Source organism: Pseudoalteromonas sp. SCQQ13, from assembly GCF_015864415.1.
GTDB lineage: Bacteria > Pseudomonadota > Gammaproteobacteria > Enterobacterales > Alteromonadaceae > Pseudoalteromonas > Pseudoalteromonas nigrifaciens.
Genome location: NZ_JADYXG010000007.1, coordinates 1 through 57,671 on the forward strand (window position 1 = coordinate 1; position 57,671 = coordinate 57,671).

The 57,671-nt window shown below is 39.4% G+C and carries 49 protein-coding genes and 1 pseudogene (1 of these 50 running past the window's edge); 20 read left to right on the top strand and 30 right to left on the bottom strand.

All coding sequences use genetic code 11. The features are described 5' to 3' along the window. Positions 1-91 precede the first annotated feature (91 nt). The 7 genes from I6F41_RS07180 to I6F41_RS07210 all read right to left on the bottom strand — a co-directional run bounded on the left by I6F41_RS07180 (position 92) and on the right by I6F41_RS07210 (position 14,803). Complete coding sequence (locus I6F41_RS07180) at positions 92-2,842, bottom strand: TrlF family AAA-like ATPase (protein WP_182683292.1); 2,751 nt, start codon at positions 2,840-2,842, stop codon at positions 92-94. 373 nt (positions 2,843-3,215) lie between these two features. Next, positions 3,216-4,931 (bottom strand): alpha-amylase family glycosyl hydrolase, encoded by a 1,716-nt coding sequence (locus tag I6F41_RS07185; protein WP_197108017.1) that lies wholly within the window; start codon positions 4,929-4,931, stop codon positions 3,216-3,218. 171 nt (positions 4,932-5,102) lie between these two features. Next, positions 5,103-6,596, bottom strand: coding sequence for an MFS transporter (locus I6F41_RS07190; protein WP_197108019.1), 1,494 nt, complete (start codon positions 6,594-6,596; stop codon positions 5,103-5,105). After that, positions 6,586-8,457 (bottom strand): alpha-amylase family glycosyl hydrolase, encoded by a 1,872-nt coding sequence (locus tag I6F41_RS07195; RefSeq protein WP_197108021.1) that lies wholly within the window; start codon positions 8,455-8,457, stop codon positions 6,586-6,588. Before I6F41_RS07195 ends, I6F41_RS07190 begins: the two co-directional genes overlap by 11 nt. A gap of 107 nt (positions 8,458-8,564) precedes the next feature. Beyond that, a complete protein-coding gene (locus I6F41_RS07200) occupies positions 8,565-10,421 on the bottom strand; it encodes a glycoside hydrolase family 13 protein (RefSeq protein ID WP_197108023.1) in 1,857 nt (618 codons plus the stop codon). Next, the gene (locus tag I6F41_RS07205) at positions 10,422-11,918 is read right to left on the bottom strand and encodes a tryptophan halogenase family protein (protein WP_197108025.1); all 1,497 of its coding nucleotides are present in this window, start codon (positions 11,916-11,918) and stop codon (positions 10,422-10,424) included. A 98-nt stretch (positions 11,919-12,016) separates the two neighbouring features. Then, on the bottom strand, positions 12,017-14,803 hold the full coding sequence (locus I6F41_RS07210; protein ID WP_041454687.1) for a TonB-dependent receptor: 2,787 nt from the start codon (positions 14,801-14,803) through the stop codon (positions 12,017-12,019). 662 nt (positions 14,804-15,465) lie between these two features. Between I6F41_RS07210 and I6F41_RS07215 the strand changes: the two genes are divergently transcribed. Further along, positions 15,466-17,091 (top strand): alpha-glucosidase family protein, encoded by a 1,626-nt coding sequence (locus I6F41_RS07215; protein ID WP_197108027.1) that lies wholly within the window; start codon positions 15,466-15,468, stop codon positions 17,089-17,091. Between the two features lie 59 nt (positions 17,092-17,150). Here the strand turns inward: I6F41_RS07215 and I6F41_RS07220 are convergent, their stop codons facing one another. After that, entirely contained in the window at positions 17,151-17,693 is a 543-nt protein-coding gene (locus I6F41_RS07220; RefSeq protein ID WP_011328031.1) for a TIGR00645 family protein, read from the bottom strand. Between the two features lie 224 nt (positions 17,694-17,917). Between I6F41_RS07220 and I6F41_RS07225 the strand changes: the two genes are divergently transcribed. Further along, complete coding sequence (locus I6F41_RS07225) at positions 17,918-18,160, top strand: hypothetical protein (protein ID WP_011328030.1); 243 nt, start codon at positions 17,918-17,920, stop codon at positions 18,158-18,160. A gap of 152 nt (positions 18,161-18,312) precedes the next feature. Here the strand turns inward: I6F41_RS07225 and topA are convergent, their stop codons facing one another. Beyond that, positions 18,313-21,030 carry a type I DNA topoisomerase gene (topA, locus tag I6F41_RS07230; RefSeq protein WP_197108029.1) on the bottom strand — a complete coding sequence of 906 codons (2,718 nt, stop codon included), beginning with the start codon at positions 21,028-21,030 and terminating at the stop codon, positions 18,313-18,315. 250 nt (positions 21,031-21,280) lie between these two features. Further along, positions 21,281-24,592 (bottom strand): hypothetical protein, encoded by a 3,312-nt coding sequence (locus I6F41_RS07235; RefSeq protein ID WP_089368194.1) that lies wholly within the window; start codon positions 24,590-24,592, stop codon positions 21,281-21,283. A 189-nt stretch (positions 24,593-24,781) separates the two neighbouring features. Between I6F41_RS07235 and I6F41_RS07240 the strand changes: the two genes are divergently transcribed. Then, on the top strand, positions 24,782-26,113 hold the full coding sequence (locus tag I6F41_RS07240; RefSeq protein ID WP_011328027.1) for a dicarboxylate/amino acid:cation symporter: 1,332 nt from the start codon (positions 24,782-24,784) through the stop codon (positions 26,111-26,113). Positions 26,114-26,198: 85 nt separating this feature from the next. On the opposite strand, the gene sohB is transcribed toward I6F41_RS07240, so the two are convergent. Then, positions 26,199-27,215, bottom strand: a complete 1,017-nt coding sequence (gene sohB / locus I6F41_RS07245; protein WP_197108101.1) for a protease SohB — start codon at positions 27,213-27,215, stop codon at positions 26,199-26,201. 100 nt (positions 27,216-27,315) lie between these two features. Continuing rightward, a complete protein-coding gene (locus tag I6F41_RS07250) occupies positions 27,316-29,745 on the bottom strand; it encodes a VolA/Pla-1 family phospholipase (RefSeq protein ID WP_197108031.1) in 2,430 nt (809 codons plus the stop codon). A 206-nt stretch (positions 29,746-29,951) separates the two neighbouring features. Between I6F41_RS07250 and I6F41_RS07255 the strand changes: the two genes are divergently transcribed. Continuing rightward, positions 29,952-30,698, top strand: coding sequence for a YciK family oxidoreductase (locus tag I6F41_RS07255; protein WP_011328024.1), 747 nt, complete (start codon positions 29,952-29,954; stop codon positions 30,696-30,698). A 286-nt stretch (positions 30,699-30,984) separates the two neighbouring features. On the opposite strand, the gene rluB is transcribed toward I6F41_RS07255, so the two are convergent. From rluB to I6F41_RS07270, 3 genes are all read right to left on the bottom strand, one after another. Then, positions 30,985-31,857 (bottom strand): 23S rRNA pseudouridine(2605) synthase RluB, encoded by an 873-nt coding sequence (rluB, locus tag I6F41_RS07260; RefSeq protein WP_011328023.1) that lies wholly within the window; start codon positions 31,855-31,857, stop codon positions 30,985-30,987. Then, on the bottom strand, positions 31,854-32,444 hold the full coding sequence (gene scpB / locus I6F41_RS07265) for an SMC-Scp complex subunit ScpB (RefSeq protein WP_011328022.1): 591 nt from the start codon (positions 32,442-32,444) through the stop codon (positions 31,854-31,856). The genes rluB and scpB overlap by 4 nt, the downstream gene beginning before the upstream one ends. Positions 32,445-32,596: 152 nt before the next feature. Next, positions 32,597-33,118, bottom strand: coding sequence for an EF-hand domain-containing protein (locus tag I6F41_RS07270; RefSeq protein WP_058373266.1), 522 nt, complete (start codon positions 33,116-33,118; stop codon positions 32,597-32,599). Positions 33,119-33,431: 313 nt separating this feature from the next. On the opposite strand from I6F41_RS07270, the gene xthA reads away from it, so the two are divergent. From xthA to I6F41_RS07285, 3 genes are read left to right on the top strand one after another with little or no spacing between them, the layout of a single operon-like run. Continuing rightward, positions 33,432-34,238 (top strand): exodeoxyribonuclease III, encoded by an 807-nt coding sequence (gene xthA, locus I6F41_RS07275; RefSeq protein WP_011328020.1) that lies wholly within the window; start codon positions 33,432-33,434, stop codon positions 34,236-34,238. A 4-nt stretch (positions 34,239-34,242) separates the two neighbouring features. Further along, positions 34,243-34,890 (top strand): energy-coupling factor ABC transporter permease, encoded by a 648-nt coding sequence (locus tag I6F41_RS07280; protein WP_041454686.1) that lies wholly within the window; start codon positions 34,243-34,245, stop codon positions 34,888-34,890. After that, positions 34,887-35,708 (top strand): putative RNA methyltransferase, encoded by an 822-nt coding sequence (locus I6F41_RS07285; protein WP_011328018.1) that lies wholly within the window; start codon positions 34,887-34,889, stop codon positions 35,706-35,708. Before I6F41_RS07280 ends, I6F41_RS07285 begins: the two co-directional genes overlap by 4 nt. 13 nt (positions 35,709-35,721) lie before the next feature. On the opposite strand, the gene yfbV is transcribed toward I6F41_RS07285, so the two are convergent. Further along, complete coding sequence (gene yfbV, locus I6F41_RS07290; protein WP_011328017.1) at positions 35,722-36,168, bottom strand: terminus macrodomain insulation protein YfbV; 447 nt, start codon at positions 36,166-36,168, stop codon at positions 35,722-35,724. Between the two features lie 436 nt (positions 36,169-36,604). On the opposite strand from yfbV, the pseudogene I6F41_RS18165 reads away from it, so the two are divergent. The 5 genes and pseudogenes from I6F41_RS18165 to I6F41_RS07310 form a co-directional block, all read left to right on the top strand. Beyond that, a pseudogene (locus I6F41_RS18165) lies at positions 36,605-36,703 on the top strand (ACT domain-containing protein); the annotation flags it as partial. A gap of 3 nt (positions 36,704-36,706) precedes the next feature. After that, positions 36,707-37,204, top strand: coding sequence for a PTS glucose transporter subunit IIA (locus I6F41_RS07295; protein WP_011328014.1), 498 nt, complete (start codon positions 36,707-36,709; stop codon positions 37,202-37,204). Between the two features lie 4 nt (positions 37,205-37,208). Further along, on the top strand, positions 37,209-37,553 hold the full coding sequence (locus tag I6F41_RS07300; RefSeq protein ID WP_011328013.1) for an ArsC family reductase: 345 nt from the start codon (positions 37,209-37,211) through the stop codon (positions 37,551-37,553). Then, a complete protein-coding gene (gene dapE, locus I6F41_RS07305) occupies positions 37,553-38,683 on the top strand; it encodes a succinyl-diaminopimelate desuccinylase (RefSeq protein WP_011328012.1) in 1,131 nt (376 codons plus the stop codon). The genes I6F41_RS07300 and dapE overlap by 1 nt, the downstream gene beginning before the upstream one ends. Further along, positions 38,683-39,366: a M15 family metallopeptidase gene (locus I6F41_RS07310; RefSeq protein WP_179806629.1), complete on the top strand. Its 684-nt coding sequence runs from the start codon at positions 38,683-38,685 to the stop codon at positions 39,364-39,366. Before dapE ends, I6F41_RS07310 begins: the two co-directional genes overlap by 1 nt. Here the strand turns inward: I6F41_RS07310 and I6F41_RS07315 are convergent. Further along, positions 39,363-40,235 (bottom strand): DMT family transporter, encoded by an 873-nt coding sequence (locus tag I6F41_RS07315; protein WP_197108033.1) that lies wholly within the window; start codon positions 40,233-40,235, stop codon positions 39,363-39,365. The genes I6F41_RS07310 and I6F41_RS07315 overlap by 4 nt on opposite strands. A 204-nt stretch (positions 40,236-40,439) precedes the next feature. Between I6F41_RS07315 and I6F41_RS07320 the strand changes: the two genes are divergently transcribed. Genes I6F41_RS07320 through I6F41_RS07335 form a run of 4 tightly spaced genes read left to right on the top strand, consistent with a single transcriptional unit; the run spans position 40,440 to position 43,354 of the window. After that, the gene (locus I6F41_RS07320; protein WP_197108035.1) at positions 40,440-41,804 is read left to right on the top strand and encodes a COG3014 family protein; all 1,365 of its coding nucleotides are present in this window, start codon (positions 40,440-40,442) and stop codon (positions 41,802-41,804) included. Positions 41,805-41,812: 8 nt separating this feature from the next. Then, positions 41,813-42,238 (top strand): YcfL family protein, encoded by a 426-nt coding sequence (locus tag I6F41_RS07325; RefSeq protein WP_058373255.1) that lies wholly within the window; start codon positions 41,813-41,815, stop codon positions 42,236-42,238. Positions 42,239-42,249: 11 nt separating this feature from the next. Beyond that, a complete protein-coding gene (lpoB, locus tag I6F41_RS07330; protein WP_192531688.1) occupies positions 42,250-42,870 on the top strand; it encodes a penicillin-binding protein activator LpoB in 621 nt (206 codons plus the stop codon). Between the two features lie 16 nt (positions 42,871-42,886). Then, on the top strand, positions 42,887-43,354 hold the full coding sequence (locus I6F41_RS07335) for a glycine zipper 2TM domain-containing protein (protein ID WP_011328005.1): 468 nt from the start codon (positions 42,887-42,889) through the stop codon (positions 43,352-43,354). Positions 43,355-43,425: 71 nt separating this feature from the next. Here the strand turns inward: I6F41_RS07335 and I6F41_RS07340 are convergent, their stop codons facing one another. Continuing rightward, entirely contained in the window at positions 43,426-44,643 is a 1,218-nt protein-coding gene (locus I6F41_RS07340; protein WP_011328004.1) for a pyridoxal phosphate-dependent aminotransferase, read from the bottom strand. Positions 44,644-44,773: 130 nt separating this feature from the next. Next, a complete protein-coding gene (locus I6F41_RS07345) occupies positions 44,774-45,118 on the bottom strand; it encodes an Hpt domain-containing protein (RefSeq protein WP_011328003.1) in 345 nt (114 codons plus the stop codon). Positions 45,119-45,255: 137 nt separating this feature from the next. Between I6F41_RS07345 and I6F41_RS07350 the strand changes: the two genes are divergently transcribed. Together I6F41_RS07350 and I6F41_RS07355 are read left to right on the top strand one after the other, a co-directional pair. Then, positions 45,256-45,849, top strand: a complete 594-nt coding sequence (locus I6F41_RS07350; RefSeq protein WP_197108037.1) for a tRNA-uridine aminocarboxypropyltransferase — start codon at positions 45,256-45,258, stop codon at positions 45,847-45,849. A 32-nt stretch (positions 45,850-45,881) separates the two neighbouring features. Further along, positions 45,882-46,667, top strand: coding sequence for a CLCA_X family protein (locus I6F41_RS07355; protein ID WP_182683275.1), 786 nt, complete (start codon positions 45,882-45,884; stop codon positions 46,665-46,667). Between the two features lie 17 nt (positions 46,668-46,684). On the opposite strand, the gene dcd is transcribed toward I6F41_RS07355, so the two are convergent. Both dcd and apbC read right to left on the bottom strand, forming a co-directional pair. Then, positions 46,685-47,269, bottom strand: a complete 585-nt coding sequence (gene dcd / locus I6F41_RS07360; RefSeq protein ID WP_011328000.1) for a dCTP deaminase — start codon at positions 47,267-47,269, stop codon at positions 46,685-46,687. Between the two features lie 6 nt (positions 47,270-47,275). Next, on the bottom strand, positions 47,276-48,352 hold the full coding sequence (gene apbC, locus I6F41_RS07365; protein WP_197108039.1) for an iron-sulfur cluster carrier protein ApbC: 1,077 nt from the start codon (positions 48,350-48,352) through the stop codon (positions 47,276-47,278). A 176-nt stretch (positions 48,353-48,528) separates the two neighbouring features. Between apbC and metG the strand changes: the two genes are divergently transcribed. Further along, positions 48,529-50,550 (top strand): methionine--tRNA ligase, encoded by a 2,022-nt coding sequence (metG, locus tag I6F41_RS07370; RefSeq protein ID WP_011327998.1) that lies wholly within the window; start codon positions 48,529-48,531, stop codon positions 50,548-50,550. 78 nt (positions 50,551-50,628) lie between these two features. On the opposite strand, the gene I6F41_RS07375 is transcribed toward metG, so the two are convergent. Then, positions 50,629-51,417 carry a hypothetical protein gene (locus I6F41_RS07375; protein ID WP_011327997.1) on the bottom strand — a complete coding sequence of 263 codons (789 nt, stop codon included), beginning with the start codon at positions 51,415-51,417 and terminating at the stop codon, positions 50,629-50,631. A 27-nt stretch (positions 51,418-51,444) separates the two neighbouring features. Next, positions 51,445-51,627, bottom strand: coding sequence for a hypothetical protein (locus I6F41_RS07380; protein WP_011327996.1), 183 nt, complete (start codon positions 51,625-51,627; stop codon positions 51,445-51,447). A gap of 180 nt (positions 51,628-51,807) precedes the next feature. On the opposite strand from I6F41_RS07380, the gene I6F41_RS07385 reads away from it, so the two are divergent. Beyond that, the gene (locus I6F41_RS07385) at positions 51,808-52,344 is read left to right on the top strand and encodes a Tll0287-like domain-containing protein (RefSeq protein ID WP_197108040.1); all 537 of its coding nucleotides are present in this window, start codon (positions 51,808-51,810) and stop codon (positions 52,342-52,344) included. Between the two features lie 87 nt (positions 52,345-52,431). Here the strand turns inward: I6F41_RS07385 and I6F41_RS07390 are convergent, their stop codons facing one another. The 7 genes from I6F41_RS07390 to aceK all read right to left on the bottom strand — a co-directional run. Further along, positions 52,432-54,000 carry a phospholipase D family protein gene (locus I6F41_RS07390; protein ID WP_197108042.1) on the bottom strand — a complete coding sequence of 523 codons (1,569 nt, stop codon included), beginning with the start codon at positions 53,998-54,000 and terminating at the stop codon, positions 52,432-52,434. 111 nt (positions 54,001-54,111) lie between these two features. Next, a complete protein-coding gene (locus I6F41_RS07395; protein ID WP_011327993.1) occupies positions 54,112-54,636 on the bottom strand; it encodes a DUF2937 family protein in 525 nt (174 codons plus the stop codon). 52 nt (positions 54,637-54,688) lie between these two features. Then, positions 54,689-55,105: a thiol-disulfide oxidoreductase DCC family protein gene (locus I6F41_RS07400; RefSeq protein WP_089368177.1), complete on the bottom strand. Its 417-nt coding sequence runs from the start codon at positions 55,103-55,105 to the stop codon at positions 54,689-54,691. A gap of 150 nt (positions 55,106-55,255) precedes the next feature. Beyond that, positions 55,256-55,906 (bottom strand): signal peptidase I, encoded by a 651-nt coding sequence (lepB, locus tag I6F41_RS07405; RefSeq protein WP_089368176.1) that lies wholly within the window; start codon positions 55,904-55,906, stop codon positions 55,256-55,258. Between the two features lie 141 nt (positions 55,907-56,047). Next, a complete protein-coding gene (locus tag I6F41_RS07410; protein WP_011327990.1) occupies positions 56,048-56,299 on the bottom strand; it encodes a DUF2999 domain-containing protein in 252 nt (83 codons plus the stop codon). Between the two features lie 82 nt (positions 56,300-56,381). Continuing rightward, positions 56,382-57,344 carry a zinc-binding dehydrogenase gene (locus tag I6F41_RS07415; protein ID WP_086995580.1) on the bottom strand — a complete coding sequence of 321 codons (963 nt, stop codon included), beginning with the start codon at positions 57,342-57,344 and terminating at the stop codon, positions 56,382-56,384. Between the two features lie 89 nt (positions 57,345-57,433). Next, positions 57,434-57,671: the end of a bifunctional isocitrate dehydrogenase kinase/phosphatase gene (gene aceK / locus I6F41_RS07420; protein WP_011327988.1), read on the bottom strand. Its footprint extends 1,541 nt past the window's final position; the window shows 238 of its 1,779 coding nt (coding positions 1,542-1,779); its start codon lies beyond the right edge, outside the window; it ends in the stop codon at positions 57,434-57,436.

The window sequence follows — 57,671 nt, forward strand, 5'->3', positions numbered from 1 at the left end:
CGCAGAGGCTCACCACTTTTAAAATTTGCAATTAATAGCTAAATTTTACTAGTCGTCCACCTCAGGGCGTGTTGTTAGCACTCGGTATACACTAAATGTTAAACATCCTTTTATATCTTTTCTGAAGAGCTAGCTCACCACCTTCCATGATTTCACAAACATTTTTCCTTACATCTACTTCCTGTAATGCCCCAGAAGCAAGTGAGTTAATTTGTCCTCTATCCTCTAATGCAACCACATATTCAGAATCACCATTTACAACAATATTTGGATTGTGCGTTACAACTATTATCTGCCTATCTGCTTTGTTTTCATGTAGCTTTGATACTATTAGACTGGTGATTAATCCATTATCAAGATCATCTTCAGGTTGATCTAAGAGAAGTGGCTCTGTTCCATATGATAGTAAAAAGGAGAGTATTGCAGAAGCTTTCTGTCCTGCTGAACCTTGAGATACATCTTTAAAGCGATTCCCGTCATTGAACTTTATTGTTAGCTTATCTTCAGGAAACCATGTATTCATAGCATCAAAGTTTTGGGGCTGAAGTTGTGACATGAAATCAATAAATCTTTTACCTAACTTTGTACTTAAAATTTCGCCTGAATTAAAGTTAAAAATACCTTGTTTAAAACTATGAATTTGGTTTAACCATTGTTCTAGGTTATTTGGATCTGTAGCTTTAGTAATAGTTGATAGCTCTTTATTGAGATTAAATAGAAAACCACATTCTCGATCTAAGTCAAATATCTCAGCTGAAAATGCACTATCCGTCCTTCCTAAAATTTTCCTGAATGATGCATCTAAATCTTCTGAGTCAGAGAAAGGTGTAATCTCAACTTGAATTGAAGAGTTGCCAGATAAATATTGTTCTAGGAAAGCAAGGCGATTTACCGTCAACCTTTTTCTACATTCTATTATTTCTTGATATGATTCATTTATCGAAGTAGTTAGTTCAACAACTTGATTGTCGATGAGTTCCATACTTTTTAACGATTTATTGATTGTTTCTCTATCGCCTATTAATTTTGAATAATCTGCGGGACTGGTAACACCTTGACTTTGCAAGCTTTCAATTAGCTTATTATATTTTTCGTCAGCAGCTATGTGTGCCTGATTAAATTCAGAACGACAGTACCATTCTTTAAAGTTAGCAAGTTCAGAATCAATAGCTGTTATTGCGTTAGCAATATTTTCTTTGAAATTTGAAGCAGCTTGAATCAAGTTACTAATTTTTGTGGCAACTTCTTGCTCACTCCCTACTAAGTTATTAAATATACTTGCATCAGCTGTCGGTATTTCAACAGTATTAATGATTGTCTCGACCTGAGTTTTTAAGTTAACAACATCGGTTTCATATTGAGCGACCCTTGTTCTTTTAGCTCTAAAATCCTGATAGCTGTTAAGAATATCAGCATGACCTGACTGTTCAATTGTTTTAATTTTTTGCTCTACATCAGATAACTGCCCCAGAAGTACATTTTTATTAGATAATCTGGATTGAAGTTCTCTTCTTTGGCTACACAATGTTTGAAAGTGCGTGTATTTATCTTCCCACTCCATTTTCCATTGTTGAAACCCTACAGTTGAAGATTCATCTATCAAGCGCAAAAGGGTATTCGGATTTTTTGCTAAGTTAAATATTTGCTTTTGACTAAATATTTTTATTGGAAATCTTGAGTGCGCCTCACCATCTTCAGGTAGCCACTCACCACCCTCCGAACGAAAAATTGATACACGGTTACTTTCTTTAGTCCATTTCAAAAGGTAATGAACATCATCTCTAGTATAAACACAGCTTATTTTAGTGTTAGGTAGCATTACTCCATCAGCATCTCTTGATACTGCTACTTTAATAAAGCTTTCGAAGGAGCGGCGAATTTCATTTTGAGGGTTTAAATCCTCTAAATCTCTACTTCTATCCATGCCTAACCTGATAAATTCAAGAACTGAAGACTTACCACTTCCTCTGCCTCCAATAATAGAATTAAGCCAAGGGTTAAACTCAATAACTAACGGTGATGAACGGCCTGCGTACTTTGCAGATTCAATAGTTACTGATCGCAATAGTGTATTTGAAGCTCTGTTAGGATCAGATATTTCACTATCTGAACGGATTAGTGAAGAAGAACCATCAACTAGTGCTAGCTTAAGACCATCAATCGAAGGAGATGACATTTTCACCCATGTAAATGCTCTACCAATGTCATTAGGGTGATGAGCATCAGATCCGATTACAGATGGTAATTCGATATTTAAATTTGTATATCGTGATAGTGGTGTTGCTGCTACTTCCCTGTCAGGGAAAACTATCTCAACGGCATTAGCGTGGGTGCATACTTGCTTGACTGTATGAGAAGAAGGTTGTTGGCAAAGTCCTGCTTTCATATCTATATGGGCAGGGATTGCTACACCCCCTGCGGATTGTATTTCTTTTATTATATTTTCAGCACTCTCTTCTGCAACTGAGTCACTATCACCTTTAGTGCCACGAAACTTTGAAGCACCAACAACAGCATTAATATCTGCAGAAGTAGCACTTGGATCAAAAATAGCTAATACGTGAATGTTTGAGCTTGCTGTAATCTCTACACCAGGAAAGACATATATTGAATGATTTTCAGCTCTTAAACTTTCTGCTGCATCTTTAAGGCCGTCAACCCAATCACCAGTGTTATGATCTGTGATTGCAACGCATTCAATTCCCTTGGCTATATAGTCCAATAACCAGTCTCTAGGAGATTTAGAAGTTTTTAATGCGCTATCTGATTTTCCATAATCAAAAGAAGCTGGTGTGTGTGTATGAAAATCGAATTTCCACCATCGTGCTCCAACAAAATTCATTCTCTATCCTTGTGCTCAACTGAAACTAAAGAGTGCTAACAGCTTATTGAACACCACTATGGGGGTTTATAACTCCCCAAAACGGCGTATATTACATAGCTCAATAGTTGCACCAAATAACTCCAATGTAAACAAGTAATTACGTGTGTTATAAAATTGTCTTTGTTAAAATATCCCAAAACGACTTTTAATAATGTTATAGGGCAAAATGCAAGTAACTGCTTATTTGTACAGCTTTACTTTAATGTGATCTGATGTGTGACTTTGTGAAACTTCCCTTTAAATCGTGTTTCTACAAAGGGCGAACGGGGGGAGCTGTGCGTAGTAAAAAATAGAGGCTAACGTATGTTAACCCCTATAATAAGTATGCTATTTACAGTGTGTTATTTAGTAACAATAAACCATAGCCGGCAAGTTGATCGCCATTGAGATCGTGCTGCCAACTGGCTGTTAAACCGTCGCGTGTAATACTGCTGATGTTTTGAGCTTTATCGGTTAGGTTAAGTACAAAAACACTTTTGCTGCCGTTTAACTCTCGTGTTATTTCTACTATGCCATTGTCGTGCTGCGTTAATTGGTAACTGCCGTTAATAGTAAACTCTGGGCGCTGCTTTTTCATTGCGATTAAGTGCTGATATAAACGCCAAACAGAATTTGGTTGTGCTTGCTGCGCTGCAACGCTGCGATCGCCTGCTGCTAGTTGCTTAGCAAGAAACTCTGGCCACCAGTTTGCAAAATCATCACCAAATAATGCCGTTTCTTCAACCCAACTATTGTTACTTTGCGTAAAGCCCGCTTGATGACTATTGTCCCACTGCATAGGCGCACGTTTATAAACATCGTCACCGATGCGCTGCTGCGTTAAGCCTATTTCTTCACCGTAGTAAATATACGGCGTACCTGGCGAGCTAAATAACATGGCCGCAGCTAGTTTTGCTTTACCATCGTGCTCTTTAAGTTGATAAGCAACACGTTCTTGATCGTGATTAGTTAAGAACGGTGTAAAAAAGTGCAGTGGTGCTTGTGAGTCTTTACGTTGTTGTAGGTTTTCATCAAGGATGAGTGCATTTTTAGCTTTGTGCTGCTCATTAGATGGCATAGTACCAAAGAGCACATCTGTGTCGGTATCGGTTTTTAGTAAGCTCAAAATTTTATAGCCTACTTCAAAGTCAAAGCCTTGATCTAGCCCCTTACCTTCCCCATAGTACTTTGCGGCAATAGGAAGGTCGGCCCATGCTTCGCCTACTAGGTAAGCTTGTGGATTTACACTTTTTATATATTGATTAAAGTCTTGCCAATATTCTATCGTTTCTTGGGTGTCGGCTTGTGCATTTGCACCGCCTTCCATAGCAAAGCGTACTGCATCAAGCCTAAAACCTGCTACGCCTTTGTCGAGCCAAAACTTTGCCATTTTTTTCATTTCATTAGCCACATCTGGGTGGCGTAAATTTAAATCGGGTTGGCTTGCACCAAATGCACCATAATAATATTGCTTACGCGTTTCACTCCAATGCCATACGGCTTCTGGCTTGTCGTTATCGCTCCAAGCATGCCCCCAGCCACTGCCCGCTTTAGGCATATCGTCACGCCATACAAAATAGTCGCTAAATGGCGCTTGTTGTTTTTCAGATTGTTGAAACCAGTCATGCTGACTAGATATATGATTGATCACTAAATCTAGTATAACTTTCATACCTTTGTCATCAGCGGCTTTTATAAACGCTTCAAACTCAGCCATGCTGCCATAGTCACTTTCAACTTTATAAAACTCTGTAAAGTCATAGCCATGATAAGAAGGCGCTTCGAAAATAGGCGTTAACCACAGTGCATTTACACCTAACTCTTCTAGGTATGGGAGTTTTGCGGTCATGCCATTAAAGTCGCCATGACCATCGTTATTGCTGTCGTAAAAGCTGCGCGGCCAAATTTGATAAAATATGGCACTTTGCCACCAATCTGCTGGCTGTTCTACTGCTTTAGTTTGCGCAGTAGTTACTGCGTTATTAGTGTTAGTATTTGTTGATGGCGCTGGCTTACAACCGGTTAATGTTAGTGCCAGTGCTAATGCACTCAAAGTAAAGGTTTTCATTTTATCCCCTTTGTTTTTGTTGTTTATGCTAATTGCTGTATACCATTCAATTAAAGTGCAACTGTAATATGTTGCGAATGGTTTTAAGCTAATGGTTAGTTATTTTGCTGCCTCTATCCTTGCCTTAAAAATGCAATGGTAGAGGCAGTAATTTGCTTTTATTTATAAAAGTTAAGATTGTTTAACGCGCAATACGGCAACGGCTGCCAGTAAAAACGACACCGCGCCTATTAACAAAGCGTATATTGGTTGATTCTCAAAAAAGTGGCGTAATATAAGCCCTAAAATGCTGGCGGCTAACAGCTGGGGTATAACAATAAAAAAGTTAAATATGCCCATATAAACACCCATTTTACTGCTTGGCACCGAGGTACTTAACATGGCGTATGGCAGTGATAAAATAGACGCCCACGCAAAGCCAATGCCTATCATTGGCCAAATAAGTAAGGTGGGATCTTTAATAACAATAAAGCTGGCTAAGCCCAGCGCGCCTAAAATTAGGTTAAAACAATGGGCGAGCTTTAAACCAATGCGCTTAACTATTATCGGAATACATATTGCAGCAAGTGCTGCAAAGCCGTTATACGCGGCAAATAATATACCTACCCAGTCAGCGCCGTTGTTATAAGCTGGGGAACTGGTATCGCTGCTGCCGTAATGAAAACCCGTTACCGCTGAAGTGGTATAAATCCACATTGCAAATAACGAAAACCAGCTAAAAAACTGCACCCACGCCAGCTGCTTCATGGCTTCGGGCATAGTAAATACGTCGTTTAATACCTGATAAAAACCGCCCGATGTAAGTTGTTTAGTTTGCAAGGCTGCCGCTATAAACTGAACAACCCCAAAACTCACTAAACCACCAGCTAATAAATACAGTTCTTTTTCTAAATTTAAGGCGCTTACCAAGGCTAAAACGGCTAAGCCTAAAACACTAAATATTATGCCCCCTTTGCTAAAGTTAATATTAGCTGTTGGTTGGCTTTGAGAAGTAGGCTCTTCTTGTTGATTAAATGCAGCGAGTTGCTCTGGCGAGTATTCTTTGGTGGTTAGAATACTCCAACCTACAGCAACCAGTAAAATTACCGCGCCAAAGTAAAACGAATATTTTACTGAATCAGGAATTTGCCCAGCCGGTGCTGTATTGGCAATACCAAACCAGTTAGCCATCATCCATGGTAGTGCTGATGCAACTACAGCGCCAATGCCGATAAAAAAGCTTTGCATGGCATAACCTGTTGCACGCTGTTTTTTAGGTAGGTTGTCGCCAACTAAAGCACGAAACGGTTCCATAGTAACGTTAATTGACGCATCCATAATCCACAACATACCGGCTGCAACCCACAGCGTTGGTGAGTTAGGCATTATAAATAACGACAGTGTAGTTAAAATTGCACCATATAAAAAAAACGGACGGCGGCGACCTAACTTACCCCAGGTTTTATCACTCCAGTAACCAATAATAGGTTGTACAATTAACCCCGTTAGCGGAGCGGCTACCCATAAAATAGGTATATCATCAATGTCGGCACCAAGCGTTTGAAATATACGACTAACGTTACCGTTTTGCAGGGCAAACCCAAATTGAATCCCTAAAAAACCAAAACACATGTTCCATATTTGCCAAAAGCTTAGGTCAGGTTTATTGCTATTATTATTGTTCATTATTTACCTTATTGGTTAATACCGCGCTACTTAGTGCATTAAGGGTAAGTGTAAAACTTGCACCTTGATCGTTATTGCTCACTAACACACCGCTATGTGTTTCGAGTAAATCGTGTAACGCTGAATTTGCGCCTATATTTGCAGTTGTTTGGCTATTTAAGTTAATAGTGATTGTTTGTTGTTGCTCGCTAAAGTTGCTTAGTACCAAAATAACTTGGCGACCTAAACTACGTGAAAACGCAACAACCCTGTCGCTACCCTGTACGTTTAAAGCGTGCATATCACCGCCCACTACCGCAGGTAAGTTATTTAACGCCATTATGGCTTTGTAGTATTTTTGTAAGCTAGCTTGCTCAGGTATTAAATTAGCGCCATCGAACTGGCCGTTATTCATCCACGCTTGATGCGCCGGAACGCCAATATAATCAAAAATACTGGTACGGGTTGGCGTGCCAAACCCGGCGTTTTCAGAGCCATCTTCGCCTACATCTTGACCAAAATATAACAAGCTAGGCGAGCGGCTAATTAACGTAGATACCACCATGGCTGGTTTGCCCCATAGCGCGTTACCTGCAAAATCGGGGCTGGCAATACGTTGCTCGTCGTGGTTTTCTAAAAAGTGCAGCATGTGCTGTTCTATATCGGCAACTTGCTGTTGTGCATCAAAAATAGTGCTCGCAGCTTGCTTATTTTGCATAATAGCTTTTAGCGTGTCGTAAAAACCCACCTTATCGTATAAGTAATCCATTTTGCCCTGATGAATATAACCTCGGTACATTTTTGGGTTATATACTTCGGCAAGTAAAAAGGCATTAGGGTTTTGCATTTTGATTGCCGAATTTAAAAAACTCCAAAATTCAACTGGCACCATTTCGGCCATGTCATAGCGAAAGCCATCTACGCCTTTATCTAACCAAAATAGTGCAATATCGCGAAATTTATACCAGCTGTTAGGTAGGTTTTTGTCTTGCCAAAATTCATAGTGCGCTCGTGCATCTTTAGTTGCAAAGCTTGCAGGAAGGGTTGGAAAGTCATAACTGCCATCGGGTTTAACCCCGTAGTTTACTTTTACAGTTTCGTACCAGTCGTTTATATCGGGCTTGGCTGCACGCGCGCCGTTTCCTGTCCATTTAGCAGGGCTTTCGTTAAACAAGCCATCGGCTAATGGGTGTGCATCTCCCCCTAAAACTTGATATTGCTCAGAGCTAGGTACTTGAAAAGACTGCCCTGGCACATAATAAAAGTTATTATCACGCGCATATTCTTTGCTGGTATCGTCTTGCTCGCCAAAGTCTTTTACACCAGCAGGCCTAGCAATTGAATGATAGTTACGCGCCACATGGTTTGGCACAATATCAATAACCACTTTCATACCATGTTGATGAGTGCGCTCAATAAGTGCAGAAAACTCCACTAAGCGACGCTCTGGGTTTACTGCAAGATCTGGGTTTACATCGTAGTAATCTTTTATTGCATAAGGCGAACCCGCACGGCCTTTAACTACATCAGGGTCGTCTTGTTTTATCCCGTATTGGCTATAATCGCCCACCAGCGCATGATGCAACACGCCGGTATACCAAACATGGGTGGTGCCTAAATCTTTAATGCCTTGCAATGCGGCGTCATTAAAGTCGGCAAATTTGCCAACCCCATTTTGCTCTTTAGTGCCCCAAGGTACATTCACCGTTTGGGTGTTACCAAACAAACGAGTGAATACTTGGTATACAACTGGTTTGCTGATCTCATCTGCAGATTTAGTTAATTGCTCATTAACCTGATTAGCTTGTGTTTCGCTATCTGAGCAGCCTGTTAGGTAAATGCTGCTGGCTAAAAGCAAAGGGCTATATTTAATTATCTTCATTATTGTCATAGTGCTACTTTACTACTTTGTCGTTTTTGTTATGAATTTAATACTAGTGTGAAGCGCGACTGACTGACAGTCGCTGCATACGTATTCAGTTAAGCAATTTACTCTATCACTAATACTGTGGCGCTCATGGGTGCTAATGTTATTGCATCAGTTAAATTAATTTGCTGCTTAGTAAACAAGTTTGTTGCTGTTGTATGCAGCTTAAGCACCTCTTGCATATACTCTAATGACCAATTTTTAGCCTGCTTATTTTTATTCAAAAATACCAACACTATTTGCTCATCGGCTATACGTGCATAACTGTAAATACCTTGCTGTGGGCTAAAATGCGTTAGCTTGCCATAACCTAATGCAGGGCTTTGCTTTCTAAAATTAAGTAACGTACGTAGGGTTTGGTGCATATCACGCTGTGCATTTGTGAGCCCTTTACCTGTAAAGGCATTAACTGTTTGCCCAGCAAAGCCGCCCGGAAAATCAATACGAATATCGCCGTGGTCATTACTGCCTGTGTTATCGAGTAATACTTCGGTGCCATAATACATTTGTGCAATACCGCGGGTGGTAAGCAGCATGGTCATCGCCATTTTGGTTTTATTTAGATTTTGCTTTAGCTCAGTATAAACACGGCTCATATCGTGGTTATCGGCAAATACTAAAAGGTTATTTGGATTAGGGTATAAAAAATCATTGGCAAGTGAGTGGTATACTTTAACCCAACCTGTGTTCCAGCTTTCATCTTCGTTTAAAGCTTGAATGAGCGCCTCTTGCAGCGAAAAGTCCATCACACTGGGTAAACTTGAAGTATAACCGTCGCTGTTATTTTTGCCCGCTTGCCAATACGATGCAATTGCTGGATTGGTAGTCCACTCTTCACCAACAATATTAAACGCTGGGTATTCGCTCATAATTGCTTTGGTCCAATTGGCTAAAAAAGCTTTGTCTGAGTATGAATATGTATCTACTCGAATACCGCTTAAATTTGCATACTCAATCCACCAAATGGTGTTTTGAATTAGGTAGGTTGCCAACAAAGGTTGACGCTGGTTTAAATCGGGCATGGTTTCTACAAACCAGCCATCGCTAAATTGACGTTTATCGAACTGGCTGGCGTGAGGGTCTTGAATGGTTTGCCTTGCATGACTAGTGGCATGTTTACCATTGGCGAACTCACCATTAAAATTAATCCAATCAGACGTTGGCTTGTCATTCATCCACACATGCTCAGAGCCAAAGTGATTAAGTACAAAATCCATCACTAAACCAATCCCCTGTTGCTGCGCTTTATTTGACAGCTCTTGGTAGAGTTCATTACTGCCCATGCGGGGATCTATATTATAAAAGTCAGTAATAGCATAACCATGGTAAGAGTAGCTTGGCATATTGTTTTCAAGCGCTGGGGTTAACCACAATTGAGTTACCCCTAAATCATTTAAATATGGAAGTGCATTGATCACCCCTTGCAAGTCGCCACCGTGGCGCCCGCCTTTACTTTTTGGATCAGCGGCCTCTAACATGCCTGCTGCGGTGTCGTTACTGCTATCGCCATTTACAAAACGGTCTGGGTTAATTAAATAAAGGGTATCTTGGCTGTTAAAGCCTTTACGCTTGGCACTATTGCTGCTGCGAGTATGTAACGGGTATTCAAAGCGCTCACCCGTTGGGCTGGTAAACACTAAGTCACCAGGCTTTGCTTGCGGCGTTATTTTTAGGTTTAAAAACGCATAATTAGGGTTATCTGTTTTGCTAATACTGATTAACTTAACCCCATTGTAGGGGATTAATTGCCACTGTTGTTTAGCAATGTTTGGCTCATGCAACATAACTTGCAATGCCTCATTTTGCATGCCAACCCACCAATTTTGTGGCGATACAGACATGGCCTGTGCCTTTGTTGCAGTAAATGGTATTGCAGTAAACAATGTTGTAGCAAACAGTGCTTTAATTAGCTTTTTCATTTAATTATTTTTCATCCTAGATAAAAATTCACTATGGGAAGGGAGTTGTTCAACCGTGTGGTTAATCAAAGCTTTTAAATCAGAAAATAATGCGAGCAGCTGCTCATCAGTTAGGGCGTTGGCTAATGGGTGATAATCATCTGCTTCAAGCCCCTGACCTATCATTACTTGCTGCCACGCTGGCTCGGAAAAAAGTTCGTCGTCTTCTCGAATGAGCTTGCCTGTTTGCTTGAACAAGGTTATTTTTTGTTGCAGCGTTTCGGGAATACTCATTTGCTGACATTGACGCCAAAATGCGCTATCTGTGCGGGTGGTAAGCTTATAATGTAAAATTATAAAGTCGCGTATGCGTTCTATTTCGGTTTTACTTTGCAGGTTATATGTAGTTACTTGCGAGTGTTTAATCCCATTATGCGGAAACAACTTAATTAATCGAATAGCCGCTGTTTGAATTAAATGAATACTGGTTGACTCTAACGGCTCTAAAAACCCACTTGAGAGTCCAATAGCAACTACATTTTTATGCCATTGTAAGCGTCGGCGCCCCGTTTTAAAACGGATCACCCGCGGCTCTGTTATTGCTTTGCCGGGCAAATTAGCGAGTAATTGCTGCTTTGCTTCATCATCTGTTAAATAGCGGCTCGAGAACACTAAGCCGTTACCAACTCTGTGCTGTAAAGGTATTTGCCATTGCCAACCAGCATTTTGGGCAATAGAGCGAGTATAAGGTACTGGCTCATTCGCTGATTCACTTTGCACTGCTACTGCGCTGTCGCAAGGTAGCCAATGCGACCAGTCTTCAAAGCCTGTATTTAAGGTTTTTTCAATTAATAATGCACTTAGCCCGGTGCAGTCAATAAATAAGTCGCCCTTAATTACTGAGCCACTCTCAAGTGTTAATGCTTGTATATCACCTGACTGCTGACACTGCTGCACGCTTTTTATTTTACCTTCTACACGTTTAACACCGCGCTGCTGCGCAAGTTTTTTTAACAGTTTGGCATATAAGGTTGCGTCAAAATGATAAGCATAATGTAACCCTGGTAATTGGGTATTAGGCAAATTACGTAAATGGGCGAATTTACCTGCTTTTGCCGCTTGGTAGTTAACAGAAAAATCCCACAAGTCGGGGGCGTGGTTTTGCTGTTTTGCTTTTAGCCAAAAGTGATGAAACTCACAAAATGGAAAATCTTTACCTATGCTACCAAAGGCATGCATGTATTTATGATTTTGCTCGCGCCAGTTTTCAAACTCAATCCCTAATTTAATCGTTGCTTGAGTGGCATTAATAAACTCATGTTCATTTATGCCCAACGCGCCATTTAAATGCGAAATTGGCGGAATACTCGCCTCTCCTACGCCAATAGTCCCTATTTGATCAGACTCAACTAAGGTGATGTTGATCACGTTACCCAATACTTTATTTAATAAGGCTGCCGTGATCCATCCTGCAGTGCCCCCACCGGCAATTACCACATTTGTTATTTTATTATTCATTTAGTTTTCACCATGGTTGTTGAATAAACCAGTATTGAATGTGATATAAAAAAGCCCTTGTAAAGCAAATCACAAGGGCTTTTCAACGCTAAATAAAACTAGAGTTTATAACTAAAGCCTAGTAAAAATGTACGGCCATAATCTTGGTAGTCACGTATTTGTAGGTCGTTATCGCCTTGCAGCGATACAAAAGGTTCTTCGGTAATATTTTGCACTTGGAAGGTAACACTTAAGCCAGCTAAGCTATCAAAACCGCCTTCGCTAAAGTCATAACCTAATTGTGCATCCCAAATTGTTTCGCCTTTGATATCAACTTGAGTGGTTTCAAAGCCTAAACCATATACGTCACCTTTAAAGTCACTACGTTTGCGCATACTGGTACGTGCTTGAAAACCGCTGTGCTCATAATAAAAGGTTAAGCTGTCGATTTGGTCTGATAAGCCTGGTAACTCATATTCGTTACCATTTTGATCACTCAAGTCTTGCTCTACACCTGTATGGCTAGCAATTAAACCAAAACCTTCTAGGCTTGGATGAAATACGCTAAATGGTAATGATAAAGATAGCTCATAACCCCAAAGGTCGCCTTCACCGCCATTTACTTTACCTGAGCCTGTGCCGGTAGAGGTAGCTGGAATTTCACCTGTAGATGGGTCTGCAACACCTGTCATATCTACATCATAGGTACCATCAAAAATCCATTGCGTAATATCTTTGTAGAAGAATGCTGCAGCAAAGTAACCTTCTGCATCAAAATAGTTTTCGTAGCTTAGGTCAAAGCCTGTTGCTTCTTTAGGCTCAAGCTTTGGATTACCACCCGAAATGCTCCAAAAATTACCGTTATCGTCTGGTTGTGTTTGGCTGTAAGTGGCATTTATTGATGCATTCATTTCATCAAGACGTGCGCGCGAAATTGTTTTTGCTGCACCAAAACGTATTGTTTGCTCTTCATCAATTGCAAACGATAAGTTTATGCTTGGTAAAAAGTGGCTATAGTCATGGCTAACATCGGTAGGCGTTACAACCACTAAGCCATTAACTGTATTAGCAGCAGAGCCTTGTGATGATTGATCTGTTTGTACATAACGCGCACCAATATTACCCGTTACCGGAATTGAGCCAATTTCTGCGTTAATATCTAGCTGTGCAAATACTGCAATTACTTCTTCTTGAACAGTCCAAGATTGCGTTTTGTGCTTTTGGTTTGTAAGGCTTTCTTGTAATAGGTCGTAGTAGCCATCGTTTACTAAGCCGTTTGTATCGTAGGCAACCATGTTACCCATACCAATAAAGTCTAAGCTAGCAGACCCTTCACGGTATTGCTCAGGAATAGCCAACATACCTGGATTAGCAAGCGAGAAGTCTTTTAAGGTCATGTAATACCCTTCAGACAACTTACTTTTTTCGCGATCCCGATATGAAACACCAAAGCTTACTTTACTAAAATACTCATTTTCGAGTGCTTTGCTCGCAGCAAGCTTTAATGTTTGTAGTTCATCGTTAATTTCTGGGGCGTTAATAAAGCCGTCTTGTGCTGTGTTTTCATAAGCAGTGCCCGTTAAACCGTATTTGTCGTTAAGGGCTGAACTCGCTCCCCAAGATAACGGGCCGCCTAATTGAATAAGATCATAATCACTGTAATCTAATTCATGACTAAATTGCGCGCCAGTATTGCCACCATCAAAGGCATAACCTATGTTATCAGCAACGCCGTTTGCATCGCCACGCCCTGTACCAGAGTAACTTTCGATACTCCAAATTTGACGTTTTACTTCAGATACACTGGCATCAAACTCTAACGACCATGAATCATTAATATCGTATTTAGTGTTAAAACCAAATTGCGTTAGCTCAGCATTACGTTCTTCATAATCGTTACGAACGACAACTCGTTGCCCTTGTGTAACTGCACTGGTGATAAAACCAGACGACTCATCTATTTCAGCGCTTGAAGCATCTATTGTGCCTTGGCCCCATGCAAAAGGTACTTCTATACCACGTAATATCTTCTCATCTGAAAAATCAACATAAAGCGCATCAAACGTCATGTTTAAACGATCAGTTGGTGCGGCTTCAAGTACAAACATTGCTGAATCACGTTCAAGTGTTGATGAGCGCACATAAGGTTTTGCACCACCTAATATAGAATATTGCTCGCCAGCTGCTTCAAATTCAGGGTAGCCCCATGAGTTCCATCGTTTTTCTTGGTTTGGTGAACTCATTTTATTATAAGCAAACGCAACACCTATGGTGTCATCTGCAAACTGGTCAATGTACGAAATTGTGCCGCGATAACCACTGTCGTTGCCATCAGGGTTTAATTTATCAAAACCTGTTTGCTCTAATTGGCCATTAAACATGATCACACGCTCACCTTTACTTAAAGGCTTAACGGTTTGCATGTCGATTACACCAGCAATACCTTCTGCATCAAGACTTGCATTAGGCGTTTTATAAACGGTTACACCGCTCATTATTTCTGATGGGTACAGGTCAAATTCAACACCACGGTTGTCACCAATAGAAACTTGCTCGCGACCATTAAAGGTAGTGGCACTTTCATTTTCGCTAAAGCCACGCACACTTACACGACTTGCTCGGCCATCAAGACGCTGCGCGGTTAAACCCGGTAAGCGTGCAATAGATTCTGCAATAGATGAGTCTGGTAATTTACCAATATCTTCAGCAGAAATTGACTCTACAACCTGTGTAGAAAAACGTTTGGTGTTTATTGACTCAACTAAACTGCCACGAAAACCTTTAACTTCGATGATTTCAACATCTTCTTTTTTTATTGTATTTTCTTGCGCGGCAGCAGTAGCAAAGCTTGATAAACCAGCAGCTGTTAATGCCAACGTTAATATACTTGGTTTGAACATAGACATGATGTTTTTCCCGTTACCCATATTGTGATCCTCGCTTTGTTTGAGTGATAGTCAAACAAAGTGAGCTAATTTTGTTGTCAGGATTAATGTTAACGCTCTCTTCATTTTATTAACAACTTTATGCATACGTATTCAACACTTGCACATTGACATCATATTAACATAAAAACAACCTGAAACACCATAAGTCATTGTTTTTTATTGCTTTTTGTAACTTTACATTAATTTCTTAATAAATTTAGTTAAGTAATTATATTTATCAATAAATGGCGCAAGTTGTTAAATGTAAACTGAATAAAAATAACCATATTTAAGCTGATCCCTGCTCTGTATACGCTTATTGTTGGGCGTACAATTGGTAAGACCAATGAAGTATAGAGGCGATTAACTCAAGCCATTGTTAATAATGATTAAAATAAGAATTAACCTATAAATCAATTTAAAAACCTTAATTGGTAAGGTTGTTTTCTCGCTAATTTAAAATATTTAATTGGTTTTTAGTGATTTTTTTAATACTTAAAAAGTGTGTATTTTACTGCATACGTATGCAGTATTTTTACAGAATCACGGGCTTCACGTATGCTTTTTAGAAATATTATATGGTGAGTTAACAAACCATATTTAGCGTAATCGAAATACGGTGTGCAATGACGGAGAAAAGCATGGCCCAACAGCAGTGGTACAAAGGTGCGGTAATTTATCAGGTTTATCCGCGTAGCTTTCAAGATAGCAACAATGATGGTATTGGTGACTTAAAGGGGATAATTAATCGCATTGATTATATTAAAAGCTTAGGTGTTGATGCTATTTGGATTTCACCTTTTTTTAAATCGCCAATGAAAGACTTTGGTTACGATATTAGCGACTACCGAGATATTGACCCAATATTTGGTGATTTAAACGATTTTGATGCGCTAATTGAACAAGCGCATGCCCGCGATATTAAAATTATTATTGACCAAGTACTCAGCCATACCTCTGATCAACACCAATGGTTTTTAGATAGCCGCGAAAATACCACTAATGATAAGTCTGATTGGTATGTTTGGGCTGAGTCAAAAGAAGATGGTACAGCACCTAATAATTGGTTATCTATTTTTGGCGGCCCGGCATGGCAGTGGGAGCCGCGCCGAGGTCAGTATTATTTACACAACTTTTTAACCGAGCAGCCCGATTTAAACTTTCATAATCCAGATGTTAGACAAGCTGTGCTTGATAACGTGGAATTTTGGCTGAAAAAAGGTGTAGATGGCTTTAGGCTCGATGCAATTAACTTTTGCTACCACGATGCGCAATTACGCGACAATCCTGCAAAACCAAAAGATAAGCGCCAAGGCCGCGGTTTTAGTGAAGATAACCCGTACGCGTTTCAGTATCACTATTACAACAACACCCAACCAGAAAACATCGAATTTATGCAAGATATTCGTGCCTTACTTAATAAGTATCCAGGTGCGGTTTCATTGGGTGAAATATCATCTGAAGATTCACTCGCTACTATGGCGCAGTATACCCAAGGTGGCGATAAGCTACACATGGGTTACAGCTTTGAATTACTCACTGATGACTACTCTAGTGAATACATTAGAACAACAGTGCAAACGCTTGAGCAGCAAATGACTGAAGGTTGGCCTTGCTGGGCGTTTAGTAACCATGATGTAGAACGTGTTGCGAGCCGTTGGAGCGACAATGGCGAAATTAACCCTGCCCAATGTAAAATGCTTACAGCCCTACTCGCTTCACTGCGTGGTAGTGTATGTATGTATCAAGGAGAAGAGCTAGGTTTGGGCGAAGCAAACGTGGCCTTTGAAGACTTACAAGACCCTTACGGAATTACATTTTGGCCTAACTTTAAAGGCCGTGATGGCTGTAGAACTCCAATACCTTGGGAAAATGAGCAAGTAGATTATGCTGGGTTTAGTGAAAATAAGCCTTGGTTGCCTGTAGACACAGCACACAAATCTCAATCGGTAGCAGAGCAAAATAGCGATAAAAACTCTATTTTAAACGCGTACCGTGAATTTATGGCTTGGCGTAAAACGCAAGCGGTGATGATTACAGGCGATATTGAGTTTATCCATACAGCCGAACCGATCCTGGCATTTTATAGAACACTTAATAATGAAAAAATGATATGTGTATTTAATTTAAGTGCGCAACAAGCAAGATTAAGTTTGCCGGTAGCTATAACTAAAGCGTATGACACGCTTTCGCATCACAATGCTACTTTGAGTAATAACCAGCTAATAATGAATGGTTTTGGCTGCTATTACGCCCAATGTAGCTAAAAGTCATTTAATATAAAAAAAAAGCCTGAGTACGCTCAGGCTTTTTTATAGCTTACAACTTAATGACTGCTAGTTTTACAGTTTAAATAATCGGTAAACGCAAACAGTACCCCTGAAACAACAAAGGTTAGGTGGATTACTATTTTAAATATAAGCTGATCTGATGAATATTGTGCTGAGTTTAAAAATACTTTTAATAATTCCACAGCAGAAATAGCAACAATTGCACTGATCAGTTTCATTTTTAAACCGGAAAAGCCAACTTTTCCCATCCAAGCAGGTCTGTCTTCATGGTTATTAGTTTTAAGCTTAGACACAAAACTCTCATAACCGCTAAAAATAACTATCATTAACAAGCCAGCTAAAAGCGTGGTGTCAACCAATGTTAGAATAGCAACTAACATATCTTGATTAGACGCACTAAATACTGAGCTCCCCATATAGTAAAGCTGCTTAAAAAACTTTATTAATAATACTATTACCGCAAATAATAACCCAACAAAAAATGGTGCTATTAACCAACGTCCATTAAATATAAAACACTCCAATACCGATTCTATTTTATTTGTTTTGGTTGGCTTAGAGCTTGATGATTCGTCCATGTATGATCCTAATTACCATTAAAATTTAACATTAACTTATTTCCTATTCTAATACAATGAGTTGAGCCTATTGCAATTTTAGTATTCCTTATCCTGACGATAAAAATATTTCGTTATCTTTTATTTCAAATTCGATTAAAAATCAGCATACCAACAGAGTTGTTCTGGCTTGGGTACACTTGTTTTAAATAACAATTGTCATAACATTTTTTAGGAATAAACAAATGAACAAAGCATTGCTAGCATTAATCGTAGCACCTCTATTTGCACTGTCTGCACTTAATGTGGTTGCAGAAGATGCGGCGGACGCTTCAGCTGAAACAGTTAAAGAATACACAGAAATGTGTGTTAACTGGGCTAAAGATGACGACGTAAGCAATGAAGAGCTTTATGGCTATGTATTAAAGTGCGTGAATGATGAGCTTGTATCTGAAGGCTACAAAAAGGTCTCTGCAGTAAAAATTTAATTAAGTTTATTGTCTAATTAAGTCTATTGCTAATAAAGCCGTTGCGAACACTTTTAATTAGATATAAAAAAACCGGAATCGACACTCAAAGTGTATTCCGGTTTTTTATTGCTTTCAAAAAGAGAAAAATTAAATACTTATATTAGTATTATTTATTCATCATCTTTTTTAGTTTTTGCTTTAGCCTTAGTTTTAGCAGGCGCTTTTTTGGCAGCTGCTTTCTTTTTTGGTGCTGCTTTTTTCTTCGCTTCTTCAACCCACTTACCCGCAACATAATGCGCAGTCCAACCGGTCGCTTTACCGTCGACTTCGGTCATTACATACTGCTCTTTATTTTTACGGCTGTAGCGTACAACAGCTAAGTTTCCATCTGGATCTTGTGCTGGTGCATCGGCTAAGTAATAAAACTTAGGTGAAATACGGTCTCTAAAGCGTTGTAACTCTTCAACCTTAGGCGCACGTGTTTCGCGCGATTTAGGGAAGGTATTTGCAGCCAAGAAAATACCTGCTGCGCCATCACGTAAAACAAAATACGCATCTGACTTTTCACATTCTAATTCGGTAATGTGAACAGGGTCTTCTTTTGGCGGCGCAGCTTCGCCGTTTTTAAGTAACTTACGGGTATTTTTACACTCATCGTTATTACAACCAAAGTACTTACCAAAACGTCCCGATTTTAATTCCATATCCGCGCCACACTTATCACATTCAATAAGAGGCCCGTCATAGCCTTTAATTTTAAACGTGCCCTGCTCAACTACATGGCCACTACATGCTGGGTTATTACCACATACATGTAATTTACGGGTTTCGTCGATTAGGTATGAATCCATTGCCGTTTCACAAATTGGGCAACGTTTCATTTGCATTAATGTTTCGGTTTCAAGATCTTCTGCATCGGCACTGTCTGCGGCAACTGCTTCATCGCCCGATACTAAGTTCATCGTTGTTGTACAACGCTCTTTTGGTGGCAAGTTATAACCAGTACACCCTAAGAACACGCCAGTAGATGCGGTACGGATACCCATTTTACGGCTACAAGTCGGACATTCAATATCAGTTTCGACCATTTCATTAAGACGCATTCCGCCATTTTCAGGCTCGTCTTTCGCAACAGTTAATTGCGTTGAAAAGTCGGCATAAAACTTATCGAGTACTTCGGTCCAAATGCGCTCGCCTTCGGCGATATCATCTAAACGACCTTCCATTTTGGCGGTAAAGTCAAAGTTCATTAAGTCTTCAAAATTTTCTACTAAGCGGTCGGTAACTATTTCACCCATTTTTTCAGCGAAGAAACGACGGTTTTCAACCCGTACATAACCACGATCTTGAATAGTAGAAATAATAGATGCATAAGTAGATGGGCGGCCAATACCACGTTTTTCAAGCTCTTTTACTAAACTCGCTTCGCTAAAACGCGCTGGCGGTTTAGTAAAGTGTTGCTTAGGGTCAAGTTCAATTAACGTTAATGTTTCGCCTACTGTTACTGCAGGTAAAGACTGATCTTCTTCGTTCTTTTTACGAATAGCAGGCTGTACTTTAGTCCAACCATCAAAGCGTAGCACACGGCCTTTGGCTTTTAGTTGGAAGTCATTTGCTGCTACCGTTAATGTCGTTAAGTCGTATTCTGCAGGTACCATTTGGCACGCTACAAATTGACGCCAAATTAGCTCATATAGTTTTTTAGCATCGGCATCAACCCCTTCAATATGCCCCGAAAGCACAGTTACACTAGATGGACGAATTGCTTCATGCGCCTCTTGTGCATTGCCTTTTGAGCTATAATTAATAGGATCTTTAGGTAAGTATTTTTCACCAAATTGCTCTGTTACATATTCGCGACACATAGCAACCGCATCTTTTGACAGATTAGTTGAGTCGGTACGCATATAGGTAATGTAACCGCCTTCGTACAAGCGCTGCGCTAGCATCATGGTTTTTTTAACGCCATAGCCTAAACGTGTACTGGCTGCTTGTTGCATAGTTGAGGTGATTAAAGGCGCACTTGGGCGACTTTTACTTGGTTTTTCGTCAACGCTTATAACTTTATATTCTGCATTCTCAAGGCTTTTAACTGCTGCGCTAGCCTGAGCTTCATTTACTGGCTTAAATGGCTTGCCTGCTTGTTTGGCTACTTCTAAGCGTAACTCTGACTCAGCATTTTTAACGTCAGCATGAATATCCCAAAACTCTTCAGGTATAAACGCTTTAATTTCGCGTTCACGCTCAACGAGTAAGCGCACTGCTACCGATTGAACACGTCCAGCCGAAAGTCCACGTGCCACTTTTGCCCACAGTAAGGGAGATACCATAAAACCAACAACACGGTCTAAAAAACGACGTGTTTGCTGCGCATATACCATATCGGTATTAAGCTCACCAGGTGTTTCGAATGCTTGCTGAATTGCGTTTTTTGTAATTTCGTTAAAAACTACACGCTTATATTTTGCAGGTTCACCGCCAATAATTTCTTGAAGGTGCCAAGCAATTGCTTCCCCTTCTCTATCCAAATCCGTTGCGAGATATATTTGGTCAGCGTTTTCGGCAAGCTTTTTAAGCTCTTGTACTACCTTTTCTTTTCCTGGCAGTATTTCGTAATGTGGTTCCCAGCCTTTATCAGGGTCAATGCCCATACGCGCGACTAAGTTAGAATAGTCTCGTTGCTTTTTATACGCTGCTTTCTCTTCAGGTGGTAATTTACGCACTTCAGCCGGCGTTTTAGTCGCTGGCACTTTGTTTTTTCCAGAACCTGAAGTAGGTAAATCTCGCACGTGTCCAATACTGGACTTTACGATGAAGTCATTACCTAAATATTTATTAATTGTTTTAGCCTTAGCAGGTGACTCTACAATTACTAGCGATTTGCCCATAGTTGCCTATTTCTAACCAAGTTTTTTAAAATGTGTTTAGCCGACATAAGCGGCACGAATATTTATAGGTATATCTACAAACACTAATTGTTACAAGCTTTTAATACAAACTTTTCAGTTTTAAGCGAATAAACGAACAATTTCTGCGTTTAATTTAAACAAACAGGTGTTTTTAGAGTAATTGATGGGGAATATATAGAATAGAAACAAAAAATGCCAACCTTATGGTTGGCATTTTTCAATTTAGTTTTTATTTACTGTCAAATATCGCGATACCTTTTTTAACTGTTTTAGTACTACCCGACTGAGTTTTGAACTCGAATGCTATAGATAGTATGCCATCAAACTTATCGTTACCATCGGCTTCTCGTGAGATCCTAACATCTGAATACATTGGCGTATCGCGGTTAGTATTCGGAACCACATCACTACTTTCAATGATGGATAAGTCACCATTAGTAGTTGAAAGCGAAATAGTTGTACCTGCTGGTAATGGATTACCAAATTCGTCAGTATAATGGATACGAACTGTGATGCCGCCTAAACCAATATCTACTTTTTCTGGTACTGAAGGATCGGTCCCATCGTATGCCGGATTATCGACACTCACCGTAGATAAATCGATTGCATCAACATCACAACGCTCTATGGTATCTGAGGTTTCGAAATTACCCGCAATAGAAGCGGAACAATCTGCCGGCACATAAACTTGATAAGGCGCTGGCAATATATTGTTAGTTTTTAATACTGAAAAACGCAAATATGGATCATCGCCTGACATTACTAGCTCAAACTGCTTGCGTACTTCAATCAATTCGCGTGAACATTCGCCTGCCGTACTAGCCGCTTCACTACATAATAAACCATTGTATTTACCATCAGCTAAATTATAAATCCCGTCATTATTTAGGTCACGCCAAGTTTCGTTATGGCCACCACGTGAATTGAGTTCTGAACACGCATCACTTGCTGGATCATTAGCGTCACCGCAATTAACTTTATCGAACGAGGCATTTTCATTATGGTCAATAAACGCTTCTGGTAAGTCGTAACTTGCATAGTATTCACCGATATCAAATAAGCCATTTCTGCGTTGCACTGTCGCTGTTGACTCTTCATCAACAAAGTTTTCTTGACCTTTTGTAACAGCCAGAATGCTCACGCGACCACCCATAACAACACCATCGGGACTATTTTTAGCGCGCTTAATACCATTAATACACGGCGCTGCAGAGCCAAAGTAAGGGTCACAGTTTACTAACCCTGTTTTTGGGTTAATTCCTTCTGTTGTTGAAGGATCGTTGTCAATTTCGCCAATACGATTACCCCATTTCTTTTCATAAAAAGGGCGGTCGCCTTGTGATCGCCAAGTAACAACACAGGTCGCATCATTTGTTTTACAGGTAACTTCATTACTTGATGAGCCTATAACGCCGGCTTCTGCTAAAATGGTGGCTTCAACACCGTCGCCATTATAGTTATTAAACTGGTCACCAAAAAACACCGTAATATCAGTAGTTACGCCATTATAATTTAATGAATTTGTATTGAATATAACTGGGCTCGCATCAAAACTATTTTGATCAGTTACTCCAGATGCCAAAGTTAATTGTGATGAAACTGAGCTAATTTGCTCCGATAGTGGTACTAAGTTAAGTGTACCTTCCGGACAAATTGCATTATTTGGATCCGTTTGGCAAAGTTCAAAATCATCAACCCAACAGGTTAAATCATCACCTGCAGGTAAATTGCTTACATCAACTTTAGAAATGTAACAGGCTTTAACAACTAACGGGCCTGGAACTATACCTGACGTTACAGTAGTTTGGACAAAGCCATTACTATCTGTGTTGCCACTTAACGATGTTAACTTAGCAGCACCAATTGAATCGGTTAGTTTAAAATCGATACGTTGTTGTGTTGATACAATGCCGTCTGCATCTAACAATTTAAATTTAACAATAGATTGTGTTGGCGCACCGCCTTCACCCGGAGGAAGCGCTATAAATGTTTCACTTACATCAACAAATTGAATTGACTGCACCGCTGAGGTTTCTACTGGGATAGTCGTCGCTATAGTAAAGTTTTTACCGCCAGTTTCTACCGTGATATTAATATCGTCATCAATGCTACAGCCTGTTGCACGATACGTGGAGGTCGCGATACCACCAGAAGATTTAACCGAGGCGTCTATTACTGACTGACCACTAATAACACAAGTTGAACTAAACTCAACATCCGTCGGGGTTAAATATAAATTGCCTGCTTCATCACGCAGTGTTACTTCGATAACTGTACTGCCGCCTGCTTTTAAAGGAATAACATTTCCAGCAGCATCTTTATTTAAACCGTTGTTAACCTCAAGGGTTAAATCTGCAATCCCTACTGCAAAGTTAATGGCTGCACTTTCACCTAACGATCTCGCTGTTACAGTTCCTGCACCGCCTGTATTTCCTGGTTGTAATTTAAGTAATGCAACACCAAAATTATCGGTAAGTGCTGTACCAGAAGAGGGCAATACTGACCCTAAGTTAGTCGATATATTTACTAGTGAACTCTTAGTACCTTCGCCACTTTGCTCATCTGTTACCTCTATAAATAACTCACCTAACTCAGAAGATGAAATAGTATTCGCTATTGTACATCCAGATGAAACTTGAGTTGGATCGAGCTTAACCGCATCTCGATTATCATCCCAGCCAGGCAAACATCCGGTTAATAATTTAACCGATACCGAAAAGCGTGCCAAATTAATTGGGGCAGAGTCACCCGATGAATAAAAAACGGCTGTATTACTTACTGAAGCTGAATTACTTGATGTATAACTAGCAACAACTTGGCCAGCACCTTTAAAGTTACCACTAGAGAGTGTTACACGTGCTTCGCCTGCGCTATTTGTAATCGCAGTACCAAGATCTGGAGTGATTTTGCCAGTAAACTTAGTTGTAAACGTGATCAGTTGTTCACTAAGTGCAACGCCATCATTTTGTAACGTAGCTATTACTGTGCCTGGATTAATTGCAGTGACTGGATTAGTGTCTGAAAACTTTTCACCTATCTTATCAACAATATTAACCGTTAGCGTGGTGGAACCAGACACGCCAGTATCGTCGCCCTGACCTCCTGTTGATTGAAAAGCAAAGGTCCCCTCATAACTCTCACCATCAACAATGTATGACGCAGTAACTTCACCAGCTCCGGCATCTACGCCTGCAGTTAATTCCACGGTAGCAATACCATCATTTTGTGTAAGTGCTGACAAAGGATTCAAATCACCAATATCGTCAACAAGGGTAAAAGTAATTCGTTTACCGGCAACCACTTCACCATCTCGTTTTAGTGTAGCCCGTAAATCTAGCGCAGAGGCCGCTGTAACAGTATTCGATGCGCTGCCATCCTCTTGGGAGTAGCCTTGAAGTGTAACGGCGTAGGTGGGTACATCAGGTGTTGTTCCTCCGTTACCATCACCTATACTGCCCTCCTTTTCAAGTGAGCCACCACCACCACAAGCTGTGATAAAAAAGCTGAGCATCATAATGCTTAGCAGTCGTGTTAAAGGCATAAACCTCTCCCTAGCGTTATTATTATTAACTTTGTATTGTTTACCTCATGTTAACCTATAACTTAGTCTAAAATCACAGTTTTTTGATACTTTCTTTGATAAAAAAATTTAAATTATTAATAAATTTTTCTGTATAAATATTTACATGCTGGTAGGCTGTGCCAAATTTATAAAAAATAGATTGGAAATATGTCGAAAATACGTTCAATGAGCTTAACAACTCGCATAATGATAGGCATGGCATTAGGTATTGCCGTAGGCTTTTTATTTCAAGCTATATTAGCTGGTGAAGACGATTACCTAATACCACTTGGGTTATTCTCTTTGCCAATTAAAGCTTTTTTTGTTGATGGAATTTTTCACATTGGTGGGCAAATATTTATTGCCAGCTTAAAAATGCTGGTTGTTCCTTTAGTATTTGTATCTTTAGTGTGTGGCACATGTAGCTTAAGCGATCCTAAAAAATTAGGCAGCTTGGGTGGTAAATCAATTGGTTTATATTTAATTACCACAGCCTTAGCTATTACTCTGGCTATTACTTTGGCTTTACTGTTTAGCCCTGGCGTAGGTATTGACTTGCCAACAGATGCAAGTTACGACGTATCTGAGGCACCTACCTTAGCGCGCGTTATTATAGATATGTTTCCAACCAACCCTTTTGAAGCTATGGCAAAAGGTAATATGCTTCAAGTTATTGTTTTCGCATTACTGTTTGGTATTGCTATGGCACTTAGTGGTAATGCAGGAAAACGCGTAGCGGTGGTTTTTGAAGACCTTAATACGGTAATTTTAAAACTAGTTACTTTGTTAATGAACGTTGCGCCTTACGGGGTGTTTTTCTTAATGGCAAAGTTATTTACTACCATAGAGTTAAACTTAATTGTTAGCTTGGCTAAGTACTTTTTTGTAGTGGTTGCCGCTTTATTATTACATGCGTTTGTAAATTACAGTTTGTTATTAAAACTATTGACTGGTTTAAACCCTGTAATTTTCTTAAAGAAAATGAAACACGCCTGTTTGTTTGGTTTTAGTACTTCAAGCTCAAGTGCAACTATGCCAATTACTCTTGAAACAGCCACTAAAAAACTCGGGGTTAATAACTCTGTTGCTTCATTTACTATTCCGCTAGGTGCAACCATAAACATGGATGGCACTGCCATTATGCAAGGGGTTGCCACTGTATTTATTGCACAAGTGTTTAGTGTTGATTTAACCATTTCTGATTACTTAATGGTAATTTTAACGGCTACGTTAGCGTCTGTTGGCACGGCCGGCGTACCGGGTGTTGGCTTAATTATGTTAGCAATGGTACTTAATCAAGTAGGCCTACCAGTAGAGGGTATTGCAATAATTATTGGTGTAGATAGATTGCTAGATATGACCCGCACTGCAGTTAATATTACGGGTGACTGTATGGTTACCTGTGTGGTTGCTAAATCTGAAGGTCAGCTAGATGAGTCTATTTATAATGACCCAAATGCAGCGAAAGATTTAGAAAACATAAGTAAATCTATGAATTAGTAAATAACTTCGCATTAAAAAACCCTTGATTAATTCAAGGGTTTTTTATTGGCCAAAGCTAATTAAGCTTAAAGTAATCCACTATTTATGGATTTAATGATTTAAACTTAGAAACTAAATTAACCCCTGCCTTATTAACTGCACTACTAAAGCCAAGTGCTAACTTGTCACTTAAACCTTTTTTAATCTTATATTTAATCTTATAAATTTGACGCTCATCTTGTTGTTCAAGCAAAGCATCATCACTGGTTTTTATAACATCCACCAAGCCTTTCTCTATTGCTTGAGTTGCAAACCAATGCTCACCTGTAGCCACTGAGCTTATATCTAAACTTGGGCGCTGTGTGCTTACGAAAGTTTTGAATAAGCCATGAGTTTGCTCAATTTCTTCACGAAACTTTTCACGCGCTTTATCGGTGTTCTCGCCAAATAAAGTAAGAGTACGTTTAAACTCCCCCGCAGTAATTTGCTCAAATTCAACATCGTTTTTCTTTAATATTTTATTAAAGTTAGGTATTTGCGCTATTACGCCAATCGAGCCTACAATAGCAAATGGCGCTGCAATAATTTCATCAGCAACACAGGCCATCATATAACCACCGCTTGCTGCTACTTTATCTATAGCAACACTCAAAGGTATACCTGCATTTTTAATGCGCTGTAACTGTGAAGCTGCAAGCCCATAACCATGTACTACCCCACCTCCACTTTCTAAACGAATAAGTACTTTATCTTTGCTCGCATCTGCAATAGAAATAATAGCGGTTATTTCCTCTCTTAAACTCTCTACTTCATGTGCATCCATACTGCCTATAAAGTCAACCACATATAATCGCGGTTTTGGCTCTTTACTGTCATTTTTTTTATTATTTGCCTTAAGCTTTTTTTGATGTGCTTTAAGTTCTTTTTTACCTAAAGTATTGTGTAAAAAGCTTTGTTTAATATTATCTAGTTGCTCAGAAATATTATCTATTTGTATTTCACCCTTTTTAGCTTTTGGCTTAACTGCCGCGCCAACTATCAGCATTAAAATGATGGCTATAGCAATAACAAAAGTAACCGTTTTAGCGAAAAACAAACCGTATTCGTATAAAAATTCCAACACTTTTCTCCATTTATAAATTTCAGCTAATTTAGCATGCTTTTTAACAAAAAAAAGCCACTAAACAGTGGCTTTGGTTACTTAATTGCGTTGTAAGCTATTAATCGGTCACAACATCACTATTTGTAATTAACAACAAACGACCACGAGCGGCTAAGTAAGTTGCAATTTGCAATTGCATTTCAGAGTTAGCAGCAAAGCTACCTGCAGCATCCGATCCCGCCTCTTCACTAGGCGCTGGTGTTAATACTGAACCATGATGCCCTTTTGTAAATTTAACTAAATAGCTAGACGGCGTGGCACTAGATGCTTGTGATGTGCTCACTGTTTCTAAGCCCATAAAGTTTGCCAGTGGTAAACTACCTGCAAGTGGATTGCTAGCAACACTTGGAGGTATAACTTGGTCTGGCTTATTGCCTGCGCCATCGCCCACTACCACGTTCATATATACAGGCGTTTCGAGTGCTTTAACGGTTGCGGCATAATTAGTTGGGTCGCCACTATCTAGTGCAGTTTGTGCTGCAAAAGCAAATTGTGTCATTACGCCTTTAATATTTGCCAGCTTACCCGTTTCGCCAGCCATAGTTAAAGCCGTTGCATATTCGGTGTAACCACATGATAGGAAATCTTGCATATTTGGCAGTAATACACCGCAGTTAGAAATTGCATCACCTTGTAAAAATGCATTAAATTCCGTTGCTTCGGTTGTACCTGCTTGTGATAACACCGAGCCTTGAATAAATGGGCCAAACGCAGGTGATTCTAGTAAGAAACTGGCAATACCACCGCCGCCACTTGCAAGCGCAACTGTATTAACGTTAAACAGTGGATCAAGTGTTTCAGCCATTGGGCTATTTGCTTGGGCAATAAACGCCGGCGCTACAATTGAACCCAGTGAGTGACCAACATAGCTCACATCTTTACTGTTTATACTTGTATCATTAATAAAGTTTAGGCCAAGACGCAAGCCTAATAAATCGGCGCTTGATTGACGTAAACTATCACGGGCAACAAGCAGTGAGCTTAGGTTCATATAACTAAGTACTGAACCTGTGGTTGCATTAAAGTCATCGTTACCGTCTGCATCTACGTCAATTCCTCGCTCGCCATGGCGCGGGTGATCAATTGCAATTGTGGCAAAACCCTGAATAGAAAGCTGCGCCGTTAATGTCAGCATGGTTTCTTTATTGGTAGTAATACCGTGCTGCATAATAACCACAGGCCAGCCACTTTCAGGCATAGCAATAGGTGCTAATTGTAAACTTGCGCGCACACCATTAATTATAGGCAAAATAGGTTTAGTCACTTGCACTGGCACATTGGCCATACTTTGCACTTTAGGAATTGAATTATATTTGGTTAAATGACGCGTGCTATCTAACCCTAAATCACGTAATTTACCACCGCTTAATGCGGCACATGCGCCGTCATTTTCACTAATTGGATCAGTAGGAAATGCAGCACCTGCTTGTGCTTTATAACCCAATACAGCAACTGCGTTATCACACATGCCTTGCCAATAAGTGTCGTTTAAATCGCTAATTTCTTTACCTGTAGGCGTACCTAAATACATAGGCAACATAATGCTACCTTTTTGGTATTGCACACCTTGAAAGGCATCACTAACAGTAACACCTTGTGATTGAAATACTTGCTGTACATTTACCATTGGCTGAGTAGGTACAGTAATTGCTGGTGTCGGTAAATTTGGATTTTGCAGGCTCGCTGCTAATAACTTTTTAATTGTACCAAGCACAGGGCCTGCCGATTGCATAGTCATTGCAGCAGAAAAAATAATTTCATCTTTAGTAATATTGCCTGAACTAACAACCACATTTTCGTAGCTATTAACAGCCCCCTGTAGCGCTAGTTGTGATGGCGTAATTAACGGCGCTTCTTGTTTTACTGTAGCGTAAGTAGATGACGGCTCAATAGCACGCCCTTGTGAGTCTTTGAGCTCTGTGGTTAATACATTAATATAAGAGCTGCCGGCTTTAAATGGCTTAAGTGGAATAACCGCCACCGCATCACCAGATGCCTGGGTGATAAAGTCCACACCAAATTGTAGTTCACCTACTAATTTACAGGCAGCACCTGCAGGTGCTTGTGAGCATTGTTCATCTGTTAAACTTGCTCCCATTATTACTTCAAAAATACGTACTGAACCTGGTGTACCTGCAGAGGTGGCATCTAGGCTTACATTTGGTGGGAAAGTTAAATCTATTTTAAAAGGAACTTGAGTAGACCAGCCATCAAGCGCACCTAGTGCAAGTTGAGGGTTAGCATAAGCAGCACGAGGAATTGACACATTAGCGTCATTTAACTCCCCAGGAATATTTAAAGTACCATCTTGGGTACCGCTCATTAATAAATCATTGGGTACAGATATAACCCCATTAGCGGGATCAAACTTTACCGTCGCCTTTGGGATAACTGTAACCGAATCGTTTTTAACATCTTCTAGCGTTTCTCCGCCGCCACAACCTGCAAGAGCAGCTGTAACCGAGAGTGAGAGTAGCATTTTTTTCATATTGTTGGCTCCGCACATATCTTATTTTTATAGTGTGTTTATTAAGTATATTAAGTTAAAACAATGTAATCAGTTTATTAATGAGACATTAGACCAGTTAAACTTAACGTAAACTTTCTACTTTCGCCACCTAAATTTACAATAAATTCGATTACTTAATGTTTTGCTATGTTAAAATCAAAAAAAATTCATCCATGGGTACTTTTATGAACACCTATCAAGCTGCTGAAAATGCACTTAAAGATAAAGTTATTTTAATCACCGGCGCAGGTGATGGAATTGGCCGAGTAGCTGCAATTACATACGCTAAATACGGCGCAACTGTTATTTTATTAGGCAAAACAACTAATAAACTAGAATGTGTTTATGATGAAATTGTTAAAGCAGGTTATCCACAACCGGCAATAGTCCCTATGGATTTAAAAGGCGCAACTAAGCAAAACTACCGCGATCTAGCTGCCACTATAGAGTCTCAATTTGGCTGTCTTGATGGTTTATTAAATAATGCGGGCATTTTAGGCACGTTAGGGCCACTTGAGCACTTTTGCTCGTCAACTTTTGAAAACATAATGAAGGTTAATGTCACCGCGCAAGCTATGATCACTAAAGCGCTGTTTCCGGTACTGCGCAAATCTAAAAATGCATCCGTGGTATTTACATCATCTGGCGTGGGCCGTAAAGGTCGCGAATTTTGGGGGCCTTATGCTATTTCGAAATTTGCTGTAGAGGGCATGATGCAAACATGGGCATGTGAAGTAGGTAAAACCAATATACGTATTAATTGTATTAACCCTGGTGCTACACGCACTTCAATGCGCGCTAGTGCTTATCCTGGTGAAGACCGAGATAAACTTGCAACACCTGAAGACTTAATGCCTACTTACTTATATTTAATGAGTGATGATTCGAGTAATGTGAATGGCGAGTCGCTTGACGCTCAAGTAAAAAAATAGCTATTACTCTAATGTAGATACAAAAAAAGCCGCTCAAAATTTTGAGCGGCTTTTTTAATGCCTAACTAATTTAACCTGAACTCTGGTTAAGAGATTTACTAACATATTGAATCATCGTTATATTTAATTTTATTTTCTCTAGCCAGAGGTTTTCAGTGAAAACAAGGCGAATTTACGCGTCAATAGCTGGCCTATTGCAAGTAAATTCAACGCAGTTAGCGCTGAAAATAGCTGCTTGAGATAAGTTTATTATCCGGAGCTCAGGTTAATTTAACTAAATAGCAGGTTACTTACGTTTAGTTGGTTTAACACGCTGATTGTGCTTTTTAACCGCTTTACGTATTTGGTTTATTTTGGCACGCTTATCTTTGCGTTTTTCAGGCATTACAGAAAGCTTAGTTTGTGTTTCACGTCCTAACTTAACTGTTTTACGTAAATAGTTTACAGTGTCTAGGTCGTATTCAATCCAACCACCTTGTGGTACGCGCTTATCCAGCTCTAATTTACCGTAACGAATACGAATTAGGCGAGAAACTTCCACCTCTTGTGATTGCCATAAACGACGAACTTCTCGGTTACGTCCTTCATTAAGCGTTACATTGTACCAACGGTTTATACCTTCGCCGCCCATAGGGTTAACCGTAAGAAACTTTGCTGGGCCATCTTCAAGTTCAACACCACGGGTTAAGTTTTTAATGGTTTCTTTGGTTACTTCACCAAATACACGGGCTGAGTATTCACGTTCAACCTCGTAACTTGGGTGCATGAGTCGGTTTGCTAATTCACCATCGTTAGTAAATAGCATCAAGCCTGCGGTATTAATATCTAATCGGCCAACCGCAATCCAGCGCTCGCCATCAATACGAGGGAGTCGGTCAAATACAGTACGACGACCTTCAGGATCTTTACGCGTGCTTAACTCACCTTCAGGCTTGTTATACATTATTACGCGACAAATTCTATCCGCTTTTTCTTCAATTTTTACTGTATGGCCATCAACGCGAATTGAATCTGTTTCTTCAACACGATCGCCTAATTTAGCCACTTTGCCGTTAACGCTAACGCGGTTTGCATCAATGTATTTTTCCATTTCACGGCGTGAGCCTACGCCAGCACGGGCTAGGACTTTTTGTAACTTTTCACCTTGTATAACACTCATTCGGATGGTTCTCTCACAGAAGGATCACTTAATAACTGGTTAATTTTACTTTGCTGTTGCTCTGGCAAGGCAGGTAAATTATCTAAACCTGTTATCGAAAAATAATCTAAAAATTGTTTAGTAGTCGCATATAGCGCCGGCTTACCCGGCACTTCTTTGTGGCCTACCACTTTAATCCACTCTCTTTCGAGTAGTGTTTTAATAATATTTGACCCCGTAGTAACACCACGCACTTGTTCAATTTCGGCGCGTGTAATTGGTTGCCTATAAGCAATTAGCGATAATGTTTCGAGCAAAGCACGCGAATATTTGGGCGCGCGTTCTTGCCATAAATTACTTAGCCAAGGGCTTAAGCTACTACATGCCTGAAAACGATAACCACTGCCTACTTCTACCAAACGAATACCACGGGTCTGAAAATGTGTTTGTATTGCTGTTATTGCATCGTTTATACGCACCATAGATATTGCTAAATCGGCTAAAACAACATCCTTTAGATGACGTTTACTTAATGGTTTGTCAGCAACAAAAATCGCCGCTTCAATGATCTCAATTAATTGCTCATCACTAACTCGCCGACCCACCATAAACGCTCTTAAACTAATAAACACACACAGCCAACTATTATGCCAGAACTACAGCAAAGTAGGAAAACATATCGAGCAATTTAGTAAATCAAAGCCACAAAAAAAGCCAGTGCACAGCACTGGCTCCTTCCTCACACTTTAAAATGGTGTGCTTAGCTGTTATTGGCGCTTTTAAGTGCGTCGTCTTCAGCGACTGCATTGCCATATTTTTTTATGTAAGTTACAAATTCACGTTTGCTAACACGCTTGTCTTTATTTACATCCATATAGCCAAAGTGATTTGAAATATCATCATCGTCTGCTTCTTCTACCGAAATATAGCCACTTTTATCGTTATCTAAACTCGAGAAACTGCTTTGTATTTTATCAAATTTAGTAATATCCGCTTTAAATGCTGATTCGCTTACTTCACTGTCTGTGGCAACTTTTCCGGTATTTAATTGCATGTACGCATTAAATTCATTGCGACTTATTTGATTATCCATATTGGTATCAATATTTGAAAAGTGTTGCCAAATATTATCGTCATCGGCTTCAACTTTCGAAATAAAACCATCACTATCGTTATCTAAACTTGCAAAGTCACTATCAATTTTATCTAACCCTTGGTTAGATGCACAAGCTGCTAAGCTTAACGTTGCTAAAATAGTAGAGGCTAATGTTAACTTTTTCATAAGACGTATCCTTGTAGTTAATTAATGTCACTTTAACTAATACAAGTTAAATGCCAAAAACACTAACCCCTTAAAATCAATTAGTTACAACTAAAATATAAGTAAAAAACTAACGTAATACATTATAGTAATGAAAGCTTTGCTTCATGCCTTGTAATTTTTGCAAAAATATTGGTGTAATACCGGACATTACAGCGAGTGTTTTTACACTTAAAAGTTCAGCCAATAACTTCCTTGTTTCGGGCGTGTTATGTAAGTGTATTTACTGATATAATTTAACGCATTATATAGAACCAATTTTAAGGTATATGCTATGAAAGTGATTTCTTTCAATATCAATGGTCTGCGTGCGCGTCTTCATCAATTACAAGCTATTATCGACAAACATCAACCCGATATTATTGGCCTACAAGAAATTAAAGTTCATGACGAAGCGTTCCCACTAGAAGATGTACAAAAAATGGGATATCACGTTTATTATCATGGCCAAAAAGCCCATTACGGCGTAGCTATGTTATGCAAAAAAGAACCTAAATCGGTATTTAAAGGCTTTGCCACTGATACTGAAGAGTCACAAAAGCGCATGATCAGTGTTACCGTAGAGCAAGACAATGGCCGTGATTTAACGGTAATGAATGGTTATTTCCCGCAAGGTGAAAACATTAATCACGAAACCAAGTTCCCATATAAACGTCAGTTTTATAAAGATTTAATGACCCACCTGCAAACAAATCATACCCCTGATGAAGACGTGATTGTAATGGGCGATATTAATATTTCACCTACCAACCTAGATATAGGTATTGGCGAAGTAAATGCTAAACGTTGGTTAAAAACCGGTAAATGTTCTTTTCAACCGATAGAGCGTGAATGGCTGGCAACATTACTTAATTGGGGCTTTAAAGACACCTTTAGAGAGCAAAACCCAGAAACCAGCGATCAATACTCGTGGTTTGACTACCGCTCAAAAGGGTTTTTAGATAACCGTGGCCTACGAATTGATGTTGTACTTGCAACACATGAGCTAGCCGCGCGTTGTATAGACACAGGTATAGATTACGAATTACGTGGCATCGAAAAGCCATCGGATCATGCCCCTATTTGGTCTGAATTTAAATAACCCTATGCTTAGCCTCCCAATGCAAGGGCTACTTTGGGCCCTTGTAATCGCTATAAGCTTATTTAGTATTGATAAAGCGACCTATAAAGCACTCTACAATGTACCCATACGCCAAACAGGAGTACTTGCATGTGCGTTGGTGTTTGCTGTTTTATGGCGCATTAAAGCTGGTATTTTAACGGGCCTTGATTTACATATTTTAGGTATTACTGCAGCTACACTTATACTCGGTTGGCGTTTAACTATTTTAAGTAGTGTTCTGGCAACGGCGCTATTAGCCGCATTTGGTTTAATTGAGTTTGAGTTACTGCCAGTGCAATTGCTTATTGGCGCATTTATTCCTATTTTATTGAGCTACTTGGCTTTTATTGTTAGTTATCAGTATTTACCGCGCCACTTTTTTGTTTATATATTTGTATGTGCGTTTATTACGGCTGGGTTTATCGCCTGTATAAAAATAGCTTTAGGGGCATTATTTTATCTTGCTATTGGTCAATATAGCTGGCAACAATTAGCAGATAATTACGTTTACTTAAGCGCTATTATTTGGCTGCCAGAAGCCATGTTAAACGGTATGGCTATTACAATTATGATCACTTATCGCCCACATTGGGTAAAAACTTTTTACGATAAGGACTACCTAGGCTCATGAGTCTTGAATATAGCTGCCCACTGTGTAGCAACTTACTAATAAAAACAGCTAATATGCTTCGCTGTGAAAACAACCATAGTTTTGACTTTGCAAAAGAAGGCTATGTAAATTTATTGCCTGTACAGCAAAAAAACTCAAAACAACCTGGTGACTCATTAGAAATGGTGCAAGCTAGGCGCGCTTTTTTAGAGCGCAACTATTATGCCTTTTTACAGCACGAACTTGGCCAAATTATTAGTAATATAGCAGCTAATAATATTATTGACTTAGGGTGTGGTGAAGGATTTTATACCCAAGCTTTAGCTAGTAATACCCAAGCTACTGTGTACGGGGTTGATATATCGAAGGCGGCGGTAAAATATGCGGCAAAACGCTACAGCAATTGTCACTTTAGCGTGGCATCCATTAGCCAAGCACCTTTTAAAAGCTACTTTGCCGATGTATTGGTCAGTGTATTCGCACCATTATTTACTCAAGAACTAGCAAGACTTGCTAAACCCGGTTCAACACTCGTAGTGGCAAGCCCCGGACCTCAGCATTTAAAAGAGTTAAAAGAGTATATTTACTCAAGTGTTAATGAACATACACAAATAGAAGTACCTGCAATGTTTACACAAACATCGCAAACACTCATCACTGAGCAAGTTACCTTAAACTTTAGCGACGTTAAAAACTTAATAATGATGACACCATTCGCGTGGAAGTTCAGACCCGAGCACTGGTTAGCACTCGAAGAAAAAGGTGAACATAATGTCACCTTATCGTTTTATATTACACAATTCACAAGAGATAAAAGCATAGCTGTTGCGCACATATAAAGGCAACAGGCGCTTAAAATTGCTCTTTAGTGAACGTTTTGTCCATTTTATCAAACATATCGTTAAGTAATTCTTCAAGCTCCAAGTAACGGGGCTTTTTTTCGCTACGCTGTGCTTGATAGCCATTAGCCACCATTTTAGCATAAAGCTCGTTATACCAACGTTGCATGGCAGGCTCTAACTCGGTTTGCGCTCTTTTTCCTAACCATAACAAACCTTGTAAAGGGAGCGATATAAAAAAAAGCGCGCTTGCAATTGCTTGCGGTAAAAAGTCAGAGCCAAGGTAATTTAACTGAAAAAATAACGTTAGCATGGCTAATATTGGCATTACCGTAATCGCCAACTCTGTCGCCTTTATTACTTTAAACTCAGCAAACAAAGGAGCTAATTCTTTTCGCATTGGCCATTTTTTAGCGTACACACGCCCTATTTGTACTTGCGACATCACACTTTTTTGCATCATGACTCCTCATACATAATATCAACACTACCAATAATATTGGTTGTTATCATGATAGTGTAACACAAATTATTTTATATGGAATTTTCATAAAAACGCACTAAACGAGTAAAAAATCACTCATACTTTAAGGCCTTTTGTTTGAACAGGTTTCGTCTCAATATTAATACATACGCTGTTAAGTGCTAAATGGATCTTTTCTAATCTAATAATTTTAAACATTATAATCAGTACGTTAAGCCACTTATACGCCACAATTCCCACAGTTATCCACAGAAAATGTGGACAACATAATTAACCTCACTTTTGCTAACGTAACCACAACTAGCTTAGTTACTGTTACTGCTTTAATTTAAGGTTAATAATCTATACTATAACCTTATAGTTATTGCTGTTCGTCGGGCTTTTAATGTCAAAAAAAACATTACAATTGCATAGTACAGTCGATACCGATTATATATTAGTAAAAAAACACACCGTAGATTTAGCTATTACCGCTTTGAAAAAAGATGGCTATAACGTAATTTTTGAGTGACTTATGAAACCGCAAACAATAGATTATTTAGCTCAGAATAAATTACCTCGTCATGCCATTAATATTACTAGCCCATTTTCAGGAAAAGTAATAGCACTTAACGAACACCCCGAACCACTTTTTCGCTTTGGCACATTAGGCCCAGGTATTATGGTACAGCTAAGCAACCATAAAATATTAGCCCCGTTTGACGGCACTTTGCTGCAGGCAAAAAATGCCGGCACCGAATTTATTTTACAAGCTAAAAACGGCCTAAAAGTACTGATTAATTTAACTATTGCGAGCTCGCAACACATTACCCATACCCACATAGCTCAGTTAAATGGTAGCAAAATAAGTAAAGGCCAACGCCTTGCTTATTTTGATTTACGCGAACTTGATACACCTATGCTAGCAAGTTTAATTTTGCTCAATGGCCACAGCCTAGGTACATTTCACTTTTCACACTTGCAGGTAAATGCGGGTGTCGATACTTTATTAACTATTATTAAAAAGAAGTAGATTTATGATCACCCTTTACGGCATAAGCAATTGCGACACTATAAAAAAAGCTAAAAAATACTTAACCGATAACAACATTGAGTTTACTTTTCATGACTATCGCAAAGATGGCGTAAACGAGAGTATGGTTAGCAACTTTGCTGATAAACTTGATTGGGAGCAGCTTGTAAACAAGCGTGGCACCACTTATCGCGCTTTAAGCGATGATGAAAAACAAAGCTTAACTAGAGAAAAAGCGATACCGTTATTAGTTGAGCAGCCTGCAATGATAAAACGCCCTGTACTGGTTAATAATAACGAGTACCACTTAGGTTTTAAAGCAGCACAATACGATGAGATTTTTAAATAATGACAAATGACGTAATCGCTCTAGCGCAAGCCTTAATACAACGCGAGTCAGTAACACCTGAAGATGCTGGCTGCCAGCAAATGATGAACGATAGATTGCAAGCAGTTGGCTTTAACATCGAATCGTTATTTTTTACCGATACCTTAAATACTTGGGCACGCAAAGGGACGCAATCGCCACATTTTTGTTTTGCCGGGCACACCGATGTAGTTCCCACAGGCCCTGAGAAAAACTGGCAGTACCCGCCATTTTCTGGCCTAGTTGAAAATGGTTTATTACACGGGCGCGGTGCAGCCGATATGAAAGGCTCATTGGCAGCTATGCTGGTTGCTACTGAGCGTTTTGTAACAAAGCACCCAGACCATAAAGGCTCTATTTCTTTTTTAATTACTTCAGATGAAGAAGGCCCATTTATAAACGGCACTACTCGGGTAATTGACACCCTTGAAGCTCGCGGTGAAAAAATAGATATGTGTTTAGTTGGCGAGCCTTCATCTCGTGATGTATTAGGCGATGTAGTTAAAAATGGACGCCGAGGCTCACTTACCGGCTTTTTAACTGTTAAAGGTATACAAGGGCATGTGGCATACCCGCAGTTAGCGCAAAACCCTATTCATTTAACTACCCCTGCACTCACTGAGCTAAGCCAAACAGTATGGGATCACGGTAACGAGTACTTTCCCGCCACTAGTTTTCAAATTTCAAATATAAATGGCGGCACTGGGGCCGGTAATGTGATCCCCGGGGAGTTAGAAGTACAGTTTAACTTTAGGTTTAGTACTGAAGTTACTCATACGCAATTACAACAACGCGTTAACGCTATTTTACAGCAGCATAATTTAAATTATGAATTAAGCTGGATTGTAAACGGCCAACCGTTTTTAACAGAGCACGGCCCACTGGTTGACGCCACAGTAAAGGCAATTAAATCGGTAACCGGTTTAACAACAAATCTAGAAACGACTGGCGGTACATCAGATGGGCGTTTTATTGCTCAAACCGGCGCTAAAGTAATTGAGCTTGGCCCGCGCAATGCCACTATTCATAAAGTAGATGAATGTGTAAGTACCGATGACTTAATTGCACTGTGCGATATTTACGAGCAAATTTTAGAAAACCTACTAACGTAATGGACTCAAAAAAAACAACCACAATGTGTATTACAGGACAAAGTGATACGCATTTAACCCAAATTCAAAATCATCGTTTGCACTGCAATATCGTTAATGATTTTTTAGCACTGCAAAGTGCCGCAAAAACAGCAGGGTTTGAGCTTACAATAGCTTCCAGCTTTCGTGACTTTAACCGCCAAGCGGCTATTTTTAACGCTAAATTTTCAGGTGCACGCCCTGTTTATAATAAACAACAGCAAGTTGTTGAATTAGATAACTTAAGCGATATAGATAAATGTATTGCCATTATGCTCTACTCTGCACTGCCTGGCGCAAGTAGACATCATTTAGGAACAGATTTAGATGTGTTTGATAAAGCGGCAGTGAGTGATGATTACCAGTTGCAACTCACGCCCGATGAATATCAACAAAGCGGCCCATTTGCCCCACTGAGCGACTGGCTAGATGCTAACTTAGCACTATTTGGGTTTTATCGACCTTATCAGCATGACTTAGGTGGTGTAGCCCCCGAGCTTTGGCATATTAGCCATATTAAGCAGTCGCAATTACTGGTTAATATGCTTAGTCTGCAAGTACTGCATGAGTGTATAAGTAATAGTGACCTATTAGCCAAAGAGGCTATTTTAGCCAACTTACCCATGCTTTATGAGCGCTTTATAATAAACGTTAGCCCTGTTTAACAGGGCTGTTTTTTATTGAGCGTAAATACCAGCACTGCCCCCAAAATAACACTGCTGGCAACTATAAATTGCACGGTTAACTGCTCAGATAAAAACACCACGCCCGCAATGGCAGCAAGCACAGGTACACATAGCTGCACCACTGCTGCTTGGGTGCTTTTTAATTTTGGCATTGCCGTATACCAAATACTGTAACCAATACCTGAAGCTATTGCGCCACTGGCACATGCAAGTAACACCCCTTCTATGCGGATACTTTTTATATAACCCATACCTATTATTAGCAATATAGGCAAAGCAACTAAGCTGCGAATAAAGTTAAATGCAGAGGTTCTCAGTGGTGATATACAAGCTTTGCCTCGTATACTATAAACACCCCACGCTATGCCACTAATGGCCATAAGGGTCGCTCCAAATAATGAAGGTATTGCTGCAGAGGGCAACATTAAATAAACAAAACCGGCAAAAGCGCTTATAAATGCCAACCATTGTAATAGACTCAATTGCTCTTTTTTATAAATTCCCCAGCCAATCATAGTAAGTTGTACCGCGGAAAATAAAACAAGTGCACCAGTGCCGGTATCAAGCTCTATATACGCGATAGAAAAACACAATGCATAAACAAGCAAACTAATACTACTTCGCCAACTTCCTGTATCTTTTAATATTTCGCTATTAAACGTACCGTTACGTTTTGTAGTATTAGTATAAAGCAGCATAATAATGGCTAAACATACAGCCCCGCTAAGTAAGCGAATAACAGTAAAGTTCCATGCATCTATATACCCTTGTGCGAGCGCCATTCTGCACAATAAAGAGTTAGCGGCAAACGCAATTAAAGCACTTAAAGTGTACAACGTTGTTTTCAAAAACAATCCTTAGCTAAAATAAGTACAGTTAACACTGTCAATTTAATGATTTTTAGATTTAGTTATTATAATAACATTACAATATTAATACGATTAACGCTTCGTTCACTGCTCGGCAGTTATGCTACGCTTTTTTACAATATTTCACATATTTTTTTAATGGGTGTATGTTAGTCTTATTAAGTAAATTTAAAGGAGTGCTCAGTGCGCCGTAGCTTAATATTTAGTTTTTGTTTTATTTTAAGTGGTTGTAGTACCATAGGATTTAGCGATCTATTTAATGACTATGCGACTCAAGTAACCCCTGTAAGACAAGCAATAGAGAGTAACAACATAGCGCAAGCGCAGTCGCTTATTGCTAAAAATAGTAGTATGCACAGTAGCTACTTACTTAATCAACTAGAGCAAGCGCGCCTTGCCGACTTAGCTAATATGCAAACCGATGCGCAAAGCCAATTTGAAAACGTTTATCAACAAGTACAAAACAAGCGCGAGGCTGCCAAAGTTCAGCTCAGTAGTGGGCTTGAACAAAGTAATGCTTTATTTACCAACGACTCGGCTATTACTTATATACCCGCCCCTTATGAAATGAGCATGCTGCATAGTTATAAAGCGCTTAATTACGTATATAAAAATGATGTTGAAGGTGCATTAGTTGAAGTTAGGCGGGCTAATAAAGTACAAGTAGACGCACTTATTCAAAATCAGGCAGCGCTAGATTCCGCTACAAAAGAAGCGCAGCAGCATTATCCAAGTATGAGCAAGGTTACCCGAGACGTTAAAAATGGCTTTCAAAATGCTTATACTTTTTATTTATCCGCTTTATTGTACCAAAGCAGTAAACAGTATGATGATGCCTACATTGACTATAAAAAAGCACTCGAAATACAACCCAACAATATTTATTTGCAACGTGATGTACTTCGCCTTGCTAAAAAACAAGGCTTTGATCAAGACCTAAGCGACTTTAAAAAGCGCTTTGGTGAGGCAGCAAATATACCGCCTGAACAAGGCGAAGTAGTTATATTATTTGAACAAGGCTTAGTGCCTAAGCAACACGAATTTAAATTACGTTTACCTATTTTTACCTCTGGTGGTAATGCACGTTTTTATAGCTTAGCCATGCCAGTTTATAAAGACAACGCCTATGTTCGTAGCATTAATAACATCAGTATTAATGCCCAAAACTTAGTATTAAGCCCGCTAGTGCACATAGAATCACTGGCTGCTAAAACGTTAGAAGATCAAATACCTGCCAGAATAGCGCGGCAAATACTACGTTTAGTCGCCAAAGAAAAAGTACGAGCCGAACTGGCTCGTAGCACCGGAGACGTAGGTAATATAATTGCGAACATTTATAACTTAGCCTCTGAGCAAGCCGATACACGTAGTTGGCTCACGCTACCAAATCAAATAAGTGTGGCGCGAAGTAGCTTAAACAGCGGCGCGCATTCATTAACCATAGGCACGCAAGCGCCAATAAATTTTACCGTTAGTAAGCAAAGGTTAACCTTAATTTATCTAACCTCTATAAATAACTACTTTAATTATCATGTAGTACAACTCTAGGAGCGATTATGAGATACATAATGCCATTATTTGCGGTTTTAATACTCAGTGCCTGTGCTGGCAAACCAGACACATCGGGTATAGCAATTGAGCAAGGTAATAAAACATTTAATCAGCAACTACGTGTTGATAACCCAGAGCTTGGTGAGAAACTAGCTATTAGTGACGTAAAAACACGTCAAACAAACCAATTAACTGACGTGGTAGTTACCTTAGCAAGCCAATATAAAAAGTCGCAATACTTACAGTATCAATTTAATTGGTACGACAAAGACGGCTTTGTTATTAAGGGCAATCACTCCCCTTGGCAAGCAATTACCTTATTTGGCTTTGCACAAACACAATTACCAGGCCTAGCACCCAGCCCAGATGCAGTTACCTTCTCATTAGCAGTAAGAGAAGTGTCTACCGATGCGCAAGAATTTAAAGAATAAAGGAAATAACAATGATCATACGTAAAAGATTCAAAACAGCTTCAACTTACGCGCTTATTGGTTTAAGTGCATTAGTATTAAGTGGTTGTGCAAATAAAGCGGTAGTTAGTTATGGCGACGCACAAGCCGTAGAAACCACTGACATTAACTTTGGCTCTACCGATTTACAAAAAGTAGCCAGCCAAATGACCGATTCACTATTAAGCTCTCCGGTTGTTGGCACCATGACCGCCAATAAACGCCCTGTGGTATTTGTTGAAAGAATTAAAAACAAAACCAGCGAGCACATTGATACCGAATCAATCACCGACTCTATTTCAACTCAGTTACTGCGTAGCGGAAAATTTAGATTTGTTGATATGACCCGAGTTGAAGCTATACGTGAGCAGCTTAAATTTCAAAACGAAGATGCATTAGTTAACCCCACGACTGCTGTGGCATTTGGTAAACAAATTGGTGCGCAGTATATGCTGTATGGCAACTTATCAAGCATAGTTAAATCCAATGCTGACAAATCAGACGTATACTATAAATTTACCATGCGTTTAATGGATATGGAAAGTGGCTTAGTTGAATGGGCTGACGAAACAGAAATTCGTAAAACGAAAGAAAAATCAACCTTTGGCTGGTAGTCAATAGGAGTTAATTATGAAAGCGATTACTGTATTAATGTGTACATTACTTACGATTAGCGCACCTGCATTGGCTAATTACGAGCGCAATAAAGCAGTAGCAGTACAACAAGTGCTATTTGGCGATGTGCAATCAGTGCGTAATATTACTGAGCAAGAGCTAGTACAAGATCAAAGTAGTGGTTGGAAAACATTTGGCGGCGCTTTGCTTGGCGGCGTTGTTGGTAATCAGTTTGGCGGTGGCAGCGGGCGTACTGTTGCTACTATTTTGGGCTCAGTGATAGGCGGCAATGTAGCGCATAATCAACAGCAAAAAAGCCATTACCAACAAACTCGTTTAGTAGAGTTATTAATACAAGTTGAAAATGGCGATCAATTTATGGTGGTTCAAAATCAAGACCAATCAATGCGCTTTAGCAAAGGCGATAGTGTAAGGCTGGTGTATTTAAACGATAACAGCGTACGTGTTGATAAAGCCTATTAATAGCAATTATATTAACTTTAGCATAAGTAAAAACGAGCCTAAATTGGCTCGTTTTTTGTGTTTTTTAAAAGTTAGGCTTGTCGGTAATCTTTAAAAAAGCGCTGCATTTTAGTCATCGCATCCGTTAAATCATCTTTGTTGGGTAAAAACACCAATCTAAAATGATCAGGCTCAGGCCAGTTAAATGCACGCCCATGCACCAGTAATATTTTTTCAGCTTTGAGTAAATCAAACATCATTTGCTCATCGCTTTTAATATTAAAGCGCGCGGTATCTACTTTAGCAAAAGCATATAAGGCACCTTTTGGTTTTACGCAGCTAATACCCTCTATTGCATTTAGCCCGCGCCACGCTATATCACGCTGTACATACAAACGCCCGCCTGGATTAATTAGGTTGTCGATTGATTGTACTCCGCCCAATGCTTGTTGAATGGCATATTGAGCAGGCACGTTAGCGCACAAACGCATAGATGATAAAATTTCTAGGCCTTTGCGTAAGTCACTCATAACCGACGTACGCCCACTTAACACCATCCAGCCCATTCTTAGGCCAGCAGCACGGTACGTTTTTGCTAAACCGTTAAAGGTAATAATAGGCACATCGTCGCACAGTGCACCAATTGAGCTATGCGTAATGCCGTCGTATAAAATCTTTTCGTAAATTTCATCACTTAACAGTAGTAACTTGTGCTCACGCGCTATGTCAATTAACTGCTGCAGTAAATCATCGCTATACACAGCCCCTGTCGGGTTATTTGGATTGATCAATACTAATGCTTTGGTTTTAGAGGTGATTTTACTTTTTATATCAGCAATATCCGGAAACCAATCTTGCTCTTCATCACATAAATAATGCACCGGATTGCCACCAGAGAGCTTAACTGCAGCGGTCCACAGAGGGTAATCGGGAGCGGGGATCAGCACTTCATCGTCATTATTTAACAATGCCTGCGTAACCATTTGAATCAGTTCGCTAACGCCATTGCCAATATAAATGTTATCTACATCTAAATTATATAAACCGCGTTGTTGATAATGCTGATAAATAGCCACCCGCGCCGAATAAAGCCCTTTAGAATCACAATAACCTTGGGCTGAATATAAATTGCGAATAATATCGCGGTGCATATCTTCTGGCATATCAAAGCCAAACGCAGCCGGATTACCAATGTTTAGCTTTAAAACTTTTTGGCCTTCGTCTTCCATTTTTTTAGCTTGGACTAAAACAGGGCCGCGAATGTCATAACAGACACCGTCTAATTTATGACTCATTTTAATTTCTGACATTACTACCTCTAAAGGGCACGAATAACCCTTAGAATAACTTAGTAAAGACGTAAAACACTAGTCAATTTAGTAACTTAATACTGAAATAAATTCATGTTTAATGCCTAAACCTACGCCTTTACTTATCTGCTTAACGTGATGCCAACCAGTTATTTAATAGCGTTTGAGATTGCGCCACTTGCGTCATTAACTGCGCTGATGCAGCAGTGGCTTGAGCTAAGTTATCGTTATTTAAACTTTGTTCAATTTCACCCGCTACCGCGGCCAAGCTATCGGCACCAAATTGAGCCGCATTCGACTTTAAACTATGAGCGTGGCGCACCGACGCTTCTTTGTCTTGTCCTATTGTGGCCAACACTTCTGAGCCTAAGCGCTCAAATTCCACACAACAAAAGTCGAGAGTAGCTGCAAATTGCTCACCTAATAACGATTCCATACTCTCTAATGCTGCTTCGTTAATACTTACTTCTGTCATATTTTAACCCTTAAAAACAATCTATACTTAATTAACCTTAATCTATAACACTCTATAGCTAAGCGTAAAAAAATCCAACTTAATTACCTTATAAATGTATAATTACTCATAATGTACCTTCACCAAAAGTAGTTTAAATGGCTCGCCCACTGTGTAATTTTTGTTTGTTCGCACTTAATACTTGTATTTGCAGTGCTGTAACCTCTATTAACAATAAAGTAAAAGTAATTATTTTACAGCACCCTAGTGAAGAAAAAGTAACAAAAAACACGGCTAAACTATTAAATTTATGCCTAGCTGATTGCCAAATAATCAAAGGCGAAAGTAATAACGACTTTGCGCAGCTTCGTGACCTACCTGCCAGCTCAACCGTTTTACTTTACCCTAATGAGCAGGCTATAAATTTAGATAATAACGACGCGCTAAACACACTACTACCTATTACGCATTTAATTGTTATTGATGGTACATGGAAAAAAGCCTATAAAATTTTACAGCTAAGCTCGCTACTGCAACGGTTTCAAACTGTAAGCTTTGCTAATTTACCTAAAAATCGTTACACAATACGTAAAGCTCCCCGCGAAGATAGCTTGTCAACGCTTGAGGCCGTTGCACATAGCTTACAGCTTATTGAACAGTTAAACCCTGCCCCACTTTATAATTTACTTGATGAATTAATACAAAAACAAACCCATCACATGCCTGCTCACGTAAAAGCACGTTACTTATAATTTATGATTAGTTTTTATAAATGATATTAGCGATGCGTAACTATCAAAATAGATTAAAACGCGGCTTTAGCCGTCAAGGTCCCGATTATCGTTTTGACGATCAAGTTGATTTTAGCGATATAAGAGACACTTTCGGTTTTAGATCTATGGTGGTAGGTAAATGGGTAAACAAAGAAGAGCGCTACATTAGTGCAAATTTAATTTATGATGCGCTTGCCGACTTAGCACAAATACTGCACTTACCACCTAAAGCAATTGGCCTGCGCGGTAAACTCAATTTTGCGTTTGGTGCTGGCGGACAAAAGCATGTACAAGCGCATTATAATGCAGCTAGCCAAACGCTTGCACTTGCAAAAAATGCCGGCGGTGGTGCGCTCGCCCATGAATGGTTTCATGCTTTTGATCATCATATAAGTGAGCATTTATTTGCAGCAAAACCACGCTTTGGTTTTGCGTCTAAACTGTGGTTATCAAACACGCCTAATTTATCGCATCCGCTCAATAATACGCTTAATGACTTTTACAAAAACGTGTTTTTAGATGCACAGGGCATTACTGCAAACCGATTTGTACAAACGTGCATTGAATACGATAAAGCAAAAAATATGAATTACATGAGTATGCCCGAGGAGCTAGCAGCGCGTTGCTTTGAAGCCTGTATAGCCAGCCACCCGCATATAAAAAATAGCTTTTTAGTCAGTGGGCTAAAAAGTAGTGATTTAATATACCCAGATGATGAGCACATTAACGCTGCAAATAAAGCGCTTAACCAATATTTTGAATTACTGGGTTATGCGCTTCATAAGTTAGATGAGTAAAGTGCTTTATTTAATCATTACCTGTCATCGCTAATACGACTTGCTACGGCACTGTTTTGATCTTTGTACTTAGCATCTTTACGCGTATTGTAAGGATTAGCACAAGGGCCTGTAAGTGTTTCAAAACTCATAGCACCAATTTTCATCATAGGTCTTAGTGCTAAAGGGAGTTTACCTGAGTTATAAAACTCTAAAACAATATTACCACTCCAACCGGGATCAATTCGATGCGCGGTTACATGCACCATTAAACCTAATCGTGCCAGCGATGAACGTCCATCTAGCCAGCCTACAATGTCTGCTGGCAGTGTTACTTTTTCATAGGTAATAGCCAGTGCAAGCTCGCCTGGGTGTAAAAAAAATGCTTCGCCTTCATCTAGCACAATTTCGTCGCTCATGATTGACTCCATGGCTTTATTGAGCTGATCTTTAGGGCCACTTAAATCTACATATGCTGCTGTATGTGCATGAAAAGTTCTAAATTTATTACCTAAGCGTAAGTCGGCAGTAACACCCGAAATCATCTCATCTGTGGGTGCAGGCTCAATAACAATACGGCCATCGTTTAGGTATTCTTTAATATGTGTATCTGAAAGTCTCATGGTGTATTAATCATCCGTAATCACAATCTCTACCGAGTTGTGATGCTGTTGATAGTAAAGCGTGCTGGCTATAAGCCGCGCTGCTGCGCTGTAAGTTTTGCTTATTGCTGCAGTGTTATCGCAAGCAATAAGTTTGCCCTGCTCAGAGTATTCTCGAATATCTATTGCAAGCGGAATATGTGATAGCACAGGAACGCCGTGCTTGTGTGCTAGTTTTTGTGCGCCATCTTTACCAAATATGTGGTTTGCCTCGCCGCAGTGGCTGCAAATGTAATGGCTCATATTTTCAATTAAGCCCAGCACTGGCACGTTTACTTTATTAAACATGGCGATGCCTTTTTGCGCATCGGCTAAGGCTAAATCTTGGGGTGTGGTAACAATTACTGTGCCACTTGCCGGTACTTTTTGGCTCATAGTAAGTTGAATGTCACCCGTACCTGGTGGCATATCAACAATAAGGTAGTCAAGCTCGCCCCAATCAGTTTCATTTAGTAGCTGGCTAAGCGCCCCCGATGCCATAGGCCCGCGCCATACAGTGGCGTCATCGCTGGGTACTAAAAAGCCGATTGATTGTGCTTTAATACCGTTTGCATCAAAAGGCTGTAACTGTTTGTTATCTTTAGTGATGGGCTCTGCGCCTACCAAGCCTAAAAGCATAGGGATTGACGGGCCATAAATGTCGGCATCTAAAATACCAACTTTTGCGCCTTCGCTGTGCAGCGCGCCTGCTAAATTAACAGCAGTAGTCGATTTACCCACCCCGCCTTTACCTGAAGCAATAAGCACAATATGTTTAATTGTTTTAAATTTTGCAGGCTCTTTAAGCTCTACCGTGGCCGACACAATTACTGCCACCTTGAGAGCGTTAGTAACATGCTCTGCCACCATTGGCATTTCCGACTGTGCAGCAAATGGCAAAATTAAAGTAATAGTGAGCGATTTATCGTCGTTTTGGGTGATATTCTTAATGAAGCTTTCATCAATACCCACAGCAAAAGCGGCACTACGATACGCGGCTAAAGCAGCAAAGATCGGTTGTTTTTGCACCGATTTAGAAGAGAATAGTTTCGACAGTCCAAACATAGTAATTAAATAACGTTTCTTTGATGAAAAGTGCCTCGGAATTATGTAACATTCAGGGCATTAACACCAGTCAATTAATACAAATCCACAAGCTGTTGCGTTGTTAGCGCTTAGCTTGTAAATAAATTAATGATTTTCATCCGTTCCTTAATAGGAACCGTCAATTCGGAATGATTATGGCACAGCGAAAGATCCTGATTACCAGCGCATTACCTTATGCAAATGGCCCTACTCACTTAGGTCATTTATTGGAATATATTCAAACTGATATTTGGTCACGTTTTCAAAAACTACAAGGCCACGAAGCCTATTATGTTTGCGCCGACGATGCCCATGGCACGCCTATTATGCTTAACGCGCAAAAGCAAGGGATCACGCCTGAAGAAGCGGTAGAAAAAGTAAGTATTGAGCGTCAACGCGACTTTGCCGACTTTAATATTAAGTTTGATAATTATCACAGTACCCACAGCCAAGAAAACAAAGAGCTGAGTGAGCTTATTTATAATCGCCTAAACGATGCAGGGCATATTAAAAGGCACACTATTTCGCAGTTATTCGACCCAGAAAAAGGCATATTTTTACCCGATCGCTTTGTAACCGGTACGTGCCCAACCTGTAAGTCTGAAAATCAAAATGGCGACAACTGCGACTCATGTGGTGCAACATATAGTCCTACAGATTTAATTAACCCGCGCTCGGTTATGTCTGGTGCTGAGCCTATTTTAAAAGACTCTGAGCATTACTTTTTTGATCTGCCAGCATTTGAAGGCATGTTAAAAGAGTGGTTACACTCGGGTACTATTCAGCAAGAAATGGCTAACAAGCTTGATGAATGGTTTACTGATGGCCTGCAACAGTGGGATATTAGCCGTGATGCGCCTTACTTTGGTTTTGAAATACCAAACGCACCAGGTAAATACTTCTACGTTTGGTTAGATGCGCCTATTGGTTATATGGCCAGCTTTAAAAACCTGTGTGATAAAAAAGGTATCGACTTTGATGCTTTTTGGGCTGCAGATTCAGACGCTGAGCTTTACCACTTTATTGGTAAAGACATTATTTATTTTCATAGTTTATTTTGGCCAGCAATGTTAGAAGGCGCTAACTTTAGAAAGCCAACTAACGTATTTGCCCACGGTTTTGTTACCGTAAATGGCGAAAAAATGTCTAAATCGAAAGGCACGTTTATTAAAGCGCGTACTTATTTAGATAATTTAAACCCAGAATATTTACGTTACTATTACGCGGCAAAATTAAGCGGCGGCATTGTTGATCTTGATTTAAACCTAGAAGACTTTGCGCAACGCGTAAACTCAGACCTAGTAGGTAAAGTAGTAAATATAGCAAGCCGTTGTGCAGGCTTTATTACTAAAAAGTTTGATGGCAAGCTAAGCGCAACCGTTATGCAACCCCAGTTGCTTAAAGAATTTCAAGCAGCTGCACCAAGCATTACAGCCCATTACGAAAACCGTGAGTTTAGCCGTGCAATTCGTGAAATAATGGCGCTTGCCGACAAAGCAAACCAATTTATAGATGCCGCAGCACCTTGGGTACTCATTAAAGACGAAACTAAACAACAAGAAGCGCACGAAGTTTGCTCATTAGGGCTTAACTTATTCCGCGTGTTAATTACCTACTTAAAGCCTGTACTGCCTGAAATGGCTGATAACGTAGAAGCATTCTTAAATGACGACCTTGCATGGGACGGCGTGCAAAATGCATTAGTAAGCCACCCAATCAATAAATTTAAACCGTTAATGCAACGTGTAGAAATGGACAAAGTAAATAAAATGGTTGAGGAGTCAAAAGAAAGCTTAGAATCAAAAGTGACTATTGACCCTAATAGCCCACTGGCTAAAGAGCCAATTTGTGATGAAATTGAATTTGACGACTTTGCAAAAGTAGACTTACGCGTAGCAAAAATTGCTAAAGCTGAGCACGTAGAAGGCGCCGATAAACTACTTAAGCTAACACTTGATTTAGGCGGCGAAACGCGCCAAGTGTTTGCGGGTATCAAATCGGCTTACGCTCCAGAGGATATTGAAGGTAAGCTTACTGTTATGGTTGCTAACCTTAAACCACGAAAAATGCGTTTTGGTATGTCAGAAGGCATGGTATTAGCTGCAGGGCCTGGCGGTAAAGAGATTTACATTCTTAACCCAGACGACGGCTCAGAGCCTGGCATGCGTGTAATGTAAGCTTTGCTTATAAATTTATATTTGCGTTAATATTTTTGTTAATGTAAAAAGCCGCTGAATTTATTAGCGGCTTTTTTATTAACCCAGCTTGTAGGTTATATTTATTTTAGCTAAATGAATAACTAAGCATTGCGAGCTAATATAAATTATCCAATTTATATACCTAATTTGTGGAAAGTACCCTTCACCGCTATTCCCATAAATCCAATATAAACCAATTAATGCATCGGCAATTGCCGCTAATACTAACCCTAAACTAACCAGCCATACTCCCAAAGGTGCGTTTAACCCGCAATATGTATTAAGCAGCACTAAACTCATTAATCCCACACTGGTTATAACAAAACTGTGAAGCCCGGTTAATAGCAGTACATAATAACCTGCCTCTGGAATATGCATAAAATAAAAACAAAGCAGCGATATTAATAGCGTGCCCCCTAAATAAGCAGCCACATAATATAATGGATACATAACTAAACTACGGCTCGCCAACAACACAGCAATAAAGAGTAAGCTGTATCCGGGTACAAAAAACCATACAGAGTCAGCTAAATAGTCGTGCTTAATTACCTCGTTATAACGGTAATATTGATTATTTAAATTAAAATTTACCACGTCTCCACAAATGCATAGCACTAAGGAGGCTATGCATAATAAGGCAATATAACGTTGTTGTTTGTTTTTAGTGTGTTTATATACCCAGCAGGTAATACTGGCGCTATTAAATAACAAAATAATTAAGGTTATTATTTCAATAGCTAAAAGCACTTTACTCTGTGGTGAAGGCCATAAACCATATATACCTGCAGCTCCCACAAAAAGAGCCGCTAACCAAGCTAAAAACGAAAGCGTAATGTGTTTATTCATAAAACAAATCCAGTAAGCTGTTTTACGTTATTGTTTATTTTTGTCAGGGGTAGATTCTGCTTTCATAGTTTGCATCTCTTTTTCTGCTTTTAGCTTACATACGGCCAACTGCTCTAAACGCATGCTTTTAATTGCTTCTAGCGGATCATCAAGCGGTTTACTTTGCTGCGATAATGCATATTTAGCACTGTCATCATTTTTAGTTGTCATTATTAGCTACCTTTTATGTAATTTATATTTTGGGTTTATCATCATTTAGCTAAGCTCTTTGCAGCTATAATTTATACAGTACTTAAATTAACCAGATATCCGGATAATTAGCGATAGAAAAGCTTGAATAAATTATTGCTCAGCTATACATTAGAACCCTCTAATGTACAAAGGTGTATTATGCGCTCTATTTTATTATTTACCAGCTTGGTTGTTTCATCAAGCGTATTAGCTAATAGCGACGATGCATACTTTGCTCGCAGCACTGTTAAAGCATTTTCAACTGATTTAAAAAATGTTTTAGTAAGTACCATGAAAGCGAGCGGGCCTGTTGCAGCAATTGAAGTATGCAATATTAGTGCGCCGGCTATTGCACTACAACACAGTGCGAATGAGTGGGAAATTAGTCGTACATCATTAAAAGTGCGCAATCCTAATAACCAAGCTAACGAGTGGTTAAATTCAATACTGCTCGATTTTGAGCAGCGTAAAGAAAATGGCGAACCTATAGCAAATATTGAACATCAAGAACAAAAAGCCGATGCTTGGTATTTAGTCAAAGCAATTCCTACTGGGCAGGCTTGCTTAGCCTGCCATGGTAGTGAATTAAAGCCTGAAGTAAAAAACAAATTAACTGAGCTTTATCCAAGCGATAAAGCGACTGGTTTTAATTTGGGCGATATACGAGGCGCTTTTGTTGTAAAAAAGCACCCTTAAATACTATTATTATTCAAACTGTTAAACCTCTTACCCTGAGTGCTGATTAAGTATTAATATTGGGGTTACCGCCTTATTTAACACATATTAAAGTAAGTGTTCTACAGGCAGGTAGCCAAATAACCAAGCCTGAAAACGTACCCAGGTGCTGGCCTCTGGCTCAGAGTTTTTACTTACCACTTTAGTGGGTGTAATTGATTCATCTAACCACAGTAAGTCGTGATTAAAACCCCACCAATTCTCAGTTTTAGTGACATCTAATCGCCATGCATGGCGAGGTAACTCTTCTAAAAATATATCTGCTGCTGTGCTTGCCATTTTGTCACTGTAAATTACAACACCTATTTCGGTATTTAAATTAATTGAACGTGGGTCTAAGTTCATTGAGCCAACAAAAAGCGTATTACGATCAAAAATCATTGTTTTAGCATGTAAGCTCGCTTTTGATGAACCAGCTAAATCGGTGATTTTTTTATGTTTTGTTTTATCTTTAGATTTAATTTTAGGCTTAGACTTAGACTTATACTTAGGTTTTACTGTAGCGCGTAACTCCCATAATTTAACGCCCGCCTCTATAAGTGACTCACGATAGTTTGCATAGCCGGCGTGCACAACGGGTACGTCGTTGGCCGAGAGCGAATTAGTTAAAATGGTCACATTAGCACCGGTATTAATCCAACGTTTTAAGCTTGCAACGCCTGCATCACCGGGAATAAAATAAGGTGAAACAATTAATGCTTCACTATGTGCATCATTAAGTAAATTACTTAATGCTGGGGCCATATAACCGGTATTATCATCACTCACATTCATTATTTTATCAGGATGATCGTATACTAATTCAGAGTTTGCCCAGTAAAGTGCTAGCTGTCCGCGTAGCAAATTATCAATAATATCCAGTGACTCTAAACGCCGTAGATAGGCTTTACTTTGCTCACTAGTATATATTTTAGCGAGTTGTTTTCGTACTTGTTCTAGTTTAGCTGCACTCGATGCAGGCGCTATATATTTAATCGCTACCGAGAGTGAATGATTCCAATATAAATCAAATGCAGTGGCCACACGCGGGGCAAATTCCCCCACGCCAAGTACATCTAAATCAGAAAAGTTAGTGTAAATATTGGCAGAAAAATAAGTATCTCCAATATTACGGCCACCAATAATAGCCGCCTGATTATCAACAATAAACGACTTGTTATGCATGCGCCTATTGATCTGTTTAAAATTAGTTAAAAAATCAACATAAGGTAAAGTGCGATTTGAAAACGGATTAAATAACCGTACTGACACATTAGGGTGTTGCACCAAGGCACTAAATAAAGCGTCTTGGCTTTCGTGGCCAAAGTCATCTAGTAACATGCGTACCCGCACGCCTCTATCGGCTGCACGAAGTAAGTAATGAGTGAATATTTTGGCCGTAGTATCGTTATGAAATAAGTAATACTGCACATCAATAGACATTTCGGCTTTTTCTATTAATAACAGCCTAGTTGCAAATGCATCAAGGCCATCACCAAGTAGATAGAACCCTGAGCTCGCAGGGTGTTTACTCGCCTCTAATGCTATGCCTTTAGCTAAGCTAGTATTTTGCGTTTTGCTAAATGCATAGCTAGGTTCGGCTTGAACCTTAGGATAACTAGCGCAGCCAAAAAGCATGCTTATAACCATAAATAAACAAAGGGAAATTGCCGATAAATATCGCATAAATGCTATCAGTTCTCATAATATGTGAGCCTAGTTATATAGGTGATTTAAATGATTATACTATTATTGGGCTGGTTTCTCGATAGTGTTAACTTTACTTGCCCTTTTTTTAACTGAGTAAATTGTAAAAGGTAGCATAATTAATTGATTTAATAAAAAACCAAATACTAGCCCAAACGCAATACCGGTAAAAGTAAGCGGTATGCCTAATTTAAAGTTATCAATAGTATTTTTTAATATACCGAAACGGGTGGGAGTAAACATATAAATTAGTTTTTCAAAAAAGTTACCCTGTTTAAATATAGTCATTCCACCTTCTAAATCTGCAAATAAATCAAGGGTTAACAGCTTTTGTTGTGCATCAGTTTTAACACTTGGCTCGCTATTGCGTAAGTGTCTATCAATCATTGCTTTAACACTGGGAAATGCATGCATTTGGGCGGTGGCTTTATAACCATCAACTTGCCATTTTGTTGCCTGATACAAGCCTGCTAAATGTTGCTGATAATGATCCGTAAGTTGCGGTACTTGCAACGCTATAATTAACGCAACAGCAAAGGTTAGCTTATCAAATATTCTTACTATCATGATTAATTCCCCTTAGCATTTGCGTATTAAAGTTAAAAGTCTATTTATAAATTTAATCTAAAAAGCGATCACTTATGTCCTCTGCTGGCAACCAACAAGCATTTGTACGCCCAAACCACTTATAACGTCTAGCACCAATAAAATCATAACCCCAATCTCGTAATGGCCGAGGTATTATGAGTAACACTTGCAACAACGGCCATAAACCCGATAACTGCCCAGCAGTACGAAGTGCCGCTGTTGACTTAAACCAAATGCCACTATCGTCAATAAGCACCACAGAACCCAGCTTACTTGTAGCTTCACTTCCCTGCTGCTTGAGTAAGTTTTTTGCTACAGTTGACTGCAATGACGCAAAGCGAAATTTTTTATATGGATCATGTTCAATCACAAAGCGTACCGAGCCTGTGCATAAATTGCATACGCCATCGAACAGTAATATAGGCGATTTTTTAGTCTTTAAGCTCATATTATTGACTCTGCTGAACAGGTGTTAAAAAATAGCAGGAATATCAAGCTACTATAATTACCATCAATTTACATTCGTTTTATTACTTTATGCAATACAACTCAATGGTATAACCCGGGCTTTTATTTAGCTGCTAAAATACAAACACGCTTATTCAAGCGCTTTTAATAATCGATCAGTTCGCGGTAAATAATAGTTATCGTAATCAAGCGATACAATTACTCGCTCTGCTTTACCTAACATTTCGCTACGCGGGATCAAGCCTATTACGCGAGAATCGGCACTGTTATCGCGGTTATCCCCCATGGCTAAATAGTAATTATTCGGGATTGTGATTTTATCAAACCCTGCTAATCGCGACGCTCTATTGGCTACTCTTATTGAGTGTTTATGACCGTTTAAGTTTTCAATTTTATCAAGTGAACCTAAATTACTGTGCAAACGAGCATAGTTAAGCTTTTTACCATTAATAATAAGCTCGTTATGCTCAAGCGACACAGTATCGCCAGGTACGCCTATTACCCGCTTTATTAAGCGGTTATCAGCTTTTTTTGAATCAAATACTATGATATCACCTGCTTGTGGGTCGCCTAACTTCATTAGTGGTATATGCGTAAAGGGTAAGCGTAAGTCGTAAGCCATTTTATTTGTTAAAACTCTGTCGCCTACTTCAATGGTGGGCCGCATAGAGCCTGTAGGTACTTCGTACCAATCGGCAACTGCACTTCTAAATACGCTCATTAACGCTATAAATATGATTAATGAACGGTTATTTTTCCAAAATTTAATCAGTGTTTTCATACAATATTCCCACCATTTTATCGACTAAAACTAAGACGCTAAAAATCAATAGCAGTTCAATTGCTAATGTAACAAAACATGTTTAAGGTGGGCTAAAGTACCAAGGTATAAGGTTATACCTTGGTTAAAAGTGCGGAGGGATTACTGATTTAACTTATCTTTTGCGGCTTGTACTTTCGAAAAGTCTAAACCTAACTCGTCTGTCGCTTCTTTAATTAAGTGCGGTTGAGTCATCACTACTGCCATTAGTTGCTGTAGTTTTTCAGGTGGTATACCAAGTTGTTGCACCATGGCCATTGCCATCATTGGGTTTTGCGTTAATGCTTCAAATAGCTCGGCTATTTGCTCGTCGCTAACATTATGATCTTTTAAAGTGGCGATAATTGGATTCATTATTAACCTTATTATGTGTGTTATAACTAAATTATATTGACTACCAGAGACATAAACAATGCCTATACATTACACTACTGGTTTATTCTACACTTAACACTACTTTACCGGCGTTTTCATTGCGCTCTAAAATAGCATGAGCCTCGCTTGCTTGGCTCCAAGGTAGCACTTTATATAAATTAAAATCGTAGCTTTTACTTGCAATATCGCTATAAAAACGCGCTACAAAATCATCTCTTAATGCGCGTTTAAACTCTATACTACGGTTTCTAAGTGTTGATGCATGAAACGAGATACGTTTTTGCAGTAAACGGGCAAAATCAACTTCAGCAAAACGACCATCTAAAAATGCCAGCATTACAATTTGGCAATCCATAGCCGCAACAGCCGCATTTTTGTTTAAATAACTACCCGAAACAGGATCTACAATTGTGTTAGCCGTTAGGTTATTAGCCTTCATATATTCTACAAAATCAGTGGTTTTATAGTTTATAGCATGATCGGCGCCCAGTGCTTTGGCATGTGCACATTTTTCATCTGAACCTGCGGTTATAACCACAGTTGCCCCTGCGCTTTTAGCCATTTGAATTGCAGCACCACCCACACCGCTTGCACCTGCATGAATTAACGCCGTTTGCCCAGCTTGTAATTTACCTAATTCAAACAAAGCACCAAATGCTGTTAAATATACTTCACTTATTGCAGCGCCCTCTCTCATAGACACGTCATCTGGTAACTCCATTAGCTGTTTGGCATCAACCGCAACATATTCACTGTAAGCACCACCAGCACATAAAGCAAAAACGCGTTTATTAAGCCAAATTTTATCAACTTTACCACCAATATCGCAAACGATGCCTGCGCACTCTAATCCTAATATTTGGCTGTCATCTTTTGGCGCCGGATACTTACCTTGGCGTTGCATACAATCGGCGCGATTTACACCAATGGCGGCTACTTTTACCAGTACTTCATGGCTCTTTAAAACCGGTTTATTGGTTTCACTAAATGCAAGTATGCCATCTTCATGAGAAATGTATTTCATTGCCACTCCTAAGCTTTATATAACTAAACGCTATTACTAAACGTTGCATAACTAAATTAATGTAATTTATATATGGGGATCAAAACACCTTATTTAAAGCGCCAACTTTGTTTATATGGATACACGTCGGGTAAATAGCCTTGTTGTACCTGTTGTTGGCACGTTTGCCAAAACTGGGCGTTAAATAAATCGCTGTGATGACTATTAAAAGCATTAAATGCCAATTCATTAGCACTAAAAAACACTTTAAATTGACTCGGAAAAATATCATTTGGCTCTATATCAAAATACGAGTCTGAACTTAGCTCTTCTAGCGCATTTTGCGTT

Bases quoted from the DNA above. Each gene is read 5' to 3' on its own strand.
- I6F41_RS07180 (WP_182683292.1), bottom strand. From the start codon at position 2,842: ATGAATTTTGTTGGAGCACGATGGTGGAAATTCGATTTTCATACACAC.
- I6F41_RS07185 (WP_197108017.1), bottom strand. From the start codon at position 4,931: ATGAAAACCTTTACTTTGAGTGCATTAGCACTGGCACTAACATTAACC.
- I6F41_RS07190 (WP_197108019.1), bottom strand. From the start codon at position 6,596: ATGAACAATAATAATAGCAATAAACCTGACCTAAGCTTTTGGCAAATA.
- I6F41_RS07195 (WP_197108021.1), bottom strand. From the start codon at position 8,457: ATGAAGATAATTAAATATAGCCCTTTGCTTTTAGCCAGCAGCATTTAC.
- I6F41_RS07200 (WP_197108023.1), bottom strand. From the start codon at position 10,421: ATGAAAAAGCTAATTAAAGCACTGTTTGCTACAACATTGTTTACTGCA.
- I6F41_RS07205 (WP_197108025.1), bottom strand. From the start codon at position 11,918: ATGAATAATAAAATAACAAATGTGGTAATTGCCGGTGGGGGCACTGCA.
- I6F41_RS07210 (WP_041454687.1), bottom strand. From the start codon at position 14,803: ATGTCTATGTTCAAACCAAGTATATTAACGTTGGCATTAACAGCTGCT.
- I6F41_RS07215 (WP_197108027.1), top strand. From the start codon at position 15,466: ATGGCCCAACAGCAGTGGTACAAAGGTGCGGTAATTTATCAGGTTTAT.
- I6F41_RS07220 (WP_011328031.1), bottom strand. From the start codon at position 17,693: ATGGACGAATCATCAAGCTCTAAGCCAACCAAAACAAATAAAATAGAA.
- I6F41_RS07225 (WP_011328030.1), top strand. From the start codon at position 17,918: ATGAACAAAGCATTGCTAGCATTAATCGTAGCACCTCTATTTGCACTG.
- topA (WP_197108029.1), bottom strand. From the start codon at position 21,030: ATGGGCAAATCGCTAGTAATTGTAGAGTCACCTGCTAAGGCTAAAACA.
- I6F41_RS07235 (WP_089368194.1), bottom strand. From the start codon at position 24,592: ATGCCTTTAACACGACTGCTAAGCATTATGATGCTCAGCTTTTTTATC.
- I6F41_RS07240 (WP_011328027.1), top strand. From the start codon at position 24,782: ATGTCGAAAATACGTTCAATGAGCTTAACAACTCGCATAATGATAGGC.
- I6F41_RS07250 (WP_197108031.1), bottom strand. From the start codon at position 29,745: ATGAAAAAAATGCTACTCTCACTCTCGGTTACAGCTGCTCTTGCAGGT.
- I6F41_RS07255 (WP_011328024.1), top strand. From the start codon at position 29,952: ATGAACACCTATCAAGCTGCTGAAAATGCACTTAAAGATAAAGTTATT.
- rluB (WP_011328023.1), bottom strand. From the start codon at position 31,857: ATGAGTGTTATACAAGGTGAAAAGTTACAAAAAGTCCTAGCCCGTGCT.
- scpB (WP_011328022.1), bottom strand. From the start codon at position 32,444: ATGGTGGGTCGGCGAGTTAGTGATGAGCAATTAATTGAGATCATTGAA.
- I6F41_RS07270 (WP_058373266.1), bottom strand. From the start codon at position 33,118: ATGAAAAAGTTAACATTAGCCTCTACTATTTTAGCAACGTTAAGCTTA.
- xthA (WP_011328020.1), top strand. From the start codon at position 33,432: ATGAAAGTGATTTCTTTCAATATCAATGGTCTGCGTGCGCGTCTTCAT.
- I6F41_RS07280 (WP_041454686.1), top strand. From the start codon at position 34,243: ATGCTTAGCCTCCCAATGCAAGGGCTACTTTGGGCCCTTGTAATCGCT.
- I6F41_RS07285 (WP_011328018.1), top strand. From the start codon at position 34,887: ATGAGTCTTGAATATAGCTGCCCACTGTGTAGCAACTTACTAATAAAA.
- yfbV (WP_011328017.1), bottom strand. From the start codon at position 36,168: ATGCAAAAAAGTGTGATGTCGCAAGTACAAATAGGGCGTGTGTACGCT.
- I6F41_RS07295 (WP_011328014.1), top strand. From the start codon at position 36,707: ATGAAACCGCAAACAATAGATTATTTAGCTCAGAATAAATTACCTCGT.
- I6F41_RS07300 (WP_011328013.1), top strand. From the start codon at position 37,209: ATGATCACCCTTTACGGCATAAGCAATTGCGACACTATAAAAAAAGCT.
- dapE (WP_011328012.1), top strand. From the start codon at position 37,553: ATGACAAATGACGTAATCGCTCTAGCGCAAGCCTTAATACAACGCGAG.
- I6F41_RS07310 (WP_179806629.1), top strand. From the start codon at position 38,683: ATGGACTCAAAAAAAACAACCACAATGTGTATTACAGGACAAAGTGAT.
- I6F41_RS07325 (WP_058373255.1), top strand. From the start codon at position 41,813: ATGAGATACATAATGCCATTATTTGCGGTTTTAATACTCAGTGCCTGT.
- lpoB (WP_192531688.1), top strand. From the start codon at position 42,250: ATGATCATACGTAAAAGATTCAAAACAGCTTCAACTTACGCGCTTATT.
- I6F41_RS07335 (WP_011328005.1), top strand. From the start codon at position 42,887: ATGAAAGCGATTACTGTATTAATGTGTACATTACTTACGATTAGCGCA.
- I6F41_RS07340 (WP_011328004.1), bottom strand. From the start codon at position 44,643: ATGTCAGAAATTAAAATGAGTCATAAATTAGACGGTGTCTGTTATGAC.
- I6F41_RS07345 (WP_011328003.1), bottom strand. From the start codon at position 45,118: ATGACAGAAGTAAGTATTAACGAAGCAGCATTAGAGAGTATGGAATCG.
- I6F41_RS07350 (WP_197108037.1), top strand. From the start codon at position 45,256: ATGGCTCGCCCACTGTGTAATTTTTGTTTGTTCGCACTTAATACTTGT.
- I6F41_RS07355 (WP_182683275.1), top strand. From the start codon at position 45,882: ATGCGTAACTATCAAAATAGATTAAAACGCGGCTTTAGCCGTCAAGGT.
- dcd (WP_011328000.1), bottom strand. From the start codon at position 47,269: ATGAGACTTTCAGATACACATATTAAAGAATACCTAAACGATGGCCGT.
- apbC (WP_197108039.1), bottom strand. From the start codon at position 48,352: ATGTTTGGACTGTCGAAACTATTCTCTTCTAAATCGGTGCAAAAACAA.
- metG (WP_011327998.1), top strand. From the start codon at position 48,529: ATGGCACAGCGAAAGATCCTGATTACCAGCGCATTACCTTATGCAAAT.
- I6F41_RS07375 (WP_011327997.1), bottom strand. From the start codon at position 51,417: ATGAATAAACACATTACGCTTTCGTTTTTAGCTTGGTTAGCGGCTCTT.
- I6F41_RS07380 (WP_011327996.1), bottom strand. From the start codon at position 51,627: ATGACAACTAAAAATGATGACAGTGCTAAATATGCATTATCGCAGCAA.
- I6F41_RS07385 (WP_197108040.1), top strand. From the start codon at position 51,808: ATGCGCTCTATTTTATTATTTACCAGCTTGGTTGTTTCATCAAGCGTA.
- I6F41_RS07390 (WP_197108042.1), bottom strand. From the start codon at position 54,000: ATGCTTTTTGGCTGCGCTAGTTATCCTAAGGTTCAAGCCGAACCTAGC.
- I6F41_RS07395 (WP_011327993.1), bottom strand. From the start codon at position 54,636: ATGATAGTAAGAATATTTGATAAGCTAACCTTTGCTGTTGCGTTAATT.
- I6F41_RS07400 (WP_089368177.1), bottom strand. From the start codon at position 55,105: ATGAGCTTAAAGACTAAAAAATCGCCTATATTACTGTTCGATGGCGTA.
- lepB (WP_089368176.1), bottom strand. From the start codon at position 55,906: ATGAAAACACTGATTAAATTTTGGAAAAATAACCGTTCATTAATCATA.
- I6F41_RS07410 (WP_011327990.1), bottom strand. From the start codon at position 56,299: ATGAATCCAATTATCGCCACTTTAAAAGATCATAATGTTAGCGACGAG.
- I6F41_RS07415 (WP_086995580.1), bottom strand. From the start codon at position 57,344: ATGAAATACATTTCTCATGAAGATGGCATACTTGCATTTAGTGAAACC.